The 52,551-nt window shown below is 68.1% G+C and carries 43 protein-coding genes and 1 pseudogene; 19 read left to right on the forward strand and 25 right to left on the reverse strand.

Features of this window, described 5'->3' with window-relative positions:
- Nucleotides 1-456 precede the first annotated feature (456 nt).
- Both JWQ81_RS43600 and JWQ81_RS43605 read left to right on the forward strand, forming a co-directional pair.
- A complete protein-coding gene (locus JWQ81_RS43600) occupies nucleotides 457-621 on the forward strand; it encodes a hypothetical protein (RefSeq protein WP_297551510.1) in 165 nt (54 codons plus the stop codon).
- Between the two features lie 43 nt (nucleotides 622-664).
- Nucleotides 665-1,540: a LysR family transcriptional regulator gene (locus JWQ81_RS43605; protein ID WP_297551511.1), complete on the forward strand. Its 876-nt coding sequence runs from the start codon at nucleotides 665-667 to the stop codon at nucleotides 1,538-1,540.
- A gap of 151 nt (nucleotides 1,541-1,691) precedes the next feature.
- On the opposite strand, the gene JWQ81_RS43610 is transcribed toward JWQ81_RS43605, so the two are convergent.
- A complete protein-coding gene (locus JWQ81_RS43610; RefSeq protein ID WP_297551512.1) occupies nucleotides 1,692-3,164 on the reverse strand; it encodes an amino acid permease in 1,473 nt (490 codons plus the stop codon).
- A complete protein-coding gene (locus tag JWQ81_RS43615) occupies nucleotides 3,161-4,501 on the reverse strand; it encodes an aminotransferase class III-fold pyridoxal phosphate-dependent enzyme (RefSeq protein ID WP_297551513.1) in 1,341 nt (446 codons plus the stop codon). The genes JWQ81_RS43610 and JWQ81_RS43615 overlap by 4 nt, the downstream gene beginning before the upstream one ends.
- A 93-nt stretch (nucleotides 4,502-4,594) precedes the next feature.
- Here JWQ81_RS43615 and JWQ81_RS43620 point away from each other — a divergent pair, with 93 nt between their 5' ends.
- Nucleotides 4,595-5,494, forward strand: a complete 900-nt coding sequence (locus tag JWQ81_RS43620) for a LysR family transcriptional regulator (protein ID WP_297551514.1) — start codon at nucleotides 4,595-4,597, stop codon at nucleotides 5,492-5,494.
- Nucleotides 5,495-5,771: 277 nt separating this feature from the next.
- Nucleotides 5,772-6,701 carry an alpha/beta hydrolase gene (locus JWQ81_RS43625; protein ID WP_297551515.1) on the forward strand — a complete coding sequence of 310 codons (930 nt, stop codon included), beginning with the start codon at nucleotides 5,772-5,774 and terminating at the stop codon, nucleotides 6,699-6,701.
- Nucleotides 6,702-6,710: 9 nt separating this feature from the next.
- Here the strand turns inward: JWQ81_RS43625 and JWQ81_RS43630 are convergent, their stop codons facing one another.
- Nucleotides 6,711-7,064, reverse strand: coding sequence for a zinc-binding dehydrogenase (locus JWQ81_RS43630; protein WP_297551516.1), 354 nt, complete (start codon nucleotides 7,062-7,064; stop codon nucleotides 6,711-6,713).
- 9 nt (nucleotides 7,065-7,073) lie between these two features.
- The gene (locus JWQ81_RS43635; RefSeq protein WP_297551517.1) at nucleotides 7,074-7,607 is read right to left on the reverse strand and encodes an alcohol dehydrogenase catalytic domain-containing protein; all 534 of its coding nucleotides are present in this window, start codon (nucleotides 7,605-7,607) and stop codon (nucleotides 7,074-7,076) included.
- Nucleotides 7,608-7,735: 128 nt separating this feature from the next.
- Here JWQ81_RS43635 and JWQ81_RS43640 point away from each other — a divergent pair, with 128 nt between their 5' ends.
- The 3 genes and pseudogenes from JWQ81_RS43640 to JWQ81_RS43645 all read left to right on the forward strand — a co-directional run bounded on the left by JWQ81_RS43640 (nucleotide 7,736) and on the right by JWQ81_RS43645 (nucleotide 9,375).
- A complete protein-coding gene (locus JWQ81_RS43640; protein WP_297551518.1) occupies nucleotides 7,736-8,677 on the forward strand; it encodes an alpha/beta hydrolase in 942 nt (313 codons plus the stop codon).
- A gap of 256 nt (nucleotides 8,678-8,933) precedes the next feature.
- Nucleotides 8,934-9,122, forward strand: a pseudogene (locus tag JWQ81_RS45235) (AraC family transcriptional regulator N-terminal domain-containing protein); the annotation flags it as partial.
- A gap of 13 nt (nucleotides 9,123-9,135) precedes the next feature.
- Nucleotides 9,136-9,375 carry a helix-turn-helix domain-containing protein gene (locus tag JWQ81_RS43645; protein ID WP_366942387.1) on the forward strand — a complete coding sequence of 80 codons (240 nt, stop codon included), beginning with the start codon at nucleotides 9,136-9,138 and terminating at the stop codon, nucleotides 9,373-9,375.
- A gap of 50 nt (nucleotides 9,376-9,425) precedes the next feature.
- Here the strand turns inward: JWQ81_RS43645 and JWQ81_RS43650 are convergent, their stop codons facing one another.
- Both JWQ81_RS43650 and JWQ81_RS43655 read right to left on the reverse strand, forming a co-directional pair.
- Nucleotides 9,426-10,073 carry a response regulator transcription factor gene (locus JWQ81_RS43650; RefSeq protein ID WP_297551520.1) on the reverse strand — a complete coding sequence of 216 codons (648 nt, stop codon included), beginning with the start codon at nucleotides 10,071-10,073 and terminating at the stop codon, nucleotides 9,426-9,428.
- Entirely contained in the window at nucleotides 10,070-11,977 is a 1,908-nt protein-coding gene (locus JWQ81_RS43655) for a histidine kinase (protein WP_297551521.1), read from the reverse strand. The genes JWQ81_RS43650 and JWQ81_RS43655 overlap by 4 nt, the downstream gene beginning before the upstream one ends.
- Nucleotides 11,978-12,126: 149 nt before the next feature.
- Here JWQ81_RS43655 and JWQ81_RS43660 point away from each other — a divergent pair, with 149 nt between their 5' ends.
- Nucleotides 12,127-12,480 (forward strand): hypothetical protein, encoded by a 354-nt coding sequence (locus tag JWQ81_RS43660; RefSeq protein WP_297551522.1) that lies wholly within the window; start codon nucleotides 12,127-12,129, stop codon nucleotides 12,478-12,480.
- A complete protein-coding gene (locus JWQ81_RS43665) occupies nucleotides 12,477-13,127 on the forward strand; it encodes a hypothetical protein (protein WP_297551523.1) in 651 nt (216 codons plus the stop codon). Before JWQ81_RS43660 ends, JWQ81_RS43665 begins: the two co-directional genes overlap by 4 nt.
- Here JWQ81_RS43665 and sigJ read toward each other — a convergent pair.
- Nucleotides 13,117-14,037 (reverse strand): RNA polymerase sigma factor SigJ, encoded by a 921-nt coding sequence (gene sigJ, locus JWQ81_RS43670; protein ID WP_297551524.1) that lies wholly within the window; start codon nucleotides 14,035-14,037, stop codon nucleotides 13,117-13,119. The two genes, JWQ81_RS43665 and sigJ, sit on opposite strands and share 11 nt — an antisense overlap.
- Before the next feature lie 114 nt (nucleotides 14,038-14,151).
- Here sigJ and JWQ81_RS43675 point away from each other — a divergent pair, with 114 nt between their 5' ends.
- Nucleotides 14,152-14,451, forward strand: a complete 300-nt coding sequence (locus tag JWQ81_RS43675) for a nuclear transport factor 2 family protein (RefSeq protein WP_297551525.1) — start codon at nucleotides 14,152-14,154, stop codon at nucleotides 14,449-14,451.
- Here JWQ81_RS43675 and JWQ81_RS43680 read toward each other — a convergent pair.
- Both JWQ81_RS43680 and JWQ81_RS43685 read right to left on the reverse strand, forming a co-directional pair.
- On the reverse strand, nucleotides 14,448-16,724 hold the full coding sequence (locus JWQ81_RS43680; protein ID WP_297551526.1) for a transglycosylase domain-containing protein: 2,277 nt from the start codon (nucleotides 16,722-16,724) through the stop codon (nucleotides 14,448-14,450). The genes JWQ81_RS43675 and JWQ81_RS43680 overlap by 4 nt on opposite strands.
- Nucleotides 16,725-16,887: 163 nt before the next feature.
- A complete protein-coding gene (locus tag JWQ81_RS43685) occupies nucleotides 16,888-17,559 on the reverse strand; it encodes a hypothetical protein (protein WP_297551527.1) in 672 nt (223 codons plus the stop codon).
- 17 nt (nucleotides 17,560-17,576) lie between these two features.
- Here JWQ81_RS43685 and JWQ81_RS43690 point away from each other — a divergent pair, with 17 nt between their 5' ends.
- Together JWQ81_RS43690 and JWQ81_RS43695 are read left to right on the forward strand one after the other, a co-directional pair.
- Entirely contained in the window at nucleotides 17,577-17,741 is a 165-nt protein-coding gene (locus JWQ81_RS43690; protein WP_297551528.1) for a hypothetical protein, read from the forward strand.
- A 142-nt stretch (nucleotides 17,742-17,883) separates the two neighbouring features.
- Nucleotides 17,884-19,977, forward strand: coding sequence for an AMP-binding protein (locus tag JWQ81_RS43695; RefSeq protein WP_297551529.1), 2,094 nt, complete (start codon nucleotides 17,884-17,886; stop codon nucleotides 19,975-19,977).
- Between the two features lie 331 nt (nucleotides 19,978-20,308).
- Here JWQ81_RS43695 and JWQ81_RS43700 read toward each other — a convergent pair whose 3' ends face one another.
- From JWQ81_RS43700 to JWQ81_RS43725, 6 genes are all read right to left on the reverse strand, one after another.
- Entirely contained in the window at nucleotides 20,309-20,440 is a 132-nt protein-coding gene (locus tag JWQ81_RS43700) for a hypothetical protein (RefSeq protein ID WP_297551530.1), read from the reverse strand.
- A 45-nt stretch (nucleotides 20,441-20,485) separates the two neighbouring features.
- Nucleotides 20,486-21,559 (reverse strand): aldo/keto reductase, encoded by a 1,074-nt coding sequence (locus tag JWQ81_RS43705; RefSeq protein ID WP_297551531.1) that lies wholly within the window; start codon nucleotides 21,557-21,559, stop codon nucleotides 20,486-20,488.
- A 31-nt stretch (nucleotides 21,560-21,590) separates the two neighbouring features.
- A complete protein-coding gene (locus JWQ81_RS43710) occupies nucleotides 21,591-22,442 on the reverse strand; it encodes a TIGR03620 family F420-dependent LLM class oxidoreductase (protein ID WP_297551532.1) in 852 nt (283 codons plus the stop codon).
- A 115-nt stretch (nucleotides 22,443-22,557) separates the two neighbouring features.
- Nucleotides 22,558-23,463, reverse strand: coding sequence for an AraC family transcriptional regulator (locus tag JWQ81_RS43715; protein ID WP_297551533.1), 906 nt, complete (start codon nucleotides 23,461-23,463; stop codon nucleotides 22,558-22,560).
- A 111-nt stretch (nucleotides 23,464-23,574) separates the two neighbouring features.
- Nucleotides 23,575-23,862 (reverse strand): cytochrome P450, encoded by a 288-nt coding sequence (locus JWQ81_RS43720; RefSeq protein ID WP_297551534.1) that lies wholly within the window; start codon nucleotides 23,860-23,862, stop codon nucleotides 23,575-23,577.
- 8 nt (nucleotides 23,863-23,870) lie between these two features.
- Nucleotides 23,871-24,107: a hypothetical protein gene (locus JWQ81_RS43725; RefSeq protein ID WP_297551535.1), complete on the reverse strand. Its 237-nt coding sequence runs from the start codon at nucleotides 24,105-24,107 to the stop codon at nucleotides 23,871-23,873.
- On the opposite strand from JWQ81_RS43725, the gene JWQ81_RS43730 reads away from it, so the two are divergent.
- Entirely contained in the window at nucleotides 24,106-24,720 is a 615-nt protein-coding gene (locus tag JWQ81_RS43730; RefSeq protein ID WP_297551536.1) for a glyoxalase, read from the forward strand. The two genes, JWQ81_RS43725 and JWQ81_RS43730, sit on opposite strands and share 2 nt — an antisense overlap.
- 10 nt (nucleotides 24,721-24,730) lie before the next feature.
- On the opposite strand, the gene JWQ81_RS43735 is transcribed toward JWQ81_RS43730, so the two are convergent.
- From JWQ81_RS43735 to JWQ81_RS43755, 5 genes are all read right to left on the reverse strand, one after another.
- Entirely contained in the window at nucleotides 24,731-26,857 is a 2,127-nt protein-coding gene (locus JWQ81_RS43735; RefSeq protein ID WP_297551537.1) for a glycoside hydrolase family 3 C-terminal domain-containing protein, read from the reverse strand.
- A 48-nt stretch (nucleotides 26,858-26,905) separates the two neighbouring features.
- On the reverse strand, nucleotides 26,906-27,829 hold the full coding sequence (locus JWQ81_RS43740) for a hypothetical protein (RefSeq protein WP_297551538.1): 924 nt from the start codon (nucleotides 27,827-27,829) through the stop codon (nucleotides 26,906-26,908).
- A 78-nt stretch (nucleotides 27,830-27,907) separates the two neighbouring features.
- Nucleotides 27,908-31,072, reverse strand: a complete 3,165-nt coding sequence (locus JWQ81_RS43745) for a GH92 family glycosyl hydrolase (protein WP_297551539.1) — start codon at nucleotides 31,070-31,072, stop codon at nucleotides 27,908-27,910.
- A gap of 25 nt (nucleotides 31,073-31,097) precedes the next feature.
- Nucleotides 31,098-35,051 carry a glycoside hydrolase family 2 TIM barrel-domain containing protein gene (locus JWQ81_RS43750; protein WP_297551540.1) on the reverse strand — a complete coding sequence of 1,318 codons (3,954 nt, stop codon included), beginning with the start codon at nucleotides 35,049-35,051 and terminating at the stop codon, nucleotides 31,098-31,100.
- A 67-nt stretch (nucleotides 35,052-35,118) separates the two neighbouring features.
- Nucleotides 35,119-39,609 (reverse strand): glycoside hydrolase family 3 C-terminal domain-containing protein, encoded by a 4,491-nt coding sequence (locus JWQ81_RS43755; protein ID WP_297551541.1) that lies wholly within the window; start codon nucleotides 39,607-39,609, stop codon nucleotides 35,119-35,121.
- Between the two features lie 506 nt (nucleotides 39,610-40,115).
- Between JWQ81_RS43755 and JWQ81_RS43760 the strand changes: the two genes are divergently transcribed.
- Nucleotides 40,116-41,381 (forward strand): ROK family transcriptional regulator, encoded by a 1,266-nt coding sequence (locus JWQ81_RS43760; RefSeq protein WP_297551542.1) that lies wholly within the window; start codon nucleotides 40,116-40,118, stop codon nucleotides 41,379-41,381.
- A gap of 102 nt (nucleotides 41,382-41,483) precedes the next feature.
- On the opposite strand, the gene JWQ81_RS43765 is transcribed toward JWQ81_RS43760, so the two are convergent.
- A complete protein-coding gene (locus JWQ81_RS43765; RefSeq protein ID WP_297551543.1) occupies nucleotides 41,484-41,972 on the reverse strand; it encodes a hypothetical protein in 489 nt (162 codons plus the stop codon).
- Between the two features lie 97 nt (nucleotides 41,973-42,069).
- On the opposite strand from JWQ81_RS43765, the gene JWQ81_RS43770 reads away from it, so the two are divergent.
- The gene (locus JWQ81_RS43770) at nucleotides 42,070-44,955 is read left to right on the forward strand and encodes a BTAD domain-containing putative transcriptional regulator (protein ID WP_297551544.1); all 2,886 of its coding nucleotides are present in this window, start codon (nucleotides 42,070-42,072) and stop codon (nucleotides 44,953-44,955) included.
- Between the two features lie 300 nt (nucleotides 44,956-45,255).
- Here JWQ81_RS43770 and JWQ81_RS43775 read toward each other — a convergent pair whose 3' ends face one another.
- A complete protein-coding gene (locus tag JWQ81_RS43775; protein ID WP_297551545.1) occupies nucleotides 45,256-45,504 on the reverse strand; it encodes a hypothetical protein in 249 nt (82 codons plus the stop codon).
- 67 nt (nucleotides 45,505-45,571) lie between these two features.
- Nucleotides 45,572-46,453: a LysR family transcriptional regulator gene (locus tag JWQ81_RS43780; RefSeq protein ID WP_297551546.1), complete on the reverse strand. Its 882-nt coding sequence runs from the start codon at nucleotides 46,451-46,453 to the stop codon at nucleotides 45,572-45,574.
- A gap of 103 nt (nucleotides 46,454-46,556) precedes the next feature.
- Here JWQ81_RS43780 and JWQ81_RS43785 point away from each other — a divergent pair, with 103 nt between their 5' ends.
- The 3 genes from JWQ81_RS43785 to JWQ81_RS43795 are packed head-to-tail and all read left to right on the forward strand — an operon-like array spanning nucleotide 46,557 to nucleotide 49,458.
- A complete protein-coding gene (locus JWQ81_RS43785; RefSeq protein ID WP_297551547.1) occupies nucleotides 46,557-47,438 on the forward strand; it encodes a dioxygenase in 882 nt (293 codons plus the stop codon).
- A gap of 40 nt (nucleotides 47,439-47,478) precedes the next feature.
- A complete protein-coding gene (locus tag JWQ81_RS43790; protein WP_297551548.1) occupies nucleotides 47,479-48,465 on the forward strand; it encodes a zinc-binding alcohol dehydrogenase family protein in 987 nt (328 codons plus the stop codon).
- 18 nt (nucleotides 48,466-48,483) lie between these two features.
- The gene (locus tag JWQ81_RS43795) at nucleotides 48,484-49,458 is read left to right on the forward strand and encodes an MBL fold metallo-hydrolase (RefSeq protein WP_297551549.1); all 975 of its coding nucleotides are present in this window, start codon (nucleotides 48,484-48,486) and stop codon (nucleotides 49,456-49,458) included.
- A gap of 19 nt (nucleotides 49,459-49,477) precedes the next feature.
- On the opposite strand, the gene JWQ81_RS43800 is transcribed toward JWQ81_RS43795, so the two are convergent.
- Nucleotides 49,478-50,398 (reverse strand): AraC family transcriptional regulator, encoded by a 921-nt coding sequence (locus tag JWQ81_RS43800; protein WP_297551550.1) that lies wholly within the window; start codon nucleotides 50,396-50,398, stop codon nucleotides 49,478-49,480.
- A gap of 70 nt (nucleotides 50,399-50,468) precedes the next feature.
- Between JWQ81_RS43800 and JWQ81_RS43805 the strand changes: the two genes are divergently transcribed.
- Complete coding sequence (locus tag JWQ81_RS43805; protein WP_297551551.1) at nucleotides 50,469-51,140, forward strand: class I SAM-dependent methyltransferase; 672 nt, start codon at nucleotides 50,469-50,471, stop codon at nucleotides 51,138-51,140.
- Nucleotides 51,141-51,688: 548 nt separating this feature from the next.
- On the opposite strand, the gene JWQ81_RS43810 is transcribed toward JWQ81_RS43805, so the two are convergent.
- Nucleotides 51,689-52,551: HNH endonuclease signature motif containing protein (locus JWQ81_RS43810; protein ID WP_297551552.1), on the reverse strand; the 863-nt coding region annotated here is incomplete at its 5' end.

A 52,551-nucleotide genomic window follows, 5' to 3' on the forward strand; every position in this document is an offset into this window, starting at 1 on the left:
TCGTATGCAATACTCATCAGGCGCAGAACCTCTATGAAGTTGATCTCGGAAGGACCATCTTCATACCGAGGTTCTGCGTTTTTCTCTTGCATATCAACGAGTTCGGCGAGTCATCCGTCATCGCCACATCGCACTACTCAACGTCACCAAAGGTTACGCGGAAGAGTTCAATGACGACGCCGGTTGCTTAACGTGATTGGCGAAGTGTGAACGGGGCTATGCGTCCGGTCACCACAAACGAAATTCCATTTCAGTCACTCGAAAAGCACTACCCGCGCAACGGAACATGCCGCCTGAACCGATCCCCGACGTCAAAGGTCGTGGCTCGGGGGAGTAGCAGCTAGCGGGATGAACGGTCTGCGCAGACCGGCACTGCGACTGGCCGCGAAGACCGCCCCTTCGTTGGGGTGCGGCAATATTCCGGTAGGGCGGTGTCGGCGTGACGACGAACTACAGTTGCTCGAGCCGGAGGAGATCGTCCTCGGTGACGGCGATCGCCTGTTCCTGGAGATCAATTCCAGTCACGGCGATCTGATCCACGTCCGCCTGGATTCCGACGAGCTGGCAAGTCCGGCGCCGGGCGCCTCGGCCAGGGGGAGCGGAACCCGGCTGCACTGGTAATGCTGTGCAGGTAATGCTGTACGGGTGAGCGGAGGTGGACAAGGTGGACGCACGGCAGCTGCAGTACTTCCTCGCGGTGGTCGACCACGGCGGGATGGGCCGGGCGGCCCAGGCGCTGTACGTCGCACAGCCGTCCCTTTCGCAGGCGATTCGGGCGCTCGAAAAGGATCTCGGCACGGTCCTGTTCGAGCGGGTCGACCGCCGTCTGGTGCTGACCCAGGCCGGGCAGGCGTTGATCGAACCTGCCCGGCAGGTCGTGCGCGGGCTGGCGTCGGCGCGGGCGAGGGTCGAGTCGGTTGCGGGGCTCGAGATCGGCCAGGTCGAGATCGCCGCGATGCCGTCGCAGGCTGTCGAACCGTTGAGCGGCATGATTCGCCGGTTCACCGCTCGCCATCCCGGACTGACAGTGGCCGTCCGAGCCGCGTTCACGCCCGGCGACGTGCTGGAGATGGTCCGTACCGGGGTCACGGAGCTTGGCCTCGCGGGGAGTACCGAACCGATCGTCGCTGCCGACCTCGAGGTTGTTTCCCTGGTCGGACAGCGGTTTGTGCTGATCACGGCGGCCGATGCGCCGTTCCCGCCTGGCAAGCCGGTGCGGCGGGAGCAGCTTGCCGGGCACCGGCTGATCGTCGGCCAACTCGGCACCGGGATTCGGCGGCTCGTCGACGACATCCGGGCTTCCGGGGTGGAGATCGCGGCGGTGGTCGAGTCGGAGCACCGCGAGACGTTCTTGCCGCTCGTGCTGGGCGGGGTCGGCATGACCGTGCTGGCGGACTCGTGGGTGCCGCTGGCGGAACTGGCCGGCGCCCTCGTCTTCGACCTGGATCCGCCCGCGTACCTCCATTTGGCGCTGGCCCACCGGAAGACCGGGCTGACGCCGCCCGCGGAGGCGTTCCTGAACGCGGCGGCCGACCGATAGGACTTGCCTGTCGGCCGGACCGCCAACCCGTCTTGGACGCGAGCCCCTCCCGCAACTCGCCGTCGACTTGCGATCGTTGTGCATGCTAAGCATCGCAACTCGCCGTCGAGTTGCGATGCCTAGGCCTGACTGCCGTCCTCGTCGAGGGCTGTCAGGGGTGTACGTTCGGCGGTCCGGCGGTGCCCGCCTTGAGGCGATGCCGGAGGACGAACAGCCACCACAGGAACCCGATCGCGAGCACGATCAGGACGGTCACGGCGTTCTGGTTGTTTTCGGCGGGCACGGTCAAGGCCGCGATGACCGCCACGCACCAGACCAGTCCGAGCGCGACGACGAGGTTCAGCCAGCGCCCGAGGTCGAAGACGCCTTCGGTGGCCTTCGGGATGGTTTTGCGTTTCTCCGCGATCGCCGTCGCGATCATGGTGAGGGCGTAGGTCAGGTAGTAGGTCAGTCCGACCATCGCGTAGATCTTGCCGACGAGCCCGGAATTGAGCAGGTTGAGTCCGATCGCGACAACGGTGACGAGAATGATCGCCTGGACCGGCGCCTTGGACCTGGCGCCCACCCGCTGAAGGCGGCCGGACCCCGGCAGCATGTTGTCGCGGGAGAGCGCGAACGTCATGCGGGTGGCCACCGCCATGTTGGCGATGAGGCAGGCGAAGATCGACGCGAAGGCGACTACGGTCATCAGCGCCCTGGCGAACGGCCCGAGCTGCTCGGAAATCAGTTTGAGTACGGGGTTTTCCGAGCCGCTCAGGAACTGTGCCGGGCCGGTGGGCATGGCCATCGCGAGCAGGGCGAACACCACGAACCCGATGATCCCGGAGATCACGACGGACCGGAACATGGCCCGTGGCGCGGCTTTGCGCGGGTTGACGGTTTCCTCGGCCAGATCGGCCGCGCCTTCCCAGCCGAGCAGGACGTAGACGGGCAGCAGACCGGCCAACGCGACGCTGCCGAGTGTGATCGTGTTCCCGCTCAACGGTTTCGTGTCGGTGAGGATCTTCAAGCCCTGGGTGTGGTCGAAGAACACCAGCACCCCCGCGGCCAGCGCGAGTACCAACAGGACCGTCCCGACGAGTTCGATCGACGCGCCGAAGTTGTTGACGCGGGTGGCGATCTTCACCCCGACGATATTGAGCGCCGCGACGACGATCGTGCAGCCGATGGACAGGGCTTGGATCTGGTGTGTGGTCGGGTTTTCCCAGATCTCCGGGGCGAACACGGTGCCGATGGCGGCCGCGGTCGCCGCGGTTCCGGCAAGGAACGAGATGAGCGCGATCCAGCCGGTGAACCAGCCGAAGTGCGGTCCGACGAGCCTGCTCGACCATTGGTAGGCGTACCCGGTGATCGGCATGCGCCCGGACAGGTGAGCGTAGACCGCGACCAGGGTGAGCACCGCCGGGAGGACGAGTAGCCACAGCAGCACGGCGACGCCGCCGATCCGCGTGAACGGATCGGCGAACAGCGTCACCACCCCGGTGTTGATCGACACCATCGAGAATGCCAGTGCGAACGCGGTGAAGGAGCTCATCGACCGGTTGAGCTGCTGGCCGTAACCGAGCGCCGCGAGGTCGTCGGCGTCGGAGAGCCTTGTTTCCGGCGGGTCGTCGGTGGCGGTCATGACGGCACGCTCCCCGCACCGTCGACCACACTCTCGACCTCGGTCAGGACGTCGTCGAGCACGTCGAGGGCTTTGGCCAGCTGTTCACGGTTGATGTCGAGCGGGGGTTTGATCTTGATCAGGTTGCCCAATCCGCCGTAGCGGCTTTCACCGAAGATGACGCCGCGCTCCTGGGCGAGCTCGAACACTTCGTGTGCTTCAGCTGTCGCCGGTTCCTTCGTCAGCCGGTTGCGGACGAGCTCGATCGACACCATCAGGCCCGGTGACCGCACGTCCCCGAGGAGGGGATGCCTGGTCTGCATTTCGAGCAGGCGTTCGGTCGCGTACCGGCCGTGCGCGGCTGCCCTCGAACAGAGATCGTCGTCGATGATCGCCTTCACCGCGGCGAGGCCCGCGGCGATTGAGACCGGGAACTGACCGAACGTGAGCTGGTCGTCGCCGGCGAGGAACTTCGCGAACCGCTGCTTCGCCAGTACACCGGCGAGCGGGAAACCCCCGCCGACACCCTTGCCGAACACGAGCAAATCCGGATCGATGCGGTAGAAGTCGCTGGCCCACATCTCACCCGTGCGGCCGAGTCCGGTCTGTACCTCGTCGATGATCAGCATGATGCCGAACTCGTCGCAGATCTCACGGATACCCTGGTGCCAGCGCGGGGTGAACTCGTTGTGCCCGCCATTGCCCTGGATGGGTTCGTAGACCAGCGCGGCGACCGGTCCTTCCGTGCCCTTGGTGAGGACGTCGCGGACGAGCCCGAGCGTGAGCTCGGTGTCCTGATCGACGTTGAGCCCGGCGCGCGGCCGGTAGCCGTCCGGGCGGGGGAGTCGAAGGAACTGCGGCTGCAGCGCGCCGAAGACGTTGCCCGGGTGCGGCCAGCTCGCGGCCATGGTCGCGATGGACCGGCCGTGGTAACTGTCGTGCAGGACCGCGATGTGCTTGGCGTCGGGGCGGTTACGCAGGGCGAGCTTGAGTGCCATTTCGACGGCCATCGAGCCGTGCAGCGTGAAGCCGACGCGGTCGAGTCCGGCGGGGGCGATCGACACCAGGAGCTCGGCGAGTTCGAGCAGGGCCGGGGTGTGGAAGGTGGGGCGGGCGTGCGTGATCTGGCGTGTCTGCTCGATCGCGGCTTCGATCACCCGCGGGTCGTTCGCGCCGAGGTTGTTCGACCACGCCTGCGCGGTGCAGTCGATGTACTCCTTGCCCGTGTCGTCCCACACGAGCGATCCCTTGGCCTTCACCAAGGTCAGTTTGCCCGGATCGCCGCCGGCGGGCTCGTGGAGCAGGGCCTCCCGGCCCCGCGCGTGGACATCGGTCTGGTCGGTCAATGTGTCGGTCACGAGGTCTCCGCCTTGGGTCAGCGAGCTGGTTGGCCTGCAGCTTAGGAACCGAGGCGGCCTGGTGAGAAAGACGAAAATCCGTATACTTCATAGATGCGGTCTATGAATGTGGAGCTGCGCCACCTGCGGGCGTTCGTCGCCGTCGCGCAGGCCGCGAACTTCACGCGGGCCGCCGAGCAGCTCCACATCGCCCAGCCTTCGCTGAGCTACACGATCCGCCAGCTCGAGGGACATCTCGGGTTCCGGTTGTTCGCCCGGACCACGCGTGCCACCGCGCTCACTCCTGATGGAGAGCAGTTCCTGGCCGAGGCGAAGGCCGTGTTCAAGCGTTTCGACACCGCGATGGAGCGGTCGTCGAGGATGGCCGGCGGTGAGCTCGGACGGCTGAGAGTCGGTTACCTCATCGGAGCGGCGGTCGACTACGTCCCGGCGATCCTGCGGGAATTCGCCGGGTCCTATCCCGAGGTCGACGTCGAACTGATCGAATACGACTTTTCGTCGCCGAACGGCGGACTGGATATCGGGGAAACCGACGTCGCCCTCGTGCGGCCGCCGCTGGACGGAGTCGAGGACGCGGTCGTGACGACGTTGCTCAGCGAACCGTGTGTCGCCTGCGTAGGCGAGGGGCATCAGTTTGCCGCTCTGCCCAGTGTTTCCATTCGCTTGTTGCTCGCTGAACCCATCGTGGCCGCGCCGGGCGACAATGTCTGGCGCGACTACTGGATTCTGGCGTCCTATCGCGACTCACCGGCGAACATCACTCACGAAGCGGCCACCTTCGAAGCCGAGCTGCAGTCTGTCGCGTTAGGACGCGGGTTGTCGGTCGTTCCGGCATCGGTCGCGCGGCTCTACGCCCGTCCCGGCGTGCGCTATGTCCCGATCGACGGCATCGCCGAGTGCGAAGTTGCCGTGGTGCATCGCCTGGACGCGCCCCGCGCCGCGGCGAACTTCGCCCGGGTCGCGAACAGTGTCGTGGCGGCCGCTCGCCGTTAGCAGTTACTTGCGGCCCCCGGGCGAGGGTCCGGCCGACGGCGGCAGGAGTCAGCTCGGCGCGGCGTGCCTTGAGGAAGTCGCCGAGTTCGGGCGGTCGGGCGGAGGCGGAACCCATGCCCTCCATTGTGTCCGCTGGAGGCGATCCGTGCGGGGGCAGGATTCTTCCCCCGACAGCGGAGTCCCAGGAGAAACCCGTCTCTGGCGTGCGCGTCGAGGCGGTACGAGCCTGGACAGGTGCCCAGCACAAGCCGGGCACCTCGCGTAAGGAAGAAGCATCATGAAGACGGATGTCACGTTCGACAGCGCCGGCCTGGCGATCGCCGGCCACCTCTACATCCCCGACGACCAGGCGTCAGGTCCTCGCCCCGCGATCGTGGTGGGGCATCCGGGCAGCGGCGTCAAGGAGCAGGCCGCCGGCCTCTACGCGCGGCGTTTGGCTGAACAGGGCTTCGTCACCCTGGCGTTCGACGCCGCCTACCAGGGCGAAAGCGAGGGCGAGCCACGCGGGCTCGAGGACCCGGCGCACCGGGTCGAGGATCTCAAGGCCGCGGTGTCGTTCCTCAGCGTCCGCGACGGGGTGGACCCTGAACGCATCGGCGCGCTGGGCATCTGCGCCTCCGGCGGCTACGTCATCCCCGCCGCGGCCACCGACCACCGGATCAAGGCCGTCGCGACCGTCAGCGGCGTCGACATCAGCCGCCAGTTCCGCGAAGGTGCCGACGGCAAGCAGGATCCCGCGGTCATCCAGGGCATGCTCGACGCCGCCGCGGCCGCCCGCACCGCCGAGGCCCGCGGTGAAGGCACGCAGTCCTTCCAGCTGTTCCCGGACACCGCGGCACAGGCCCGCGAACTGGGCGGCCAGCACGCCTTCGAAGGATTCGAGTACTACTGCACCGACCGTGCCCAGCATCCCCGCTCGACCAAGTTCATGCCCTGGCGCAGTATCGATCTCATCGCCCAGTTCGACGCCTTCCGGTTCATCGACCTTGTCACCCCGCGCCCGCTGCTGATGATCGCCGGAACCGAGGCCGTGACGTCGTGGATGTCGAGGGACGCCTTCGAGAACGCCCACGAGCCCAAGGCACTGCACTGGATCGAGGGCGCCAGCCACGTCGACCTCTACGACAAAGAAGACTATGTCGCTCCCGCCACGGCCAAGCTGGCCGACTTCTTCCAGTCGACGCTGACCGGCATCAGGCGGGTTTGAGCCGGCGGGTCAGCCGAAGGTATGCACCGGCTTGCCTCGTACGTGGCGGCCGGACAGTTCACCAAGCGCCGCCGGCACCTCCTCCAGTTTGACGGTGCGGGCCGGCATCGGGTCCAGGTGCCCGTCGGCGGCCAACCCGAGCAAGGCGCTGAGCATTGTGGACAGATCGGCGAGCGCGCGCCGGTCGCCGTGACTGTATGCGGCGCCGAGCGCGATTTCGTGGACCGAGGGCGCGATCGTGAAGGGAGCCACCGTGGTCAGGTCGGGTCGTCCGGCGATGCTGACGATCCCGCCGCCGTGCGCCAGCAGCGAGAGGTTGGCGGTGGCGGAGCCGGACCCGACGGTGTCGATCACCGCGTCCACCCCCCGTCCTCAGGTCAGCTCGCGCACCCGCGCGGCGACGTCTTCGGTGCGGTAGTCGATGACTTCTTTCGCGCCCAGCCCGCGGACGTGTTCGGCGTTGTGCCCGGCTCCGGTCGCGATCACCTGCGCGCCGGTCGACGCGGCCAGTTGTACCGCGAACCCGCCGACTCCACCCGCGCCGCCGGTGGTCAGGACTGGATCGACCGTGTCGGGCACCGGTGCCAGAACTGCGGCGGTTGCCAGGGCGTACTCGGCAAAACCGCCGCGTTGGTTGACGTCGCTGTGGTACGCGACGCGTTGACCTGGGCTGACGTCGGTGACTCCCGGGCCGAGGGCGTCGACGGTGCCGGCCACGTCCAGGCCCAGGACGGCCGGCCAGGTCCAGGATGGCATCCCATGGGCGGCGCGCAGGTAGTCCGACGGGTTCAGCCCACATGCTTCGACCTTCACCCGCACCCCGCCCGGGCCGGGTTCGGGGACGGGTAGAGCTGCGATGCGCAAGGTATCGGGACTGCCGGGCCGGTCAAGGACCAACGCGCGCATGAGGAGATTCCGTTCCTCGGATTATCCGACTGAGGATCGTATTAACATACTCTGAGTACAGGTAAAGCCGCACAGACTGTCAAGCTGCTAGATTTGTATTCTGGTTCACCGTCTTGGAGGTTGTTCTGATGGCGCTGGACCCGGAGCTCGCCAGTGTCCTGATCGCACAGGCGCAGGCATTCGGTGAGATCACGCTTCCCGAGCGCGGAGACGCGCTGGGTCTGCGAGTGATACTCGACGCGGGGTTGACGGTGTCGTACGGTGCCCTGCCCGACACCCCGGATGTCACCATGGCCACGTACAGCGCGACGGCCGCCGACGGCACGGAAGTCCCGATGCGCTGGTACACCCGCAACGGCGTCCGTACCGGGTCGGCAGTGGTGTACCTCCATGGCGGCGGCATGATCTGCGGGACACTGGAGAACTACGACCGGCTCGTCAGGCACTACGTGCAACTTACCGGGGTGCCCTTTCTCGCGGTCGGCTACCGGTTGGCGCCCGAGTTCCCGGGAACCACCCCTGCTGAGGATGCCTTTGCCGGGGTCAGCTGGCTTTTCGACCACGCCGCCGAACTCGGCGTCGACCAGGCACGCATCGCGCTCATGGGTGACAGCGGTGGTGGTGGCGTGGGGGCGGGGGCGGCTATTTTGGCCCGCGACCACGGCGTGCGGCTGGCCAAGCAGATCCTCATCTTCCCGATGCTCGACGACCGCAACACGGTCCCCGACCCGACGCTGGCCCCGACAGCGACGTGGTCCTACGACAACAACTTCACTGGTTGGCACGCCCTGCTCGGCGACGACCTCGGCAAGCCGTCGGTCTCCCCGGTGGCGGCCCCGGCGCGGCTGGATGACTTCACCGGGCTCGCTCCGGCCTACATCGAGGTTGGCGAACTCGACATCTTCCGCGACGAGAGCATCGACTACGCCAGGAACCTGCAGCGGGCCGGCATCTCGTGCGAGCTCCACGTCCACCCGGGCGCGCCGCATGGCCACGACTGGCTCAACCCGAACGCGAGCGTCAGCAAACGAGCTGTCGTCGATCGGGTCCGGATCATCACTGCCGTGTAGCGCTCGACGCGACTCGCCGCCGGGTTGCGATCAGCAGCCGGCGGCGAGTCGTCTTTTCAGGACTTTCGCTGCCAGGAAGGCATGTCCTCGGGGTAGCGGGATCCGGCCGCGCCATGCGGCAGGATCTCCTGGATCCGTGCGAGCGTCTTGGGTGTGAGCTTGGCGTACGCGGCCTCGACGTTTTCGGCGACGCGCTGCGGACTGCGGTGCCCGGGATCGGGACGATGTCCTCGCCCACGGCCGGTCGCTCGCCGACCTGCTGCTCGAACTGGACGGGTCGATCCCGGCTACCTCGCCCGATCCCGGCGGGCAGATCGCCGCGTCGATGACGCCGGAACTCGTCGATGCGGTCACTCGGTGGGTCCGGCTGCTGGACACCCCGGACGACAGCGGCCCGCTGGCGGCGCGCATCGAGAGCGAGATCCTCTACCGGCTGCTCGGCAGTCCGCTGGGCCACCTTGCACCGCCATTTCAAGACCGCCACCGGCATGAGCCCGATGCGCTTCCAGAAGCACCTGCGACTGCACGAAGCGCGACGGCAGCTGATCGTGGGCAACACCACGGCGGTGCTGGTCGCGGAAGCTGTCGGATACGGGAGCGCGACACAGTTCAACCGCGAGTACCGGAGCTTCTACGGCTTGCCACCCGCTCAGGACGCGGCCCGCCTGCGCGAGCGGATGGCAAGCACCCGTAGTTGAGTCGGCGTGGCGTACAGCATCGAGCATTACGTGCGACGCGGGCAGCCGGACTAGCGATCCGTTCGGCCGAGCCCGGCGTTGCGCGCCACGATCAGCGCCTGTGCGCGATCGGCCAGCTGCAGTTCGCCGAGGATGTTCGACAGGAGGTTGCTGACTGTCTTCGGCGCGATGCCGATCCGGTTCGCGATGACGCGGACCGGCCTGCCCGCGGCGAGTTGGTCGAGCACTTGGAATTCGCGCTCGGTCAGCTGGGGAAAGGGTCGACCGGTCGCGGGCGGTGAGGTGGCCAGTTGCTCCAGGACTCGGCGTGCCACCGCCGGACCGAAGACGGCTTCTCCGGCGTGTACGGCTCGCACGGCGCGCGCGATGTCGTCCTGTTCGGCGCCTTTGAGGAGATATCCGGAGGCGCCGGCTTTCATCGCGGCGAAGAGCGAGTCGTCATCGTCGTACATCGTGAGCACACACAGCGCGGTCGTCGGGACGCTGCGACTGATCTCGCGTAGCGCCGCGAAACCGTCGAGATTGGGCATGTGCAGGTCGAGCAGCGCGACGTCGGGTTTGCGCAACATCACCTCTTTCACGGCTTGGCGGCCGTCGGCGACGACGGCCACGACCTCCATGTCCTCGAGGGAGCCGAGCAGGGCGGCCAGGCCGTTGCGCATCACGGGATGGTCGTCGGCGATGAGGACGCGGATCATGTGCGCACCAGCGGAAGCCGGGCGCGCACCGCGCCACCCTCTGCGGACGGGCCGACGTCGCATGAGCCGCCGAGTTCCGCCGCGCGTTCTCGCATCCCGACAATGCCGACACCGGGACACCAGGCGGCGGCGAGCGCACCGTCGTCGAGGACCTCCACGACCAGTTCGTCGTCAAGCCGCAGGTGCAGGCGGACCGACGTCGCGGTGGAGTGGCGGACCACGTTGTTGAGGGCTTCGGTCGCTATCCGGTAGGCGGCCACCTCGATGGCCGCCGGCAACGGGCCGAGTGTCGCGACGTCAACGGTGACCTGCAGTGGCCGTCCGTCCGCGCGTCGCACCGTCTGGGCCGCCCTCGTGCGCAGCGCGTCCGTCAGGCCGAGTTCGGCCAGGGCCGGCGGGCGCAGATCGTCGACGACTCTGCGCACCTCCGCGATCGCGGTGCGAGTGTCGGTTCGGACTCCGCGCAACAGGGCCGTGGTTTCCTCTGGGGCGGTCAGCTGGAGGTTCGCGGCCGCGTCGGCGGCCAGCGCGACGCCGGTCAGCAGCGGCCCCAGCCCGTCGTGCAGGTCGCGGCGCAGACGAAGCCGTTCCTCCTCTCGCGCGGTCACCAACTGCTCGCGTGACTGTTGCAACGCTCGCGAGGTCATACTCGCGTGCACGGCGACCGCCAGCGGCCCCGCCAGCAGGTCGAGGACGCGCTCGTCCGAGAGCGCGAGAACCGATTCGCCGCGTCGCAGTCCCACGACGAGCTCGGCCCCGTCGCTGAGCGGTCGACGCACGCTGTGGTTCGAGGTTGTGCCCGCTTCGGCGATGGTCTCGGACCCGACGGCGACCGCGACCCAGGGGAGCCGCATTGCCGTGCGGACCTCGTCGAGGCTGCTGGCGAGGTCGGTAAGTCGTCCGCCGACCCGCGAGGCGACGCGGAGCGGGTCGCGTTCGCCGTAGAGGAGTCGTTCGACGCTGCGCTGGAGTCGAGCGCGAAGTGGGAACGCAAGCAGCGCAACGATAAGCGCGGACGCGACGCCGGACAGCGCGAGCACCAGCAGCGCGTATCCGATCAGGACCAGGCCGGAGAGCAGGCCGTAACTCAGCCCGCGGGCCAGTACCAGGCGGATGTCGAGCAGCCCGTGTCGCAGGATCGACACCGCGATGGCCGCGGGCAGCAACGGGATCGCGAACAGCACCACGATCGGCGTCCCGGCGACCAGCGACCACGGAACGACCGCGGCGAGAATGACACCGGCCGCGCCGAGTAGCCAGAGAAGCTGTGCGCGGACCGTCTCGTCGCCTCGGCGGTAGCGCATCAGCAGCGCCGCGAGCCCGAGCAGCATCGACAGAGACCAGCGGACTTCGCTCAGCGACCACAAGGCGGCCCACGCCCCGTGTTGCGGCAGTACCCAGAGCCCCGGCGGCAGATTCGAGATCAGTGCCGTGCCGGTACCGATCTCGAGCACGAACAGCGGAGCGGTGATCGCGACGGCGAGAAACAGCGGACGCCAGCGCGGGGACGGAAGGCGGCCGTCGGGCAACAGGTACAGCGACAGCGGCAGCATGAGTCCGATGTGGATCGGCCAGGCCCAGGCGAACACGGTGACGGCGATCTGCGCGGCGAGCGGCGGGGCACCCCCGTCGTGCAGTGCCTGCGCCGCGGGGGCACACGCGGCGGTGATGAGCTGGAAGTTCCCGCCGACCGCGAACATCCAGCCCACCGGGTGGCCCGGCTTGTGCCACGCGATGAGCGCTCCGCAGAACGCGAAGCTGAGTCCGATGACCAGATTGCTCACCACGAAGTCGTCCAGGGCTTCGTGGAAGGACCAGCGCACCCGAAGGGTCACCACGACCGAGACGACGGACACGCAGACGGCCAGCAGCGCCAGCGCGCCGGCCACCGCCTTGGTCCTCATCGGTGAAGTGTGTGCCTTCGGACATCCCGATGTCACGGGACATCTTCCCGGTCGTCCCGGGCAACATCCCGGCGATGCGGGGCCACTGCCTCTGTCGGGCGGGCACGTCGCCGACTCAACCTGGGGTGAACTACGAGAAGGAGCACACCGTGAACGCAACAATCCGTGCCGGGCTCGTCCTGCTCGGTCTCCTCTCGGTCGCCGACATCGCCGGGCTCGCCCTCACCGACGGCAACCACCCGCCGTACGTCATCGCCGTCATCAGCGCCGTGCTCGGCGTCGGTTCCCTCTACTTCGTGGCGAAAGCCTGGACCGGCAAGCGATCCCCGCTCCGACCGCTGCTCGTGCTGCGGGTCGTTTCGGCGCTGACTGCCGCACCGGCGTTCTTCGTCGACGACGTGCCGGTCGCGGCCAAGGCCGCCGCGGCCGCGATCCTCGTCCTGACCGCCGTGGGTGCTGTCCTGGTCAGCCGGGCCCCCGTCACCAGCGAGGTGGCCCGATGAGGCGGCTGGCCCTGCTCCTGTTGCCGGTCGGACCGCTCTGCGTCGCCGTGCTGCGTTACCTGCTGCCGTACTACACGGCGGACGGCAGCCTCGCCACGGTAGTGGCGGTCGACGCCAACCCCGGTCGTGAAAGCGTCGTTCTCTGGCTGGGACTGCTCGCCCTCATCACGCTCGTGCCCGGAGTCATCGCTGCGGCGGCAGCCCTCCCGTCAAGCCGGCTCAAGGCGTGGGCACTGGCGCTGTCGGTACCGGGTTACCTGTGCCTCGGCGTAATTCTGAGCCAGGACTTCCTGCTCTGGAGCGGCGCGCACGCGCATACCGACCCTCAGCAGCTCGCCCAGCTCATCGATGCGGCACATCCGTCGCTGAACGTCGGCACCGGCATTTTCGTCGTAGGTCACGTCGTCGGAACGGTGCTGCTCGGCGTCGCTTTGCTCCGATCGGGACGCATTCCGGCCTGGGCCGCCTGGGCTGTCATCGTCTCGCAACCGCTGCACTTCATCGCCGCCGTGATCGTGGGCAGCCCGACACTGGACCTGATCGGCTGGACGCTCACCGCGATAGGCCTCGCCGCGGTCGCCCGAACGCTGTTGGCAGACGCCGACGTCGATCATCGTCTCGCGAGGCGGACGCCGGTCAGTCCGTAGTCCAAGGCCGGAGCTTCTCGGGGTTCCGTACCGCCCAGATGCGGTTGATCCGGTCGCCGGCGAAGTCGAACGCCATCACCACCACGGTGACGCCGTCCTGCTGCGCCACCAGACCGGGCTGACCATTGACCGTACGTTCTCCGAAGGTGATGTCGACTGCCAGGCCGGCGAGGTCGACGAGGTAGCGCGCGATCCGTTCGCCACCCTCGATGGGGCGGCGAGCGGCGCTGACCAGGCCGCCGCCGTCGGCGATCGTCGTGGCGTCGGGATCGAGGAGACCGATGAGGGCGTCGATGTCCTTGGCTTCCCAGGCCTGCTTGAAGTTCCTGACGATGTCGGCGCGCTGCGTTGCGGGAGTGGTGGAGGACTGGGAAGCGCGAATGCGGTGGCGGGCCGACGATGCCAGTTTGCGACAGGCCGCCGGTGTGCGGCCGACGATGTCCGCCACTTCGGCGAAGGGGTACCGGAAGACATCGTGAAGGATGAACGCGACGCGCTCGGCCGGGGTCATCGAGTCGAGGACGACGAGGAAGGCCATGGTGATCGACTCGTCGAGGGTGACCCGGTCGGCCGGGTCGGCGCTGGTGCCGCCCGACCGGCCGTTGATCCACTCCGTACTTTCGGGCAGCGGCTCGGGGATCCATTCGCCCACGTAGCGCTCCCGTCGGGCTCGCGCCGAGCCGAGCAGGTCAAGGCAGACGCGACTGGCGACCGTTGTCAGCCAGGCGCCGGGGGACTGGATGGCTTCCCGCTGTGGTCGGGTCATGGCATACCAGCGGGCGTACGTTTCTTGCACGACGTCCTCAGCATCGGCAAGGGAGCCGAGGAGCCGGTAAGCGAGATTGATCAGCTGACGCCGCTCGCTCATGATCTCGCTCAGGCCGTCTCCTGGCTCGAATTGCCTGCTCATGCGTCGCCGGCTCCCTTGGTCGCAGCTGCCCTCACCAGTTCGACGAGACAGCGCACCGAATTGTGACGTCGGCGTGCCACCTCACGTCCGGAGGGGCTGCGTCGTCGAACCGTCATGAGCGACTTTGAGGCTATCGCCGACCGCGTCGAGATCGAGGCGCTGCGCGGTGAGTTCACCGACGCGGTGATGATGCATGACTACGACCGTTTCGCCACGCTGTTCACCGAGGACGCCGTAGTGCGGATCCCCGATGCGAACATCGGCTTCACAAGCCGGGAGGAGCTCCGAGCCGGGATCGAGCGGCTGCACCACGACCGCTACCAGCGCACCCCGGACGGTTGGACGTTCGCTGAGCGCGTTGACGAGGTCAGATACGTCGACTCGGCTCCGCTCACCGGCTCGGCGCCCGGCTAGCCGCCGGGAGGAGGGCCGTGTCCATTACCAGGGCGCGAAGAACTCGAGCTCGTGTCGGGCGGCGGGCTCGTGGTGGGGGTGTCCGTCGTCGTATCGGTCGGGGTCGATGTCGGTGTCGGTGTGTCGCTGAGTGTGGGCGTGTCGGAGATGCTCGGCTGATCGGAGCTGGTGGGCGCGGACGGGCTGGTGGTGTTCGGTGTGTTGCTCGGCTGGGGGAGAGCGGTGAACTGCACGACCGGCTGGTTGCTCAGGTAGGAGTTCATGTAGTCCTGCCAGATGTAGCCAGGTTCCTCCCGGCCGTAAACGTCGTAGCCCGTTTCGCGCCCGACGCCGTTGTGGTAGTTGCCGTAGATCGGTGCGGGTTGCTTCTTGTTGCCGAACCAAACCGCGGTCACCACTTGCGGGGTGTAGCCGACCATCCAGGCCTCGGAGTTGTGACCGGAGTTGTTGAACTGGGCGGTACCGGTCTTGGCGGCGTTGGGACGGCCGCTGTCCAGACCGTCCTTTGAGGACGAAGCGACGTCGGTCATCGACTCGGTGACCGTGCGGGCGATCGCCGCGTTGGTGGTGGGGTCGGCGTTGAAGGCCGGGGTGGCGGCGGTGGCGAACTGGTAGACCTGACTGCCAGTGTTGTCGGTGACCTTGGTGACGAAATGCACGGGGACGTACATGCCGTTGTTGGCGAAGGTCGCGTATCCCTGGGCCTGGTCGATCGGACGCACCTGGTACTGCCCGATCGAGATCCCGAGCTCGGTTGTCCCGGTGCCTTTGCCGGTCGTGGGGTCGTCCTGCTGCAGGGAGTCGAAGGACTGCCCGATCGAGGGGGTGATCTGCTTGGGGATCCCGGCCTCCCAGGCGGCTTGGCGCACGGTGTTCACGCCGACTTGGGCACCCATGCGGTAGAAGACGGTGTTGACCGACTGGGTCATGGCGTTCTTCACCGTGATCTGGCTGGAGCCTTCGCCGTCGGAGTTGTGCACGAGCTGGCCGTCGATGGTCTGGTTGTCGCTGCCGTCGTACACGGTGTCGAGACCGATCTGGCCCGGTTGGGCCTGCAGCCCGGCGGCGAAGACGTACGGCTTGAACGAAGATCCCGGCTGCTGCGGCGTCATCGCCAGGTCGTAGGACGTCGAGCCGTCACCGCCGTAGTAGGCGAGGATGCCGCCGGTGGTCGGGTCGACCGAGACCAGCGCGGCCCCTTCGTCCGGATACGCGGTGTCGGCCCCCATGATTTTCGCGACGGAGTGTTCGGCGCTGTCCTGGGCCGGCGGGCTGATGGAGGTGTAGATCTTCGCGCCGGATTTGGACAGGGACTGTTCGGAGTAGCCCTTCTGCGTCAGCTCGGCGAAGACCGCCGCGGCGATGTACTGGCGAGTGGGGGACAGCGAGGAACCGGTGCCCGAGGCGGTGGACGCGGCGACCGGCGTCGGGAACTGGGCGGAGCTGAATTCGGCCTGCGTGACCCAGTGATTGGCCAGCATCCGGCCCATGACGTAGGTGTAGCGCTTGTGTTCGTAGGCCGAACTATTGGCGAAGGAGGGCAACTGCACCATGCCGGCGAGCAGTGCGGCCTGTTCGTTGGTCAGCTTGCTGACGTCCTCGCCGTAGAAGGCCTGTGCCGCGGCTTTGATGCCGTAGGCGCTGCGGCCGAAGTAGACGGTGTTCAGATAGGCGGTGAGGATGTCCTCTTTGGAATAGGTCTGGGTCATCTTGTAGGACTCGACGACCTCGACCATTTTGCGGTTCAACGTGGGTGCCGCGTTGCCGGTGGCCTGTTTGACGTATTCCTGGCCGATGGTCGAACCACCGCCGGTGCCGCCGGTGACCCGGTTGACGACGGTGCGCAGGATCGCCTTCATGTCGAACCCGGAGTTCGTCATGAAGGTCTCGTCTTCGGCCGCGATCTGCGCGTTCTTCATCGACTGCGGGATCTGGTCCCAGGTCACCAGTTCGTGGCCGCCGCTGGTGCTCGCCTGGGTGTACATCGTCGAGCCGTCGGCGTAGTACATCGTCACCGGCTGGTTGAGACCGGCCGCCAGCGCCGTCGGATCCGGGACGTTGACGAAGTGGTAGAGCACGATGAACGCCGCGATGGGGCCGAGGACGCCGAGTCCGAACAGGACATAGAGGGTCCGGCGGATGCGACGCCAGCCCTTCCGATGCCTGCGCCGGGTGGGTTTACCGGGCACGGGAAGCGCATCGGTCACGTCGTCCGTGCCGTCGCGAGGCCATCCCGGCGGCTCAGGGGGCGGATACCGGGGTCGGTCGTTCACGAAACTTCACCGAGCCGGATGACCGAGGGGGACGGAACGGGAAAACCGTCCGAATCGGGCATTTCCTGCCCGAATACGGCGCCAAGTTCCTCTGCCGCAACGAAATCCTCCATAGCTGATTATGGTTACTCCGGTGTGAGGGTCGGGTGTGAGGGGTGTCGGCTCACTTTCCGGCAGGCGGTCTCGGGGTGACGTGGGTGCCGGGCGGGATCCGTACGGCGATCTCTTCGCCGAGCCGGGCTCCGTTGGCCAGTTTCAGGTTGTCGCCGCTCCAGAACCGGCCGGGGTCGTACCAGTTCGGGCGGTGCGGGTCTTCGAGTAAGCCCATGTCGTTGTAGGTGATCGCGACGACCTCGGCGCAGAAGGCCGTTTCGAGATCGACCTCGTGAGCATGGCGCCGGGCGCTCGGGACCCTGCCGCGCAGCCAGCGGGACGCGAGCCGGGCCGTGGTGGGGAACGGGGTGCCGTCCAGGCGCGCGACGGTGCGCAGGGCGGCGTTTTCCATCTCACGGGTGACGGGGTGGTCGAGCTGCCGGAGCCACGCGCGCTGCCCGTATCTGGTGGCCCAGACCACGACCGCGTCCCGCAGGTCGTGCAGCTGCGCGCCGCGCTGGTGGGTCCCGGACCACAGGTCCGGCAGGGACCGGCCGAGCTCGGCGTGCCACATCAGCGGCGGCAGGTCGTCGATGACCACGGACATGCCGACATGGTTCACCGGGCTGTTCGTCGTCGCCCTGATGGCCCGGTCGGCCATTGTGCTGCCACGGAACAGCCAGACGTCGCCGGTGCGCGTCAGGCTGATCGCTTCTTCGAGGTCGAGCCGCGTTTCGGGCACGGCTGTAGCCTAGGCGGATGAAGTGGTGGAAGGTGCTCGGCGTGGCGGGGTTCGTCGGTGTGGCTGCTACCGGAGTGGTGATCGCGAGGTCGGAACGGCGCCGTCGGACGTACACGCCGGACGAGATCCGGGACCGGCTGCACACGCGCATCGCCGAAGCGAGTGAAAGCGCGCCACGCTGAGCGTCACTCGATTGTATACAGTCGACTGGTTCAGCTGGGGGTAGCGGCCATTTGCTGGTACGGTCGCCCGACTTGAACGCTTCGCCGGTATCGAGGTCGTCCGCCGGGGAGCGCCCAAACGTCGCGGCGGTGAAGTGAACTGATGCGGGACGAAGTTGTCGAGGCGAGTGCGGTGATCGACCATTCGCCCTCCCGGGTTTGGGAGATCGTCGGCACTCCGGAGCTGTATTCCAGGTTCGTGCCTGTCATCAGCTGGTGCCAGGTGGTCGAGCCGGTCGAGCGGGGACGCGGGCCCCGGTGCCTGATCCGGCTGACTCCGCAGCGTGGCGCGCTGACGCAGGCGCGGATCCACGCCGGGGTGTACCGGGCCGGCGCGCACGTCGTGTGGAGTGGCGACGAGCACCAGCGGAACTGGGTCTCCATCGAGTTGCATGATCTCGGCGGCGACCGCACCGAACTCGTGGTCCGGCTGATGATGCCCGAGGTGCCGGACACATTCGCCGACCTGCTGTCTCCGGGCGCGGTCAAACGAGGTGTCCGGGAACTCGCCCTGCGGATCGGCGAGCACCTTTCGGGGCGGCCGTCGGGCAGCCCGCATCTGCGCGACGATGCCAAGGCGACCACGCTCGGCACCACGAGCATCCTCGTCCGTGCCGGCGTGCTCTCACCGGGCAGACCGGACAAGATGGCCCGCCAGCTCAGATCGCTCGCGCGCTGGGGTGCGACGGTGGCGGGCGGCTACCAGGCGTCCGCGGCCCGCGTGCCGAACGCGATCGCCCTGCACGACGAACGCACTACCCGGACCTTCGCCGAGGCCGACGAACGCAGCACCCGGTTGGCCAACGCGCTGGCCGAGCGGGGCGTTCGGGCAGGCGACCGGGTGGCGTTGATGTGCCGCAACCACACCGCCATGGTCGAGGCGTTCATCGCCTGCGGGAAGCTGAGTGCCGACGTCCTGCTGCTCAACACCGGTCTGTCGGCGACGGCGGTCGCCAAGGTCATCGCCCGCCACGAGCCGGTGGCCGTGCTGGCCGACGACGAGTTCGCCCACATCGTCGACCGGGCGCCTGGCGAGTTCCTGCGGATCAGCACGTGGCCGGAGGCGGAGCGCGGTTACCCGACGGTCGACGAGCTCATCAAGGACGCGTCGGCGACGCGGCTGAAACCGGCGGACCGGCCGGGGCGGATCGTGGTGCTCACCTCCGGCACGACCGGCGTGCCCAAGGGCGCGCGGCGCCCGACGCCGAAGGGGCTCAGCACGGCGGCGTCCGTCCTCGCCAGGATCCCGTTGCGGGCGAACGACCGGATTGTCGTCGCGGCGCCGCTGTTCCACACCTGGGGGCTGGCCGGGATGCAGGTCGGCATGGCCGTGCGCGCGTCGCTGTCGCTGGTACGGCTGTTCGACGCCGAGGAGACGCTGCGCACCATCGCGGAGCAGCGGTGCGAGGTGCTGTTCGCCGTCCCGATCATGCTGCAGCGCATCCTCGACCTGCCCGAGCGGGTGCGGGACCGGTACGACCTGTCCACCCTGCGCGTGGTGGCCAGCAGTGGCTCGGCGCTGTCCGGTTCGCTGGTCACGTCGTTCATGGACGCTTTCGGTGACGTCCTCTACAACCTGTATGGCTCGACCGAGGTCTCCTGGGTGAGCATCGCCGACCCGGCCGACCTGCGCGCCGCGCCGACGACGGCGGGCCGCTGCCCGCCCGGCACCGAGGTCGCCATCCTCGACGGCAAGCGGCGTCCGGTCCCGCCCGGGGTCGACGGCCAGATCTTCGTCGGCAACGACATGCTGTTCGACGGCTACACCGACGGGGGCACGCTGCCGATGTCGGACCGGCTCATGGCCACCGGCGACGTCGGCTACCTCGACGCCGACGGCAGGCTGTTCGTCACCGGCCGGGCCGACGAGATGATCGTGTCGGGCAGCGAGAACGTGTTCCCGCGGCCGGTCGAGGAGGCTCTAGCCGCGCTGCCACAGGTGTTCGAGGCGGCCGCGGTCGGCGTGCCGGACCCGGAGTTCGGCCAGCGGCTCGCCGTGTACCTGGTGCTGCGCCCCGGCGCGCGCCTCGACGCCGACGACGTGCGCAGCTACATCCACCAACGGCTGGCGCGGTTCGCCGTGCCGCGCGACGTCTACTTCGTCGACGAGCTCCCGCGCAACGCCACCGGCAAAATCCTCAAACGGCTCCTCAACGACGACACCTGGCCCATGGCCCCACCCGCCCACGACGACTAGCCCCACCCGCCGGCGAGTTGGCTGCCTACCGACACGAGTTCGCCGCCCATGGACACGAGTCCGCGATCCGCGCACGCGTATTGGCCGAACCGTGCCGGATGCCCGTTTCGTAGTCGTGGTGCGGGCACCGTCGGTCGTCTGCGTGGGGTCGCGAGCGTGGAACTCAGCGCTCTGAGTGTGGGACTCGCGGTGTTCGCCGGATGCTGTCGGCGAGTCCCACGTTCACCGACGGCGAGTTGCGGCGGCAACGACCCGCCCATGCGGCCGAAGAGCCACAAGTGCCTCGTCGGTGACCGGGAGTACGGCTCCGGCGCCGCGGGCTACAGGGGGCTCAACGCTCCCATTGTGAGATCTGGTCGAAGCCGGCCTCGTCGGCGGTGCGCGCGACCTCCGCCAGCTTCGACCCGATCACCGCATCACCACCCGGCCAGGTGAAGTTCGGAATGGTCAGGCCGATCCTCATGAATACCTCCGGTGTCGGTGTTGCGGTGAGCTCACGGCAACGGCGTCAGGCGACATTCCCGCTGAACAGTCCGCCGCTGCGCCGTCCGTCAAAGCGGTGATCACGGCGGCGCAGTGACGGGTCGAGCAGCGCGGGCGGGGCATCGTTCTTCTCGTGTGCGGCGAGGTCGGTTCCGGGAGCGACGATGTCGTCGATCGCGTCGAGGACATCGTCGGAGAGCTCGGTGTCGGCGGCGGCCAGCTGCGAGTGCAGGTGATCGAGCGTGCGCGGGCCGATGAGCGCACTGGTCACCCCAGGGTGGGCGGTGACGAATCCGAGGCCGAGCTGGATCAGCGTCAGACCTGCCTCGTCGGCTAGCTTCACGAGACTCTCGACGGCGTCGAGCTTGGCTCGGTTGGCGGGGTGCGAGGCGTCGAAGCGCTGCGCCATGAGGCCCGCTCGGTTCGTACGGGTCTCCTGACCGGCGCGGATCGCACCTGACAGCCAGCCGGACGCCAACGGGCCCCAGACGAGCACACCCATCCCGTACTCCTCGGTCACCGGGAGCACGTGGGTCTCGACGCCCCGCTGCAGGATCGAGTAGTTGGGCTGCTCCGTGACGTACCGGCCCAGGTGAAGTTCACGGGAGGCCCACTGCGCCTGCACGAGGCGATAGGCGGGGAAGGTGGAGGAGCCGAAGTAGCGGATCTTCCCGGCGCGCTGCAGGTCCGTCAGCGCGGAGAGCGTCTCCTCGTCGCTGACCGAGGGGTCCCACCGGTGGATCTGATAGAGGTCCACGTGGTCGACATCGAGCCGCCGCAGGCTGCTGTCCAACTCCCTCACGAGCCAACGGCGTGAGCCGCCCAGGTGGTTGCGCTCGTCGCCCATCGGCAGGGCCGCCTTCGTGGCCAGCACGAGGTCGTCGCGTCGTCCGGCGATGGCTTTGCCGACCATCTCCTCGGACTCGCCGTTGCTGTAGATGTCGGCGGTGTCGATGAGGTTGACGCCGGCGTCAAGGGCGGCATGGACGATACCGGTGGCGTCGTCCTGGGTGGTGCGTCCCATGGAGCCGAAGTTCATCGCGCCGAGCGCGAGCGAGCTGACCCGCACGCCTGTCTGTCCGAGGACGCGGTACTGCATGAGAATTCTCCCTTGCGAAGTGGATTGACTCTTAGTCCGCCAGCGCGGCGCTGATTTCGCTCAGCTCGGCGATGGGTAGTGGGTTGTCGGTGCCCAGGACGTGCACGGCGACCTGGTCGGCGCCTGCTTCGAGGTGTTCGCGGATGCGCGCCGCCGCCGCGGCCGGGTCACCCCAGGGGACTACGGCGTCCACCAGTCGGTCGCTGCCGCCGTCGGCAAGGTCCTCCTCGGTGAAGCCCAGCCGCAGGAAGTTGTTGCGGTAATTCGCCAGGCCCAGTAAGAGACTGGTGGACTGCCTGCTGATCTCGCGCGCCCGGACAGGGTCAGTCTCCAGCAACACCTTCTGCTCCGGGACCAGCAACGGGCCGGTACCGAGGATCTCCCTGGCCTGGCGGGTGTGCTCGGGCGTGGTGGAATACGGGTGCGCGTCGGCGGTGCGCTTCCCGGCCAGCGCGAGCACCTTCGGGCCCAGCGCGGCGAGCGCCAGGTTCTCGGGCGGGATCTCGGCCAGCGTGTCCAGATAGGCGACCAGGTTCGCGTAGGGCTTGGCGTACTGCTGGTTGTCCGGGCGCTCCGGGTGCCCGATGCCGATCCCGGCCAACACTCGATCGGAGTAGGCCGGGCCCAGTCGCCGATAGCTGGCGACCACCCGCTCGGCCGGCTCGATCCACGCATTCAGGATCCCGGTCCCGTACACCAGCCCGCTGGTCGCGGACAGGATCGGTTCGGCCAGCCGGAAATCGGCGCTGGCCGAACCCAGCCACATCCCGCTGTACCCGGCCTGCTCCAACTGCCCCGTGAACGCACCGACCTGCTCGCCGGTCAACGCCGCCAGGTACGGCTCACCGACAAAGAAGCCCAGTCGGCCGAGTGATACAGCCATATTTCGCCTCCATTGCGTGGTATCTCCAGCTAAGCAACGCAGCGAATCCCGGGCCAGCAAGATCCTCTTGCGTGCTTGCACAATCCTCTTCGGCTGGAGCGCGGCGCCCCGGCCGTCACGGCAGCGCGGCGCCGACAGGACTGGCTTCAGCGCGCATGCGCCCGGCGTCAAGGCTCGGCGGGGCACCGAACTGGCGTCGGTATTCCCGGCTGAACTGGGACGGGCTGTCGTAGCCGACGCGGTGGCCGACTCCGGTGATGTCGTTCGGCCGGTTCGCCAGCAGCAGTCGCGCCTCTTGCAGCCGGATGTGCTTCTGGTACTGAATCGGCGTCATTGCCGTCACCGACTGGAAGTTCCGGTGGAAAGCGGAGACGCTCATCCCCGAGATCTGTGCGACGTCCTCGACCCGGAACGGCCTGGCGTAGTTTTCGCGGATCCAGTGAACAGCGCGCCTGATATGGGTCAGGCTGCTGTCGGCGAGGCCGAGTTGGCGTACGACGTCACCTTGTTCGCCGGTGATCAATCGCCAGAGGATCTCGCGCTTGACCAAGGGCACCAGTGCTTTCCGGTCCCGTGGCCGGTCGAGGAGGCGCAGCAGCCGCACGACAGCGTCGATCAACTCGTCCGGGGCAGTGCTGACCGCGATTCCCGGTCGTGCGGCGGTGGGGGACTGCGGCAGGTCTCCGGGACCGGCCTGGAGCAGCAGTTCCGCGATGGCGGCGGGTTCCAGGGTCATCCCGAAACCGAGCGCGGGGCGGCCAGGGACAGCGTCGAGGTAGTGCCCTGTCACCGGAAGGTCGACCGACGCGACAAGGAACTGGCCGGCGCCGTAATCGTAGACGCGGTCGCCCAGTGCCAGACGTTTGGTGCCCTGGGCGACGATTGCCAGTACTGTGCCGGACATCGAGGACACCGGCGGCACGGCGTGGTCGGCCTTACAGGTCCGGACGCCCTCGATGGTTGTGGTCAAATCCGGACGCACGTGGCGTTCCAGTAGGTGGCGAAGTTCGTCCAGGGACATCTCTCGATTTCAGCACGAGATCAGCGCCGGCTGTCGCCATCGAGAGGATCGTGTCAGAACTCGCGAGCTTTGTTCAAGCTCCGCCGATCCTTGAGCGGGTGAAGCCCAGCTTCATCGCCCGCTCTTCCGGTGGCACACTTGTCCAGCAGGACTTCGAGCGTGACCTGCAGTTCGGTGCAGACCCTGTCCGAGGCACGAGTGCGCGTCGGCGCCGAAGGCGAGATGGGTGTTGGCGGCCCGGCTCGGGTCGAACTGCTCCGGGTCGGGGAACGTGCCGGGATCGCGGTTGGCCGCGGCCATGCTGTTCACCACCGTGCTGCCTGCCTTGACGGTCACCCCGGACAGTTCGACGTCTTCGGTGATGAACCGGGGGATACCGAACCCGGCGTTGGCGTCCATCCGCAGGCTTATGCGTAGGACGGGGGCTTGCAGGCGGCGATGGCCGCGCTGCGGGCGAACGCCGCGTCCAGCTTGGTCCTGGCCAACCGGAGGTGAACCGTGGTCGCGCCCAGGACCGCGGCTGCCATGGCGAGACCGGCGACCAGATCGATCAGGAATGGAGAAGCATCGGCACCCGACCAGCGCCTAACGTCGACGCCATGGACATCACCGTGCAGATTCGCAGCCAGGAGTTGAGCTGACATGGCCTCTCTGGATTCCGTTACCCTCGAAGTGCCCGATGCCGCGGCCGCTGAAGCGTTCTACGCCGCCGCCTTCGGACTGGGAGGCAAGGTTCGCGTTCGCGCCGCGGAGGCGCCGACGTCAGGCTTTCGTGGCTTCACCCTGTCGCTCGTCGTGTCCCAGCCGAGCACCGTCGACAGCCTCATCGGTACGGCTGTCGACAACGGTGCCACGGTGCTGAAGCCTGCCAAGAAGGGGTTCTGGGGCTACGGCGGCGTTGTGCGGGCCCCGGACGGGACGATCTGGAAGGTCGCGACGTCGTCCAAGAAGGACACCGGGCCTGCCACCCGGCAGGTCGACGACGTGGTACTGCTCCTGGGTGTCGAGGATGTGAAGGCGAGCAAGCGTTTCTACACCGAGCGTGGCCTGGCCGTAGCGAAGAGCTTCGGCGGCAAATACGTCGAGTTCGACACCCCGTCCTCGCCGGTCAAGCTGGCGCTCTACGGACGCGGTGCCGCCGCGAAGGACGCCGGCGTCTCCCCGGACGGCGACGGATCGCACCAGATCGCCATCGGCAGCGATGCCGGGCCCTTCACCGATCCGGACGGGTTCGCTTGGGAGGCACCTTCGGTTTGAGGTCGGGGGCCTAGTGAAAGGACGTTGGCGAGACGGTTACCGTGCGGGATAAGGGAAGGTTCGTGCTCGAATCTCCCGCTCGAACGGTGAACGTACCGTCCGCGACGGTCCATTCGCCTTTCGCACTGTTCCAGGTGGAAAAGGCGCGCGCGTCCAGTCGAAGGTTGACGCGCTGTCGTTGACCTGCCGCGACGGTGACCCGCTGGAACCCCTTGAGTTGCTGGGGAGGTTCTCCTGCAGCGGCAGGAAAGGTCACGTACACCTGCGCCACGTCGGCTCCCGACCGCTGTCCGGTGTTGGTGACGTCGACGCTGACATCGACATAGCCGCCGCGCGGTACGGGTGAGACAGCGAGGTTGGAGTAGGCGAAGCTTGTGTAGGACAGCCCATAGCCGAACGGATACAGCGGTTGGCTGTGTTGGCTGTCGTACCAGCGGTAGCCGACCTGCAGGCCCTCGGAATACGTGCCGGTGCCGTTCACGCCCGGATATTGCTGCGGCGTATGGGCCGGCACGTCTCCGTCGGCTGCAGGGAAGGTGATGGGGAGCTTGCCCGACGGGTTGACGTCGCCGAACAACAGCGCCGCAACGGCATTGCCGTCCTCTTGCCCCGGGTACCACGCCTCCAGAATCGAGGGAACCTGGTCTTTCCAAGGCATCAGGACGGGACCGCCGCTCTTCACCACCACGACGGTGTGCGGATTGGCAGCTGCCACCGCTTCGACCAGTTGGTCCTGCACGCCGCTGAGCGCGAGACTCGGGCGGTCCACGCCTTCGGTTTCGTCGTCGCCGACCATGACGACGGCGACGTCTGCGTTCTTCGCCGCCGCTACGGCATTCGGGATCTCGTCGGCGGTGGCTCCGGGCGAGTAGTCGACGTGGACGCCGGCGCCGACCCGGTTCTGGAGGCCCTGGACCGGGCTGACCGTGTACGTCGGATCAACGTGCGAACTGCCACCGCCACCGGTCGAGGCTTGGCCCGCGTAGGGACCTACCACCGCGATCGAGTGCAGCGTGTTCGTGCTGAGTGGTAGTTGCGCGTTCTCGTTGCGCAGCAGCACCGAACCGTCTTCGGCCAGTTTGCGCGAGACCGCGCCGTCCGATTGCACCGGAATGGGTGAGGTCGTGAGTGGACGCTCGAAGAGACCGAACTCCATCATGACGGCGAACCGCCGGATCAGCAGGCCGTCGATCATCTGCTCCGACACCATGCCGGCCGTGACGGCTTGCTTCATGGCGTCGCCGTAGAACTCGCCAGTGGGCATTTCCAGATCGAGGCCCGCCACCGCTGATTCCGCCGTGTCGTGGGTGGCGCCGAAGTCGGATTGCACGAACCCGGAGAACCCCCACTGGTTGTGGAGGACATTCTGCAGCAGGTCGCTGTTCTGGCAGGCGAACTCGCCGTTGACCTGCGGGTAGGCGCACATCACCGATCCAACGTGACCGTCCTTGACGGCGGCCTCGAACTGCGGAAGGTAGATCTCGTGCAGCGTCCTGTCGTCGACCAGCTCGTTGATCGTCAGTCGGTTTTGCTCTTGGTTGTTCGCGGCGAAGTGCTTGACCTCGGCGATGGTGCCGTTGCGCTGAATACCTTGGATGTTGGCGGCCGCGAGCTGACCGGCGAGGTACGGGTCCTCGCCGAACCCTTCGAACGTCCGGCCGCTGACCGGCACCCGGGCGATGTTGATGTCCGGCGCCTCCAGCAGATTGTGCCCGAGATCCTGGGTCTCGGAGCCGAGGAGACCGCCGTCGGATTTGGCCGCGTTGGTGTCGAACGTCGACGCGAGCGAGATCGGCGCGGGCAACGCGGTCGCCGGCCTCTGCTGCGGGTCGTCGGCGGGTCCGACGCCGGCTGGGCCGTTGGCGACCCGCAACGGGGGAATACCCAGCCGGGGGACACCCGGCACGTACCGTCGGTGTTGATCATCTTGGATACCGTGCAGTTCGGTGATCTTCTCGTCGAGGGTCATGGCCGCGACGACGTCGGTGGCTCGTGTTTCCGGTGGCAGCCGCGTGTCCAGCCAGGCTGGTGTCGCGGCCGATGACGCGCCGACCGGCCCGGCCAGCGCCGCGGCGAGCAGCAGGGCGGCGACTGAGGTCAGCAGGGTTCGGTGGAACGTGCCCTTCCGGTGGAACATCGCGGCAGCCTTCTTTCTTTCGCTGCAAGGAAAGGAACCGGACAGCGATCACTGATCCGTGGGACAGAGGTGTATCGCCGGCACGTTGCCGCCCGAAACGGCGAGATGTACCCGGGCGATCGTCCCGTCACCGCCGTTGCTGCTGAGCCGGAAGTCGGCGCTGCTGTTTTCCCTGCCGGTGAAGCCGGCGTCGTCCATGGTGAAGGTGGCCGTCTTCCAGGCGTCGGTGTTGGTACGGACCACCGGTGAGGTCGACTTGTACTTCTGCGCGGGATCGCTGGAGTCGTACTGCACCGCCCAACTTCCGGTGCCGTGGTCGTAGTAGTCGAGCTCGAAGACCGCGTGGTACTTGCCCCCTCGCACCAGGGAGTTCGGGACGGCGAAGTACATGAACGGAGACCCGGGTGTGGTCGAACGCGCGTTGCGGCCGCCGACTGTCACGGGCGTGGTCACGCCGTCGCCGACACCGAGTCGGTGCAGTCCGTATTCGGTGTCGGTCTGACCCAGTTGATCGCAGGTGGTGGCGGTCTGGTCCGCGTCTGGGACGGCGATCATGAGGGTCGCGCCCGGCAGCGGTGTCCCGTTCGGGATGTGGAAAGTGACTGGTATCGGGAAGTAGCCGGATCGCTGTCCAGGGGCCACCGCGATCTGCATCGGTTGCTCGGCTCTCCCGTCCGTGCCGAGTTTCAGCTTCCCCGACGCCGGAGTGACGGTGATGCCGGCCGACGGTTGTGCTTCCCAGCTGACTTGCTGGCCACTGGCCGGGGACTGTGTGGCGACCGCACCGACACTTGCCGCTAACGTCGTTCCCGGTTGCACCACGACTTGTCCGGTCGGGGTGGTGATGCCGATCGCCGGCGGTGGTGCCTTCGGGTAGAGCGGTGCCGGGGCCGACGACGCACCGACAGGCGCCGCCAGCGCCGCCACGAGCAGCAGGCCGGCGACTGAGGTCAGCAGGGTTCGGCGGATCATCGGGGCAGCCTTTCTTTTACCGCTGGCAAAGAAGACCGTCGCGGAGCTCGGCCGACCGGACGAGCTCCGCGACCGTGATCACTGATCCGTGGGGCACAGATGTAAGGCCAACACGTTGTCGCCCGTTACTGCGACGTGGACCCGGGAAATGGTCCCGGTACCACCGTTGCTGCTGAGCCGGAAGTCGGCGCTGCCGTTTTCCCTCCCGGTGAACCCGGCGTCGTCCACGGTGAAGGTGGCCGTCTTCCAGGTTCCGGTGTTGGTCAGGGTTACCGGCGGCGTCGACTTGTACTTCTGCGCCGGATCGCTGGAGTCGTACTGCAGCGACCAGCTTCCGGTGCCCTGGTCGAAGTAGTCGAGCTGGACGTCCGCGTGGTATTTCCCACCTGGCACGAGCGAGTTCGTGACGTCGAAGTAGATGTACGGAGACCCGGTCGTGGTCGAGCGCGCGTCGCGGCCGCCGACGGTCACCGGTGTGGTCACGCCGTCACCGTTGTCGAGTCGGCGCAGTCCACACTCCGTATCGGTCTGAGCCAGTTGATCGCAGGTGGTGGCGGTTTTGTCCGGGTCGGGCACGGTGAGCAGGATTGTTCCGCCCGATACCGGTTTCCCGTCTTGGGTGTGGAAAGTGACGGGTACCGAGTAGTAGCCGGATTTCAGCCCTGTGGCCACCGCGATCTGGACGGGTTGCTGGGCTTTTCCGTCTGCTCCCAGCTTCAGTTTCCCCGATGCCGGAGTCACCGTGATGCCGGCCGCCGGTTGTGCTTGCCAGCTGACCGGTTCGCCGTTGGCAGGCGATTTGGTCGCGACCGCACCGACAGTCGCCGCCAACGTCGTACCCGGTTGCGTGACGACCTGTCCGGTCGGGCTGGTGAACCCGATCGCCGGAGCCTGTCCCTGCGGATAGGAGGGCGGAGCCGCGTCGCGGCCGGTGCCCCACGAGGTGTTGGGTGTGCCGGCGAGCGCGAACTTCAGCGATGCGCCCTGGGTGATCACCGAGGAGGGCAGCGAGGTGGAGTTCCAACCCCTTCCGTTGAGGGTAAGGCCGGTCACGTAGCGATTGGTCTCGGACGCGGCCGGAGCGTCGATGCTGATCGTGCGGCCATTGGGCAGGTGGATCGCCGCTTTCTGGAACAGGGGGCTGTTCAAGGCGAGATCCGCGGTTCCCGGGGTACTCGGATACAAACCGAGCGCGGCCCAGACGTACCACGAGGACTGTGCGCCCAGGTCGTCGTTTCCGGGCTCGCCGTCGGGGGTGTCGGCGAAGAGCCCGGTCTGGATGCGACGCACCACATCCTGCGTTTTCCACGGTTGGCCGGTGTAGTCGTACAACCAGGGAGTGCCGAAGTCGATCTCGTTTCCGGACCACTGGTTCGGCAGGTTCGGGCCGGCGTTCAACTGCTGGAAGAACGCGTCGGCACGCTTGTTGACCGCGTCCCGGCCGCCCATGGAGGTGATCAGCCCGGCCATGTTCTGCGGGATCATGAAGTTGTATTGAGCGGCGTTACCCTCGTCGAACCCGTCCTGGCCGAATTGCCCGGCGGCCGGGGGGACAAAACCGGGCCCGGCGGGGAAAGCGCCCTGACTGTCCTTCGGACGCGGATAGCCGGTACTCGGATCGAAGACGTTCTGCCAGTTCTGCGCTCGCTGGGCGTAGGTGTTCGCGGTGTCGCGCTTGCCTAGCGAATCGGCGAACTTCGAGATCGAGAAGTCGTCGACAGCGTATTCCAGCGTCTGCGACGCGCCCTCCGAGACATGGCCGAATTCAGCCCTGTCGTTGGGCACATAACCGAGCTTTTGGTAGTCGGCAACCCCTTGCCGTTCCAGGTACGACGCTCCCGGTTCGGCCGGCGTGCTGGCACCTTTCAGCATGTACTTCAGGGCCGTGGCGGCGTCGAACTGACGTGCGCCGAACGCATACAGTGCGGACAGGAAAGGGGTCGCGTTGTCCCCGTTCATCACGCCGCTCTCGCCGTTGGCCACCGGCCACTTCGGCAACCAGCCGCTTTGCGAGGCGTCGTTGACAAGCGACTGCGCGAGATCGTTTCCGATGCGGGGGTACAGGAGGCCCTGCAGCGGTGCGAGTGAGCGGTAGGTGTCCCAGAGTGAGAAGTTCGCATACTGCGCGCGCTGGCCGTGCTCGAGTGTGTGGATCATGTTGTCGAAACCGATATAGCGGTTGTCGACATCGCTGAAGGTTGTCGGGTATTGCAGCGAGTGGTACAGCGAGGTGTAGAAAGTTCGCAGCCGGCTGGTCGTGCCGCCGCCGACCTGGATACGAGACAAGGCGTCTTTCCATTGCTGACGCGCGGCGGCCTGGATGGGGCTCAGGTCCCAGCCGGGGACTTCCGTGCGCATGTTCTGCTGCGCACTGTCGACACCGACATACGAAATGGACACCTTCGCGTGCACCGTGTGGTCCGTGCGGGTGTCGAAGGTGAGGTAGCCGCCCGAGTTGGCACCATGCACGTCGACGGACGTACCCGTCGCACCGACCGTGGTGCCGTCCCAACCGCCCGCGGCGGTGAACGGGCGGTCGAAGGTCAGTGCGTAGTAGATCGTGTAGCGGTTGGTTTTACCGCAGAAGTTGCCGGTGGTCGCCGAGCCGACCACCTCGCGGTCGCTGACGGTTCGCAGGCTCGCGTCGGAGTTGCCGTTGAGGCTCGCGCCGGCCTTGACCAGCACCTGGGCCTGATCGGTGGCCGGGAAGGTCAGCTGGGCGAGGCCCGTTCGCGTGGTCGACGTCAGTTCGGTGCGCACCTGGGAGTCGGCCAGGGTGACCGCGTAGTACCCCGGTGAGGCCTGTTCCGTGTCGTGGCTGAACGTCTCGGTGGTGTTCCAGGGGGCCGCACCGATGGACCCGACGGTGGGCAGGATCGGGATGTCGCCGAACTGGCGGCAGCCCACCGAGGCATGGGTGAGGCTGAACCCACGGATCTTGTTGCTGTTGTACTGGTAGCCGGCATAGGCGCCTTGGGTGTCCGGGCTGAACTGGAGCATCCCGAACGGCGTCGACGGGCCGGGGAAGTTATTGATCTCACCGACATTTGCGCCCCCGGTGCCGGTGCCGATCATCGGGTCGACGTACTGGGTGGGATCGGCGACCAGTGGGGCGTTCGAGATCCCGGTGTTCGAAGTCGCGGTCGCCGCGTACGAGACCGGTGTGCCTGCCAAACCGACCGAGAGCAGCACCGCAGCGCCGCCGGCCAGCCATCGTGTCGTCCTACGTCCAGGATTTCCCACCCTCACGCCTTTCTGATTGAGGTCGTCAGTGACCGAACAGGTATAGCTCGTGCAGGGACAAGTAGTTGCCGGACGCCGAACCCGTGTCGGTCATCTTCAAGAACCGGGTCTGCACCGAGTCGAGCGGGATCGTGAGCACCCCGGCATTGCTCATGACCGAGGTGTCCGGAATGGACAGTGCGGTGGTGTAGGTGATGCCGTCCGCGGACGTCTGGACGTCCAGGCCGCGCGGCAGGTCGCCGGCGGACAGTGCCGAGTCCCAGATGATCCGGGTCAGCGTTCGCGTGGCACCGAGGTCGACGCCGTAGTACATACCGGGTAGCTGGAACGTGTTGCTCGACCAGCGGCTCGTCCCGTCTCGATCGTAACCACGGCCGGCCGCGCCGTTGTTCGGGTTGGCGAAGCCCTGCCAGCCGTCGGTCGAGATCAGCCCGGAACCCGAACCGACGGTGAACCCGACGCCGAGACCGCAAGCGATGCCGGCGGCGACGGCCGTCTGGGCCGGCAACGCTGTCGCCACCGCCCACCGCAACTGGTCGACTACGATACGACCTCCGCTGACCCGCTTTTCCCACAGGACGCTGGCTGGCTGGAAGCCTCGGGCGCTCTCCGCCGCGATCTGGTACTTGTTCTGCTCGGAGCCCTTCGAGAACGACGTCCAGTCGACCCCGCGACTGTCCACAGCAGACGTTCCGCCGCTTCCGGACACGGTCGCAGTGACCAGGGGGGTGGTCGAGCCCGGCCAATCGAGGTCGGCATTCGTGAGGCCGTCGGCCATAGCCGACTTCCCGGTGGTGACAGCGCCGAGCCGGTGAGCCGGGTCCAGCGTGGTCAGCTTTACGTCTGTCGGTAGCACCGCAGCCAGTGATGCGAGGGTATCCGGGGTGAGCCCGTTGACCCATAACGTTCCGCCCGTCCCGATCCACTTGTCGACCGCGACGGAGTCGACCGTGCTCGCTGCCGCGGCGTCGACCAGCAGTACGTCCACAGTGGATAGATTCGTGGTGTCGGTGATCGAGGTGAAGTCGACCGCGGCCGCGCCCAGTGTCGTCGCGACCGGCGAGCCGTCCGCCGTGACGACGCCGAGCCGTGCACGCGGCGCGACCGGCCGACTGGCCAGGTACTCCAGGAGATTACGCAGCAACACCGCGGCGACCGGTTCGGCCGCGGCGGCCGCGACGACCGGGAACTGGCAGAACAGGTAGGTGCCCGACCCGTACGGTGCCTCGGCCAGTGCCGAGGACGCCAGGCCAGGTCCGACGTCCGCCAGCGACGTGAACGCGCCGAACCTCGGTTTCACCATCGAGCTCTGGACGACCTGCTCGGCGTTCGTGTGCCACCACTTCAGGTCGTCTACGCCGATCCCGGCGAGCACCGGATGGTGTGGCGCGGACACGTGCGCGATGGTCTGCGGCGACGTCGTCAGCAGCACCGGCCACGCGAGCAGCTGCGGCAGCGTGTGCTGAGCCAGGCTGAGCACACGGCCGCCGCTCCGCACGAACGCGGTCAGCGCGGTCACCTGGTCGGCGGTGGCTGTGACAGTGGCACCTTCGCCGAACACCAGTACTTCGTCGCCAGTCGGCAGGCTGGACAGATCGGTGATCGTCCTCGTTGTGACGCCCAGCGCGGCAAGCGCGGCGCTCGTCGCCGTCGAACCCGCGGTCTCCAGTACGGCGGCGGACAGCGGCGCTTTGGTGGTGCGCTTGGCAATCGACGCCGGATACACGGTGACCGGCGCCGGGTATCGGTAAAGCACGCCCGCGCCCGCCGCGACCGCGACCGTCAGGGTGCCGGACGTGGTGCGGCCGACTGAGGGTACCGGGACGGCGAAAGTGACGTCCACCTTGCCGTCCGGTGGCACACTCACTTGCTGCGAACCGGACTTGACGGGCCCGCGGTCGAGCTTCAGTGTCCAGGAAACTGTGACCGTACGCTGGGTTTCGACCTGGTCGTAGACGGCGTAGGTGCGAGTCAGCGTGCTGCCGGCGAAGAAGTGGGTGCGGTAGTCTGTGGCCAGTGCCGCTGTCGGCGCCAGTACCCTCGCCGCGGCGTCGTGGATCGGGTTGGGGGAGTACGCGGGCAGGCCGTGCTCGAACCCGGGATTGAGTGTCGACGCCCACCGGCCGACCTGGCGCAGCTTCGGCCCGGTCGGCTCCGACAGGGGCAGCGACTCCCGCGCCGGGTCGAACGGCAGTTGACGCATGCCGTACCAAACGATGTTCCAGGGTGAGATGCCGGTGACGCCCGCGTACCGGAAGCCCTCGATCTGAGCGCCGACGATCCGCGCGTGAGCCGCCCAGAGGCCGTCCAGATCGGCGTAGGCCGCCGGCCCGCCGACCGCGCTGACCTGGGCGGGCACCGCGTAGTACATCGAGCTGAACTCGCTGATCAGCATCGGTTTCTTGCGGTCCCAGAAGTTCGCCCTCGGTTGGCCGGGCGCCAGCGCGTACGCCGACTCCGGGATCGCGGTGCTACCGGTCGTGATCTCCAAGGGATAGTGCGTGCTCTCCAGATCGCCTGCCGACTGCGGGTCGCCGTCGCCCTCGAAGTAGACGGGTCGTGTGGTGTCCAGGACGGTGACGGCCGCTTTGAGCGCCGCGACCTTCGCCGACCAGGTCTGACCGAACGCGGCGAGCATCTCGTTCTCGGCCGACCACGCGAACACCGATGGGTGATTGCGGTCGCGGAGCACCCGCGCGGTGAGGTGGTCGGCGCAGTTGGCCCAGAAGTCGCTTGTGGACAGTGCGTAGTTGCCGGACGAACCGTAGATGCCCGACTCGGCGACGAGCAGCAGGCCGAGCTCGTCCGCTACGTCGTAGTACACCGATGGGTAAGGCATAGCGTGCAATCGCAGGTAGTTGACACCGAGCGCCTTGACCATGGTGAACCAGGCGGTCGCGTAGGCACGGCTGTTCTGGACCGAGCCCATGTAGTGCCACGCGTCGCCGCGCAGCATGACCGGCTTGCCGTTGAGCAGGATGTCGGTGCCCCGCACCCCGACCTCGCGGAACCCGAACCGCACCGTCGAGGTGTCGGTCACCGCGGCACCGGATCGGACAAACGCGGTGAGCTGGTACAGATGCGGGTCTTCGGTATGCCAGAGCCGGGGGTTCGTCCATGCCTGGTCGAACGTGACAGTGGCGGTGGCACCGGCGGGCACCGTAACCGTGCCGGTGGACCGGAGCACAGTCTTGCCGCCGTCGGTCACCTCGTGGTCGATCGACACGGTGGCCGGCGTGGTGCCATCGTTGGCGAGCGTGGTGACGACGGAGATCCGGCTGTTCGTGACCGACGTCGTCACGAAGCTGTCCTGTACGTGGACCGGCGAACGGGCGAGCAACCACACGTCCTGCCAGATGCCCCAACAGGTTTGGCCCCACCACGAGCCGTTCGGATAGTGCCAGCCGTCGGACTGTCGGGCCGCCACCTTGCCAGAGCGGACCAGCACGTGCACGGTGTTCATCGCGCCCCAGGTGACCTGGTCGGTGACGTCGACTTCGAACGGGAGCAGGCCTCCGGCGTGCCCGCCGACCTGCGTGCCGTTCCAGAACACGGTGGCCTCGAAGTTGACCGCCTCGAACCGCAGCACGATCCGCTTGCCGTGCTCGGTCGCGGGCACCGAGACCGTGCGCCGATACCAGGCGACGTCGACAGTGTTCCATTCGGGCGGCGTCTCGAACACGTCATACGCGCCCCACGACGTCGCGAAGTTGCCCGCGGTCATGTTCCATTCGGCAGGCACCAGGATCTCCGACCACGGACCGGCGGTCGGTGGGGTGGCCGGCGTTCCGGTGGTGGGCAGGAAGTCCCACGTGCCGTTGAGCGACGCGACCACCCGCCCCTGCTGCGGTCGGGACTGCGGCTCTGTCGTCGCGCCGGCCGCGCGGGGCAGCAGACCCAGCGCGATCGCTGCGGCGCCCACGGTCAGTACCTGCCTGCGGTTCGGCGTATAACCCGACTGCTGTGTCGAGTCGTCCATTCGAAGATCCTTTCGAATCGGTCGATGCCGCTGGGGTGTCGATGGCGCTGCGGTCAACCGGCGGGGCTCAGCCGATGGCGGCGGCGAAGACGTGCAGCGGCGCGGACTTGACGTCCGGCAAGGTCACCGAAGCGACGGTCTTGCCTGCCTGGAGGGCGACGGAGTCGTAGAAGATACTGGCCTTCCACGGCGTCGGGCCGCTGGAGTTGTTGCCGTAGGCGGCCGTCACCGCGACGTCACCGCCCGGGTACGGCGTCGACGACGCCCAGTCGCCGAAGCCGACGGTGTACGGCTGTGTCGTGCCGTCGGTGTAGGTGATCGTGCCGGTGCCGGAGGACTGGCCGTTGGCCGCCGCGCCCAGGAAACCCAGCGTGGCGCCGGTTCCGGTGAGGGCGATCGCGCGCCCGTCCACCTCGACGTTGTCCGCGGTGCCGGCCGGCACGTTCGGCCAGGCGAACGTCAGCCCGTTGTGGGTGAACGCGGCCCCGGGAGTCAGCCCGACGGCGGCGAAGGCCTGCGCGGAGAAACTGTTGCCGCCGCCGTCGATGTTGCCCGGAGCCCGGTTGGTGTCGTCGGTGATGGACACGTTGTTGAAGCCATCGGCGAGCGTCGCGTACGGCACCTGGGTCACCGCCGACGAAACGCCGGATTGGACGCCGCCGACGGTCTCGGTGACTCCCACCACCTGCGATCCGGGCTTCTGCCCGGCGGGTGCGCCGACGGTCCACGTGGTCGTCACCTGCTGGCCCGCGTCCACCGTGGTGAACGAGTTCGGCGTGGTGTTGGCCGCGGTCCAGCCGCCGGGCAGGTTCAGCGTCAGCTTCACGTCGTTCAGCGCGGACGTCGACGGGTTGGTCAGGGTGGTTGTGATCGCGCCGGAGCCGCCTGCCGAGATCGCGGTGGGTGCCGTGATCGACAGGTTGTCCGACTTGATCGACATCGCGAAGACGTGCAGCGACGGGATGCCGCCCTGAGGCTGCGCGCTGCCGTCGGGCAGGGTCACCGACTGGACCGTCTTGGCCGGGTCGATCGTGACCGGGAAGTAGTCGACGGTGGCCTGCCAGCCTGTTTTGTTGCCGGGCTGGTTGCCGTAGGGCGCCTTGATGGCCACGTCACCGCCCGCCGGTGGCGTGCCGTTCGCCCAGTCGCCGAAGGAGATGGTGTACGGCTGGGTGCTGCCGTCGGTGTAGGCGATCGTGCCGCTGCCGGTACCGGGGCCCCACACGCTGGTGCCCAGGAAGCCCAGTGTCGAGCCGGAGCCGGAGAAGTTGATCGTCTGGCCGGCGGCCACCACGTTGTCCGGCTTACCGACGCCGGCGTTGGGCCAGGTGAACGTTAGTCCGTTGTGGACAATCGGGGTGCCGGGCTGTACGCCCACCGACGCCAGTGCCTGCGCCGAGTAGCTCGCGCCCGCGCCGTCGAGGTTGGCGGTGCCCCGGTTGCTGTCGTTGGTGACCGCCGAGTTGTTGAACGCCGACGGGAACGACGAGTAGGCGACGTTGACCTGGGTGTAGCCGGAGCTGTCGTGGGCACCGTCCACTGTGGCGTCGACGTTCACGGTGAACGTGCCGGCGGCACCGGTCGGCACCGAGACGGCCCAGGTGGTCGTGACCTTCTGTCCCGCTGCAACGCTGGCGAAGGTGGCCGGCGTGGTTGCCGTCGCGGTCCAGCCGGTCGGCAGGTCCAGTGCCATGGCCACGGTGCGGACGGCGGTGCGGCCGGTGTTGGTGAACGTCGAGGTGACGGTGGCGGCCTTGCCGGCCTGCGCCAGCGCCGGTGCGCTCACCGACACGGCGTGGCCGACCACGACCGGCGTCGACCCGCTGACCCCGTCGACGGTCGCGGTGATGGTGGCGGCGCCGTCGCCGACCGCGGTGACCAAGCCCTTGTCGCTGACCGTCGCCACCTTCGGGTTGCTGCTGCAGTAGGTGACGCGGGTCTTCGACAGGTCGGCGAAACTGCCGTCGCTGTTGGCCGCCATGACGACGTTGTCCGCGGTGACGGCGAGGTTCCGCTGCTCCTGCGCCGGGTCCGTGTCGTCCTTGAGCCACGGGTTCTTGCCGGTCAGGTCCAGCGTCTGGCCCGCCTGGAAGTCGACCTGGCCGGGCTGCACCGTGACGTTCTGCACCTTCGGTCGCAGTGCCCCGGTCACGGCGACCTTCGAGGTGCCGCGGATGTCGGCCGAACTGGCGCCCGCGTTGAAGACGTAGCTTCCGTTGTACACGACCGACTTCATGGCTTTGGCGTCCCAGATGGACAGACTGGGCAGGGAAACCGCGAGCGTGACGCGCTGGCTCTGGCCGGGCTTCAACACGCCGGTCTTCTGGAAACCGACCAGCCGCTGCTTGGGCAGCGTCACGCCGGGCACGGTGAACGGCGTCGCCGCGTAGAGCTGTGCGACGGTGCTGCCGGCCGTCGTACCGCTGTTCGTGACGGTCATGCTGACGTTCACGGTGCCGTTGGCGTCCACGGAGTTTCGGTCGGCGTGGATGTCGGAGTACGCGAAGGTGGAGTAGCTCTGGCCGTAGCCGAACGGGTAGGTCGGCGTGCCGGTGAAGTACTGGTAGGTGCGGCCGAGGCCATCGGTCGCGGCGGGGGACAGGCCGTAGTTCGCCATGGCCGGCAGCTGGGAGTCGTCGGTGTACCACGTGAAGTTGAGGTGCCCGTCCGGATTCTGCTTGCCGAACAGCACGTTCGCGAGCGCGGTGCCCTGGCTTTCGCCGTTGAAACCGCTGAAGACGACGGCGGGAACCTTGGCCTGGACGTCGCTGATGGTGACCGGGCCACCGGACTGGATGACCAGCGCTGTGTGCGGGTTGCCCAGCGCGGTCGTCTGGTTGATCAACGAGTCGTAGTTGCCGGGCATGGCGATGGTGGTGCGGTCCTTGCCCTCGTCGGCCACGCCGTGGTCGGTGCCGACGAACAGCACGACGAGGTCGGCGCTCCTGATATCTGCCTGGGTCTGCGGGCTGAGCACCGCGGGGGTGGTGGCGGTGGTCGAGGTGGCCGCGGCGTCATAGACGATGGTGGCGCCGGGGTTGGCGGCCTTGACCGAGTTCGTGATCCCCTGCACGGCGCTGACCTGCAGGGTCGGCGCGCCGGAGTAGTTGCCCAGGTTCACGGTGTTCGCCTGGTCGCCGAGGATGACGACCTTGGTGAGCTTGGCCGGGTTGGCCGGCAACAACTTGGCGGTGGTGCCGGTTACGTTGTTGTTCTGCAGCAGGACAAGTGAGTTGTCGGCGACCTTCGTGGCCAACGCCTGATGCGCCGGGCTCTCGATCTGCGCCTTCGTGATCTTCGTGTAGTCGACCTTCGACGCCGGGTCGAACTCACCGGTCCGCATCCGCACGGTGAAGACCTTCACCAGCGCGGTGTCCAGCACGCCTTCGGAGAGCGCACCGGCTTTGATCGCGGCGACGACGTTGGTCAGGGTGTTCTCGCCGCCGGGGCAGTTGAGCGCGGTGCCGGCCCGCAGGGCGTACGCCTGTCCGCCGCCCTGCGCCGGGACGGTCGCGCCGGTCGCGGTGTTCGTCCAGGTGCCGGTGCCGCCCTTGTGGTCGGTGGTCCAGCCGGGTGGTGCCCAGTCGTGGCCGCTGGGGAAGGTGCCGTACGTCGTGCCGACCGCGCCGCAGTCGGACGTGACATAGCCGCCGAAGCCGTACGTGCGCTGGGCGATCTGGTTCGCGGTGTAGGTGTTGGCGACGGACGGCGTGCCGTTGATCGCGTTGTACGAGGTCATCAGGCCTGAGACGTGCGCGTTCTCGATCAGGCTGGCGAACTGGGCGGTGTAGTAGTCCCGCAGGTCGGTATCGCTGACATTGGACGAAATGCCGGTGCGGTTGTTCTCGACGTTGTTCAGCGCGTAGTGCTTGGCCGTCGCCGCCACCTTGAGGTAGCCGGTCTGAGACGTGCCGGAGGGTGTGTTGCCCTGGTAGCCGTCGACGAACGCGCCCGCGATCTGCGACACGAGGTACGGGTCCTCACCGAACGCTTCGTCGGTCCGGCCCCAGCGCGGGTCGCGGTCCATGTTGACCGTCGGCGCCCAGTACGTCAGTGAGCCGTAGTCGTTCGCCGAGGGCCCGAGGTTGTTCTGCGCGGTGCCGAACAGCGATTTGTCCACGAAACCGCGGGCTTCGTCGGAGATCGCCGTGGTCTCCTGGTACACCAGGCTCGGGTCCCAGGCCATCGAGGACGCGAAGTTGGTGGGGAAGCTGGTGGCCTTCGGCTGGCCGCCGTTGCCGTTGTTGTTCTGGTTGGCGCCCAACGTGTTGACGCCGTGCTGGCCCTCGCTCCAGTACGTGTACTGCTGGACGCCCAACCGCGGGATGGCCGGCCCGCTGTTGGTGGACAGCTGGGCCACCTTCTCCGGCAGAGTCATCCGGGACACCAGGTCCGCGGCGCGCTCGTCGAAGGAGTAGTGGGTGTCGAGGTAGATGGGCACGACGGGGTCATGTGCCGTGCTTCCGGTCGCCGCCGGGGTGACGATCGCCGTGATCGCCAAACCGGCGGCCGTCGCCGCCATCGCCCGTAACCACCCACGCCGTCGCTGCCGAGCCATGTCGCCTCCGTCGTTGGAGTTACTGTGACGCCGATCAACACCATTCAGCCAGGAATAGACAAAAGTCAAGGCCGCGTGAAGTTTCTGGGGCAAACACGTCAACGTTGTCACCGATCGGCCTAGCGCTGTGACGTGCGGTCGACTGGCCAAACCCGTTGGCCGGGCGGGTGGGGTGGGGACGCTCGTACCCGCTTATGCCCAAAGTTGGCCATACCGCTACCGGGGTGCGTCGACTGGATCACCGGCCCGCGTCCGTGGGGCTGCTGGGGCTGGTGGTGTAGGTGGGGCTGCTGGGGGTCGGGTGCCGCGGGCCCCTGTGTACGAAACGTCCCCCGATACAAATGGTGTGTACTAAACGTCCCCCGAGTCACTTGCTTGCGGGCCGGCTGACGGCCGCCCCGGACGAAGACCCGGACGGGCCGCGCGCCGGACGGCCGCGACGCGCGCTCGACGAGATACGCTGAGTTTGCTCGAAACCAGTGCGCGACTGTGCCGGAGGGGACCACATGAGTCATGACGCAGGCGACAGGGCAGTGCGCGAAGAGCCCTCGGAAGCCGGGGCCGGCGCGCCGCCGAACCTCCGGGAAGTGGGCAGGCTCCGGGTGCTGCGTGCGCTGCACGAGACCGAGCGGACCAGCCGCCCCGAGCTCGTCCGGATGACCGGCCTGGCCAGGGCGACGGTCACCGCCCTGATCGCCGAGCTGACCGAGTTCGGCCTCGTCCAGGAGGACGACGGTCCCGGTGGGTCGGAAACCAGGCGCACCGGCAGGCCAGCCCAGTGGATTTCACTCGTTCCGTCGGCCGCCTACGCCGTCGGCGCCGATATCGGCCACCACCACGTCCGGGTCGCGCTGTGCGATCTGTCCGGCACGCCGGTCTGGCATCACGCCGAGACGCGCGAGGTCGACCACGCGCCGGACGAGACCCTCGACCTGGTCGCCGGCCTGGTGGATCGCGCGCTGGAGGAGACGGCCGTCGATCGGGAGCGGGTGCTCGGCATCGGCGCGGGCATCGCCTCCCCGGTCGACAAGGTCACCGGCTCCCTGGGTGGGGAGAGCATCATGCCCGGCTGGCTCGGCATCCGGCCCGGCATCGAACTGGCCCGTCGCACCGGGATGACGACCCAGATCATCAACGACGCCAACGCGGGGGCGTTGGCCGAACGGCTTTATGGCGCGGGCCGCGGCACCGCCGACATGGTGTACGTGCGACTGTCGGCAGGCATCGGCGCCGGGATCGTGTCCGACGGACGGCTGCTGGTCGGTGCCGGTGGGCTGGCCGGCGAAATCGGGCACCTGCCTTCGGTTTCCGATGGCCTGATCTGCCGGTGTGGCAACCGGGGTTGCCTCGAGACGGTGGCCAGTCCGCCCGCCGTGGCGCAGCTGTTGGCGACCAGCTGGGGGAAGCACGTCGCTGCCGCGGAGCTGCCTCGGTTGCTGGCCGCCGGCGATCCGGGCACGGTGCGCGCGGTCGAGGACGCCGGCGTCGCGGTCGGCCGTGCGGTGGCCTCGTTGGTGACGCTGTTCAACCCCGAGCTGATCGTGGTCGGCGGTGATCTGGCCGTCGCGGGCGAGCTGATCTTCGAACCGATCCGGCACGGCATCCGCCGTTACGCGCTGCCGGCGGTGGCCAAGCGGGTCACCGTGGTGCCGGGTGAACTCGGCGACCGGGCGGAGGTCCGCGGCGCGGCCGGCATCGTGCTGGCCCAGGCACCGCGCAGCCTGGCGGCCGACCCCTCGGCGCTGAGCCACGGCCAGGCGCTCTTCGGCTGAAGCACGGACGCCTATGAAACGGGCTGCCCCGTGTGCCCGGCGATCGCCGGGCACACGGGCCCCCCTTCGCATTCACTCAGCGTGATGGTTTGCGATGAGTTGTTACGAGACGCCGATGGAGCTGGCTCGGTCGTTCCACCCGTTGCCGATGTTGGCCAGGTTGGCCGACTGGTCGATCCAGACCGAGTAAGGGGTGCCGTAGTTGATCGGGTCGTGCAGGTGGACGTCGCAGTGGTGATACGTATGCACCGAACTGGCCTTGTTGCTGAATGCCCCGAGGTTGGGATTGCCGTACTCGCCCTCGTAGCCGGCGGTGCAATCCTTCGTCACGTAGAAGCTGTACGAGGCGCCGCTGTAGTTGATGCCGTCGTAGAGCGTCACGGCCAACACTGATGCCTTGGCGACTCCGGCGAGTTGCGCGGCCTGCGCCTCGCTGTCGCCGCAGGCGCTCTTGTGGGTTTGCACGTCGGTGGCGCAGTACGGCGCAGCTTCCGTGGCCGCCGCGGCGGGCACCGCGGCCGCGATCAGGCCCCCGGCGACGGCGATCGTCGTCATGGCAGCCAGCCGGACGGCTAGGGACTTCACAGTCATGATCGTTTCCTGTCGTAGAGGCGAGTGGTCACGTTCCCCAAGTCGGTGACCGGACGAGCACCACCATGCCGGGACCCGTCCTCGTACCGTCCCTGCCGTGTCCTTCTGGCTGCCCTTGGTGTTGTCCTTACCCGCTCCGAACTGCACGGGTATGCTGGGCGCGCACTGCGACCGGTGCGGGGAGGGACCGGGGATGGACTTCCGCGTGCTCGGAACGCTGGAGATCTGGACAGAGCAGGGGCGGCTGATGCTGCCCGGCGCGCGTCATCAGCGGGTGCTGGCGGCGTTGCTGCTGGCGCCGAATTCGGTGGTGCCGCTGTCGAAACTCATCGAGGCGACCTGGGATGACGAACCTCCCGCGACCGCCACGAAACAGGTCCAGAACTGCGTTTCGACGCTGCGTGAACGCCTGGGTGACCCCGATCAGCGGCTCATCGTGACCGACGGCCCCGGCTATCGGATCACCGTCGGCGAGGACCAGCTCGATGTCCTGCGCTTCACCCATCGGATCGCCGACGCCCGCCGGTTCGCCGCCGAAGGCGCCTTGCGCGAGGGGGTGCGCGAGATCCGTTCGGCCTTGGAGCTGTGGCGGGGTCCCGCGTTGGACGGGCTCGGCACCGCCGTATTGGCCGGGCGCGCGGCGCGGCTGGACGAGCAGCGGCTCAACGCGCTCGAGTTGTGCCTCGACTGGCAGCTCGCGCTCGGCGAGTACCGCGAGGTTGTCGACGAGCTCGCAGAGGTCGTCTCCGAGCATCCGCTGCGCGAACGGCCGCACACGCAGCTCATGCTCGCGCTGGACCGCGGTGGCCGGCAGGCCGACGCGCTGAACGTGTTCCACCGCTTGCGGGTCCGCCTCGCCGAGGAACTCGGGGTCGATCCCGGAGCCGACGTGCGTCAGCTGCACGAACGGATCCTGCGCGGCGAACCCCACTCGGACGGCGCAGTGCCAAGTACTCCCGAACTCGCCGCCGAGCGGGCCCCGGACGAGCTGGACCGCGCGGCCAAGGAGCTCGCGGCGGCCATCGCCCGGCAGTGGACCGCCGAGGCCGAGATGCGGTCGCTGAACCGGCCCGAACCGGTGCCGCTGACCTGGTCCAGTACCACGAAGCAGGTGGCGGCGGTCGCCTCGGCGGTCTTGGGTGAACGGCCTGGTGACGGCTCGGATCGGTTGGTCCTGAGCGGGGATCTCGCCGATGTGGTGGCGAAGTTCCGGCAGGTCCCGACGCGTCAGCTGGTCGTGCTCGGCGAACCCGGAGCCGGGAAGACGGTGCTGGCGATCCTGCTCACCCTCGGGCTGCTCGCGGATGCGCCACCCGGCGAGCCGGTGCCGGTGCTGCTGCCGCTCGCCTCGTGGAACCCGCGTCAGGAACATCTGCACGGCTGGCTCGCCCGCAAGCTCGTCGAGGAGTATCCCGGACTGGCGAACACCGCCGCGTACGGCAAGGACGCCGCGCTCCGACTGGTGCTCGAAGGCCGGATCATCCCGGTTCTCGACGGCCTCGATGAGACCCCGCCCGGGTTTCACGCGGCCGCGATCGACGCGCTCGACCAGGCCGTGGCGGGTGGCCGCCCGCTGGTCCTGACCTGCCGCAGCGCCGAGTACGAGCTCGCGGTGAACCAGGCGGGTTCGTTCCTGGCCAGGGCAGCGGTGGTCGAGATCGAGCCGGTGGAACTCGAGGATGCCATCGACTTCCTCACCGGGCGCCAGCGCGTCGGCGACAACCGCTGGCAGCCGGTGGTCCAGCGGTTGCGGCAGGAGCCGGACGGGGTGCTGGCGCAGGCTCTGCGCACCCCGCTGATGGTCGACCTGGCCAGGACCGCCTACGCCCATCCCGCCACCAGCCCCGGCGAACTCTGTGACACCACAAGGTTTCCTGACAGCGTCGTCATCGAGGGGCACCTGCTCGACGCGTACCTGCCCGCCGTCTACCTCCGCCGCCCAGCACCGCCCGCGCGGCTCGACCGTCCGGCGCGGGCGCGTGACTACGACGCGGAACAGGCCGAGCGGTGGCTGAGTTTCCTCGCGCGGCAGCTGGAACGCGGCAGCACGCGCGACCTCGCGTGGTGGCAGCTGGATCGTGCGGTGCCGAGGATTGTCATCGGGCTCTACCTCAGTCTGCCCTCGGCGGTGTTGTACGCGCTGACCGGTTGGCTCGCCGCGGGCCCGGCGATCGGGGCGATCTACGGGATGTCGTTCGCGGTGGCGGGCTGTGTCACCCACAGTGTCGGGCACCGGCCCGGGCCGCTGCGGGTGGAGGCCCGCTTCCGCCGGACAGCGGGCAGGTTCGGGCGCCGGTTCGCGGCGGGCGTGGTGATCGGGGTCTGCCTCGGCCTCGGCTGGTCGCTCTCGGCCGGGGTGATCGGACTGCTCGCGGTGGTGTTCGGGCTGGCCATCGGGGTGCATGTCTGGCTGGACACGCCACTGGACGCCAACCGGGTGTCGAGCCCGGCGACGGTGCTGAGCAACGACCGCGCGGCGACGCTGTCGTTCACCCTGTCCTTCATGGTGTCGCTGGGCTTGTTCTACGGGATGGCGTTGGCCCTCACCCCGGAGGCGGCGGCAGCCGAGGTCTTCGACGGCCGTTTCGATCTCGAGTTGGGGTTGGCAGGTGGGCTGGCTTCGGCCCTGTTGGGCCGTTATCTGGTTCGCAACCCGGGCAGCGTGGCCTACGGGCTCGCCGGCGCGGTCATCGGTGGGTTGATCCTGCCGCCTGCGGCGAGCCCCGCACTCGCGGTGGTGGCGGGCGTCGGGTTCGGGCTCGCCGTCGGGCTCACCGTGTGCCTGGCCCGTGCCTGGGGCGCGTTCGCGATCACCCGGCTCTGGCTGGCGTCGCGAGGGCGTATCCCGTTGGAGTTCATGGGTTTCCTCGACGACGCGCACCGGCGCGGGGTGCTGCGGCAGGTCGGCGCGGTGTACCAGTTCCGCCACGCCCGCCTGCAGGAGCGGCTCGCGGTACGCGGAAACATCGACCCGCAGGCCTGATTGCGGACCTGAGAAAGCCCGCAACTCGACGGCGAGTTGCGGTGGAACCGGGTGGGGGACTCGCCGTCGCGGGAAGGGGATGGCCTTGTCGTCGGTACCCCAGGCGGCGAGTACCGGATCCCGGCCCGCCCCACGGTCCGGTTGCCGCCGACCGTTCCACCGTGCACGAGCAGGACTACCGGCCCGTCGGCGGGGCCGGACGCCGGGCCCGTCCGGCGACTACGTAGGCGGTGCCGAAACCCGACGCCAGTGCGGTGATTCCGATAATGCACCCGTGTTTCGGGTGGAGGAGGGCCGCGCTCAGGTATTGAGGTAGACGAACGTGTCGGCGCCCTTGTCAGGAGGACTGAGCAGCAGCTGCTCGACGATCGGCAGGTGCACCCAGCCGTTGGCGGAGCCGGGTTGGGTGGCGAAGCCGGTGTTGATGTTGCCGGGGTTGAACGCGACGCTCGTGAGTCCTTTCGGGCCGTGGCGGCGGTGAAGTTCTTTGGTGAACAGGATCTGCGCGAGCTTGGCGGCGTTGTAGGCCTTGACGGCGCTGTAGTGCACTTCGCCGTCAAGGTCTTCGACGTAGCCGCGTGATCTACGTAGTCCTCGCCGACGCGCCTGTCGCTGGTCAGGAACGGGACTCCTCAAGGAGGGCGTCGGCCAGTGCGGCCGCGGCGGGGGACACCGGGAACCGCGCCGAGGTGGCGAGGGCGAGCGTCCACGTGGTCGACGGCGTGACCGGGACCGCGCGGAGATCCGAGTACCGGCCGGCCGGGGTGGACGGCAGCAGCGCGACGCCGAGCCGGTTGCGCACCAGGCCGGCTGCGGTGTCGTAGTCGGCCACTTCGTAGGGGGCTTCGGGGGCGATTCCCGCCGCGGCGAAGGCCTCGTCGGTCTGGCGGCGGATGCCCCAGCCTGCCGCGAACCGCACGATGGTCTCGCCGGCCAGGTCGGCCACCCGCGCCTGGATCCGCGCGCCGAGCCGGTGTTCGGGCCGGCACAGCAGAAGGAGTGGTTCGCGGGCGATCGTCCGCAGGGTGACGTGTGCCGGCGGTGTCGTGGCCGCGACGAGGGCGAGGTCGAGAGCTCCGTCCGCCACGGCTTCGAGATGGCCGGTGGTGCCCGCGACGCTCTGCCGCAGTCGTACCGAGACGAGCGGATACCGCGCGTGGAACCGGCCCAGTGCGCTCGGTAGGTCGAGCGGCCCGGAGGACAACAGCGTCCCGAGGTCGACACTGCCGCTGAGCTGCTCGCGGTAGGGCGCGACCGAGTTCCGTGCGCGACGGGCCGCGGCGAGGGCGCCTCGCGCTTCGGTGAGGAACGCCGCGCCGGCGGGGGTGAGCGCGATCGGGTGCGCGGCTCGGTCCAGGAGCCGGATGTCGAGTTCGCGTTCGAGCTTCGCGACCGCCGTCGAGACAGCCGACTGCACGACGTGGACCCGTTCGGCGCCTCGGGAGAAGCTGCGCTCCTCGGCGACGGAGACGAAGTACTCCAGCTGACGGAGATCCATGGTCTCACTATCTCACATGGAGATGAAGAGTATCGATTCTCTTCGTTGGACGAGATAGGAATTCTCCGCGATGCTGAGGAGGCGGAACGAAGGGAGCCGAACGATGTCGATCGACCTGACCGAGGAAACGATCACCGCCGAGGTACAGAAGACCTTTGACGGGGCCGCGGACGAGCGGACGCGCGAGATCTTCGTGAGCTTGGTGCAACACCTGCACGATTTCGCTCGCGAAGTGCGGCTGACGAGCGAGGAATGGTTCACGGCGGTGGACTTCCTGGAGCGGGTGGGCCGCATCAGCAGCCCCACACGTCAGGAGTTCGTGCTGCTGTCGGACATCCTGGGGGTGAGCGTGCTCGTCGACCAGATCAACCACGACGGCGGCGCGGGCTCCGCCACCGACTCGACCCTGCTCGGGCCGTTCTACGTGGACGGGCGGCCGCGCGTGGAGAACGGTTCCGACATCTCCGGCGGTGTCCCCGGCATGCCGCTGTTCTTCACCGGCAGGGTCGTGGATTCGACCGGCCTGCCGGTGTCCGGTGCGGACGTGGATACCTGGCACAGCGACGGCGAGGGGTTCTACGACGTGCAGCAAGCGGACAAGCTGCACGGCGAACTCGCCATGCGGGCCCTGCTGCACACCGACCTCGACGGCTGGTTCTCGTTCCGTTCGATCGTGCCGCGGTATTACCCGGTACCGACCGACGGCCCCTGCGGGGAGATCATCCGGGCGGCAGGCAGGTCGCCGATGCGGCCTGAACACCTGCATTTCCGGTTCCGCGCGGCCGGCTGCGAACCGCTGGTGACCATGTTGTTCCGGGGCGACGACCCGTACCTGGAGCAGGACGCGGTGTTCGGGGCCAAGCGTTCCCTGGTCGCCGACTTCGCGGACCACGAGGCGGGGGAGACCGCGCCGGACGGTACCCCGATGACCGAGCCGTTCCAGACCGTCGAGTGGACCTTCACTCTCGCTTCCGCGCGTCGCTGACGGCGGACCTGCCGTTCACCGTCGGAGAAAGGACACTTCTGTGCGCGCTCTGCGTTTCGACCGGTTCGGTGGTCCCGACGTGCTGCGGGTCGCCGAGCTACCTGACCCGGTCGCGACCGACGGCACCGCCGTCGTCGCCGTCCGGGCGGCCTCGGTCAACCCGTCCGACCTGAAGAACGTCGCCGGCGTCATGGAGGGCACTGTGCTGCCCCGAGTGCCGGGCCGGGACTTCGCGGGGATCGTCGTTGCCGGTCCGGCGGACTGGCTCGGCGCCGAGGTGTGGGGCACCGGCGGCGACGTCGGCTTCACCTTCGACGGCTCACACGCGGAATTCCTTCGTGTCCCGGTCGGCGCGCTGGCTCGCAAACCCGAGCGGCTCAGCTTCGAAGAGGCATCCGCGGTCGGGGTCAACTTTGTGATCGGGTGGCTCGGCGCCGTCGAGATCGCGCAGCTGCAGAAGGGCGAGACCGTCGTCGTCTTCGGGATCTCCGGCGGCGTCGGCGGCGCTGTCGCCCAGATCGCCCACGCCCGCGGCGCCCGGGTGCTGGGCGTCGGCCGGGTCGCTCCGGCCGACGGCACGCCGGCGGCGGAGATCGTCGACGAGTTCGTGCCCTTCACCGGTGACTCGGCGGATGTCGTCGACGCCCTGCTCAAGCACACCGGCGGACGGGGTGCCGAGGTCGTCTACGACGCCGTCGGCGGGGTCACCACCGCGGCCGCGCTCGCGGTCTTGGCCCAGCGCGGCAGGCTGGTGGTGATCAGCGCGGTCGGCACTCCGATGGTCGAGATCCACCTCCCGGACTTCTACCACCGCGAAGCCCGGCTCCTGGGCGCGGACAGCCGCCAGCTCGACGTCACCGAATCCGCCGAGCGGCTGACCCTGCTCACCCCGTTCTTCGAACGCGGAGAGTTCCGGCCGTTGCCGGTCGCGCACCGGTTCGGCCTCGACGACGGTCCGCAGGCGTACGCCGCGGTGGCCGACCGGGTCCCCGGGCGCGTCGTCATTCTCCCGGAACGCCTTAACTGACCCCGGAAAGGGGAGATCATGACCCGCTGCGTCGGCGCTCGTATCACCGTCCTCGACGAGAACTTCATCGACATCCTGTTGCCCTCGAGCCCCCGTGTGCGTAGGTACAACATGGATCAGCACTTCAGTTCCCGCTACGGCGAACTGCTGGCCGAGAACGGCTTGTGCTTCCTCGTGGAAACGTTCACCGAGGGCGGCGACCGGACGACGGTTCTCTTCGACGCGGGGCTGACCGCGCCGGTGGTGCTGCACAACGCGCGGCACCTCGGGGTCGACCTGACCGAGGTCGACGCGGTGGTGCTCAGCCACGGGCATCCCGACCACTTCGGCGGGATCAACGGTGTGCTCGCAGCGATCGGCCACCCCACCCCCGTGCTCGTGCACCCGGAAGCGTTCGACCCACGGATGATCGTGAAACCGCACACCACGCTCCCGATGATCAATATCGGGCTGACCCGGGCTGGGATCGAGGCCTCCGGCGGGCACCTGATGGAGGCTCGGGACTCCGTCCCGTTGGGGCCGGGCCTGCTCACCTCCGGCGAAATGAAGACCAGCACCGACTTCGAGCTGGAAGCGCCGACCGGGCGGCTGTGTGTACACACGGACGGCCACGTCGAAGCCGACGAAATCAACGACCACCAGGTGCTCGGCATCGACGTCGAGGGCCACGGCCTGGTCGTCATCGACCCGTGCGGGCACCGTGGGGTTGTCAGCTCGATCGAGCACATGCGGGCTCTCACCGGCACCGACACGCTCTATGGCGTCCTCGGCGGGTTCCACACCGGACATCCCGGGATCAGCGCCAACCGGATCGACAGCACGGCGAAAGCCCTTGCCGCGTATGAGCCGAGGCTGGTCGCACCCATGCACTGCAGCGGGTTCCCGCTCAAGAAGGCCGTCTCCGACCTGATCCCGGACGCCTTCGAGATCGTCACGGCGGGAACCGTGCTGACCATCGGCTCCGTTCCGCCCGACACGCGCACCTGGCGGTAACCGCCCGTGCGGCCCTGGCTCAACGGCGACCGCTGCCGGCTCGCCGCCACTGACCGGGGCTCATCCCGTGCGCTTTGCCGAAGGCGCGGGCGAAGTAACCGGAGTCGGGGAAGCCCACCTGCCTGCCGACGGCGCTGATCGGCAGTTCGGTGGCGGCGAGCAGGCGGCGGGCCTGGACCATGCGGCGCTCGGTGATCCACTCTTGCACGGTGCGGCCGGTGCGCCGGCGGACCGTCGAGGTCAGGTGGCCGGGGGAGATGTTGACCGCGGCGGCGACGTCGCGCAGGGACAGAGGTTGCGGGTAGCGCTGCTCGATGACGTCGAACACCTCGGCGAGCAGCGGTTCGCTGTTCTCGCGCAGGTCGCCCGCCACGTCGGCGGCCAGCCGGGAAACGCCGACCAGCAACAGGACCAGGTGGGCCAGTACGGCCTCTCGGTAGCCGTCGCGGCGTAATGCCAGTTCGTCGTGCAGGGCCTGGAGCCGGGCTGTCCACTCGGGACGGTCCGGTTCGGGCACCCGCAACCGCAGGGCGCCGATCGCTCCACCGCGGACGAACGGGAACAGCAGCGGGTGGGTACGCCAGGCGAGGTGGGCGCCGGGGACATCCGGGCCGAGCGCGTCGGCGGTGAAGAACACGCCCCAGCCACGGACACTCGCCAGATCGCCGGCGTCGAGGTGGCCCATCAGGTCGCCCGGCGCGACCACGAACAGGTCACCCGCCTCGATCGGCCAGGTCTGCCGACCGGTGCGCAGCCGCCCGCCGGTGCTCTGGAAGTACGCCAGGCCGGGGAAGTCGTGCGCGTGCTCCTCGAACGCGGCAGTGGTGTCCCAGCCGTGTTCTGCCAGCCGCCAGGTCGTCACCGGCAACTCGCCGGGAGCCGGCAGCATCGAGTAGGTCGCCGGCTGGTCCCGGCCCACCGCCATCCGTACGGTACGCACCGTCGAATCGTCCCACTGGAACCGCGCATCGGTACAGACTCGCAGCTCAAGTAGCACTCAGAATGTCTTCATGACCGAAAAAACATCTCAGCCACCCGCCGAGCGGGACTACATCCCGGGCATGGGCAAGGCTTACCTGCTGCCGCTCTACGACGTTGTCCATCACGTGGTCGGGCTGCGCCCGATCCACCAGCAGCTGATCACGCTCGCCGGGCTGCGGGATGGGCACCGGGTGCTCGACGTCGGCTGCGGCACCGGGAACCTGCTGCGGTCGACCGGAAAGCGCTACCCCAAGGCCGAGCTCGTCGGCCTGGACCCCGACCCGAAGGCATTGGCCCGCGCCCGGCGCAAGGCCCGCCGGGCCGGGGTCGCCGTGCGACTGGACCGCGGGTTCGCCCAGGAACTGCCTTATGCCGACGGGTCGTTCGACCGGGTGTTCTCCAGTCTGATGCTGCATCACCTGGACAGCGCGGCCAAGGACGAGTTGCTCGCCGAGGTTCGGCGCGTGCTGCGCCCCGACGGCCTGCTCGTCCTGGCCGACGCCGTGGTCGATGACCATGGCCACGGCCATGGACGCCGAAGCCGGACGCCCGAACTGCTCCGCGATAACGTCGGCGACGGCGTCGCACGGCGGATCGCCGCGGCCGGCTGGACCGTGGAGCCCACCCGCACGATGTCCCTGCGCGCCTTCGGGGAGATCGGCATCGAACTGGCCCGCCCAGACCGGCCGGCGGAGGACTAGCCGGTGTCCGGTGGTTGGTCGGTTGAGGCGGTGGGTGCGGTTCTACTGCAGCAAGGACCGGGGCGAGTTGAATGAACGCGCGAGGTGTCTGAGGGCCTGTCGCGTCGCGCGCGTGTGACTGGTGAGGCTGGTGTGATGGTGGAGATTGGTGATCTTGGTCGGATTCGTTGGTCTTGCTGCAGCAGGACTGTGGCAGTCGGGCGTTCGCAACTCGACGGCGAGTTGCGATTCGGGCAGCGCCGTCACCGTCGTGCCTGCACTCCCGTTTACTGAAGCAAGGACCGGGGCGACGACGGGCGCGCGATAGGGATCCGAGCGCCGCATCCGTACCGCGGTGGCTGCCGAGGCTCGCTACGTCCGGTCCCGTTCGTCCTGCCGACCCCTGGTAGGAATGATTCGTACCCGCCGTCCCCCGATTCAGTATCGTTGTCGGCGTTCGCAAGTCGACGGCGAGTTGCTGTAGTGCCGGGAATGCAGTCAGGGCTCGTCAGTGTCGCGGCCGGGTGGTCCGGTCGCGGCACTCACGAGCCCTGGTACGGGATATTCTGTTACAGGTGCATGGTGTTGCGCCTGGGTCTTCGAAGCGGATCGAGATAAGCGGGCGGGATGAAGTCCGGTCTTCCGTCACCACCCATCCGCACTTCCCAGCCACCACAATGCACAAGCCGGTGGTGCCGCTGGCACAGGAGGGTCAAGTTGTCCAGATTTGTTGGCCCGCCGAGGATCCAATACACGATATGGTGCCCGTCGCAGTGTTTGGCGTGGCTTTTACAACCGGGAAAGGCGCATCCGCGGTCTCGCATGACGAGTCGTCGCCGTTGCCCGGTGGTGATGATGCGCTTGGACCGACCCAAATCCATCTGCTCACTCTCGGTCCCGAGAACAGCGGGAATGAGCTTGCAGTCACACGCCAACATCCGTGCTTCGGCGGCGGTGATGACGCCGCCGTAGTCGAGCATCGCGGTCCCGATCCCGGACTTCAGTGTTTCGTAGTCCACGGTGACCGCCACGTGCACCCGGTCACCACCATGGGTCGGGATCTCGTCGACGGTCATAGCGAGGCGGATCAGGTCGACCAACGCGTCGGCGTGACGTTCCCATTGGCTGCGGGGGTCGCGGCCTTCCTCTTTCGTCGAGTGCGGCTTCGCCAGCGGATCCAACGCGGCCCGCAACTGGGCGTAGGCCAGGTTGTCCAGCTTGCCTTTGAGTGTCGCGGAGCCGTCGCGGTGTTCCTGGAACGACAACTCCCGCTCTGGTCTCTCCGGCGGGTCTTTCGGCTCGGGTCCGTCGGGGTCGAGGGTGTCGAGGATCCGGTCGCCGGCTTTCTTCACCTCGACCGGGGACGCGTTAACGGCGAGGTTGACCAGGATTTTCTCCGCCGCCACCCGATCCTCCTCCGACACCGTCGCAG

It is taken from the genome of Amycolatopsis sp. (assembly GCF_025464955.1).
GTDB lineage: Bacteria > Actinomycetota > Actinomycetes > Mycobacteriales > Pseudonocardiaceae > Amycolatopsis.

Bases quoted from the DNA above. Each gene is read 5' to 3' on its own strand.
- JWQ81_RS43780 (WP_297551546.1), bottom strand. From the start codon at position 46,453: ATGGATCTCCGTCAGCTGGAGTACTTCGTCTCCGTCGCCGAGGAGCGC.
- JWQ81_RS43690 (WP_297551528.1), top strand. From the start codon at position 17,577: ATGAAGTGGTGGAAGGTGCTCGGCGTGGCGGGGTTCGTCGGTGTGGCT.
- JWQ81_RS43735 (WP_297551537.1), bottom strand. From the start codon at position 26,857: ATGTTCCACCGGAAGGGCACGTTCCACCGAACCCTGCTGACCTCAGTC.
- JWQ81_RS43675 (WP_297551525.1), top strand. From the start codon at position 14,152: ATGAGCGACTTTGAGGCTATCGCCGACCGCGTCGAGATCGAGGCGCTG.
- JWQ81_RS43655 (WP_297551521.1), bottom strand. From the start codon at position 11,977: ATGAGGACCAAGGCGGTGGCCGGCGCGCTGGCGCTGCTGGCCGTCTGC.
- JWQ81_RS43665 (WP_297551523.1), top strand. From the start codon at position 12,477: ATGAGGCGGCTGGCCCTGCTCCTGTTGCCGGTCGGACCGCTCTGCGTC.
- JWQ81_RS43610 (WP_297551512.1), bottom strand. From the start codon at position 3,164: ATGACCGCCACCGACGACCCGCCGGAAACAAGGCTCTCCGACGCCGAC.
- JWQ81_RS43705 (WP_297551531.1), bottom strand. From the start codon at position 21,559: ATGCAGTACCGCGTCCTCGGACAGACAGGCGTGCGGGTCAGCTCGCTC.
- JWQ81_RS43635 (WP_297551517.1), bottom strand. From the start codon at position 7,607: ATGCGCGCGTTGGTCCTTGACCGGCCCGGCAGTCCCGATACCTTGCGC.
- JWQ81_RS43750 (WP_297551540.1), bottom strand. From the start codon at position 35,051: ATGGACGACTCGACACAGCAGTCGGGTTATACGCCGAACCGCAGGCAG.
- JWQ81_RS43640 (WP_297551518.1), top strand. From the start codon at position 7,736: ATGGCGCTGGACCCGGAGCTCGCCAGTGTCCTGATCGCACAGGCGCAG.
- JWQ81_RS43795 (WP_297551549.1), top strand. From the start codon at position 48,484: ATGACCCGCTGCGTCGGCGCTCGTATCACCGTCCTCGACGAGAACTTC.
- JWQ81_RS43805 (WP_297551551.1), top strand. From the start codon at position 50,469: ATGACCGAAAAAACATCTCAGCCACCCGCCGAGCGGGACTACATCCCG.
- JWQ81_RS43785 (WP_297551547.1), top strand. From the start codon at position 46,557: ATGTCGATCGACCTGACCGAGGAAACGATCACCGCCGAGGTACAGAAG.
- JWQ81_RS43700 (WP_297551530.1), bottom strand. From the start codon at position 20,440: ATGAGGATCGGCCTGACCATTCCGAACTTCACCTGGCCGGGTGGTGAT.
- sigJ (WP_297551524.1), bottom strand. From the start codon at position 14,037: ATGAGCAGGCAATTCGAGCCAGGAGACGGCCTGAGCGAGATCATGAGC.
- JWQ81_RS43650 (WP_297551520.1), bottom strand. From the start codon at position 10,073: ATGATCCGCGTCCTCATCGCCGACGACCATCCCGTGATGCGCAACGGC.
- JWQ81_RS43720 (WP_297551534.1), bottom strand. From the start codon at position 23,862: ATGGACGCCAACGCCGGGTTCGGTATCCCCCGGTTCATCACCGAAGAC.
- JWQ81_RS43730 (WP_297551536.1), top strand. From the start codon at position 24,106: ATGGCCTCTCTGGATTCCGTTACCCTCGAAGTGCCCGATGCCGCGGCC.
- JWQ81_RS43620 (WP_297551514.1), top strand. From the start codon at position 4,595: ATGCGGTCTATGAATGTGGAGCTGCGCCACCTGCGGGCGTTCGTCGCC.
- JWQ81_RS43760 (WP_297551542.1), top strand. From the start codon at position 40,116: ATGAGTCATGACGCAGGCGACAGGGCAGTGCGCGAAGAGCCCTCGGAA.
- JWQ81_RS43710 (WP_297551532.1), bottom strand. From the start codon at position 22,442: ATGGCTGTATCACTCGGCCGACTGGGCTTCTTTGTCGGTGAGCCGTAC.
- JWQ81_RS43755 (WP_297551541.1), bottom strand. From the start codon at position 39,609: ATGGCTCGGCAGCGACGGCGTGGGTGGTTACGGGCGATGGCGGCGACG.
- JWQ81_RS43695 (WP_297551529.1), top strand. From the start codon at position 17,884: ATGCGGGACGAAGTTGTCGAGGCGAGTGCGGTGATCGACCATTCGCCC.
- JWQ81_RS43765 (WP_297551543.1), bottom strand. From the start codon at position 41,972: ATGACTGTGAAGTCCCTAGCCGTCCGGCTGGCTGCCATGACGACGATC.
- JWQ81_RS43715 (WP_297551533.1), bottom strand. From the start codon at position 23,463: ATGTCCCTGGACGAACTTCGCCACCTACTGGAACGCCACGTGCGTCCG.
- JWQ81_RS43740 (WP_297551538.1), bottom strand. From the start codon at position 27,829: ATGATCCGCCGAACCCTGCTGACCTCAGTCGCCGGCCTGCTGCTCGTG.
- JWQ81_RS43725 (WP_297551535.1), bottom strand. From the start codon at position 24,107: ATGTCAGCTCAACTCCTGGCTGCGAATCTGCACGGTGATGTCCATGGC.
- JWQ81_RS43625 (WP_297551515.1), top strand. From the start codon at position 5,772: ATGAAGACGGATGTCACGTTCGACAGCGCCGGCCTGGCGATCGCCGGC.